Raw genomic sequence first — 55,552 nt, 5'->3', positions numbered from 1 at the left:
GATTCTAAAGGACGTACAGTCGATTTCCGCAATACCATTTTAATTATGACGTCAAACGTCGGAGCAAGTGAGCTGAAACGCAATAAATATGTCGGCTTTAACGTTCAGGATGAGACGCAGAATCATAAAGACATGAAAGATAAAGTGATGGGTGAGCTGAAACGTGCGTTCAGACCGGAGTTCATCAACCGTATTGATGAAATCATCGTCTTCCATTCACTTGAGAAAAAACACCTGACTGAAATCGTGTCACTGATGTCTGATCAATTAACGAAACGCCTGAAAGAACAGGATCTTTCTATCGAATTGACAGAAGCTGCAAAAGCGAAAGTCGCGGAAGAGGGCGTTGATCTGGAATACGGTGCTCGTCCGTTAAGAAGAGCTATCCAAAAGCATGTAGAGGACCGTTTATCCGAAGAACTTCTCAGAGGAAATATTCATAAAGGACAGCATATTGTTCTCGATGTAGAAGATGGCGAATTTGTCGTAAAAACGACTGCTAAAACGAATTAATATAGAGACGGAAATGAGGCATACAGCATGTAAGTGTATGCCTCACTTTCATATCAAGAAATAGAACAAGGGAGAGGTCTTACACTATATATGGCTAAAACAAAATCGAAATTCATCTGCCAATCCTGCGGCTACGAGTCTCCAAAATGGATGGGGAAATGTCCGGGATGCGGTGCTTGGAATACAATGGTGGAAGAAATGATTAAAAAAGCACCGGCCAATCGGAGAGCGGCTTTTTCTCATTCTGTTCAAACCGTACAGAAACCTTCACCTATTACATCAATCGAAACATCAGAAGAACCCCGGGTTAAAACCCAGCTTGGCGAATTTAACAGAGTGCTCGGCGGGGGCGTCGTTAAAGGTTCACTCGTTCTAATCGGCGGCGATCCCGGTATCGGAAAGTCAACGTTATTACTGCAGGTTTCCGCTCAATTATCAGATTCATCGAACAGTGTGCTGTACATTTCGGGAGAAGAATCGGTCAAACAAACGAAACTGAGAGCAGACCGTCTCGGTATAAATAATCCGTCGCTGCATGTTTTATCTGAAACCGATATGGAGTATATTTCGTCTGCTATACAAGAGATGAATCCAGCGTTTGTCGTTGTTGACTCTATTCAAACGGTTTACCAAAGCGATATCACATCAGCTCCCGGCAGTGTGTCACAGGTCAGGGAATGTACGGCTGAGCTGATGAAAATTGCAAAAACAAAAGGCATTCCGATTTTTATCGTAGGGCACGTGACGAAAGAAGGGTCCATCGCAGGGCCGAGACTGCTGGAGCATATGGTTGACACTGTTTTATATTTTGAAGGAGAACGTCACCATACTTTCCGTATTTTGCGGGCTGTAAAAAACCGTTTTGGATCTACAAACGAAATGGGCATTTTCGAAATGCGCGAAGAGGGGCTCACTGAGGTTTTGAATCCTTCAGAAATTTTCTTAGAAGAACGCTCGGCGGGATCCGCAGGCTCGAGCATAACTGCTTCTATGGAAGGCACAAGACCGATTCTCGTTGAAATCCAGGCGCTCATCTCGCCAACAAGCTTTGGCAATCCGCGGCGTATGGCAACGGGAATAGACCATAACAGGGTTTCACTGTTAATGGCTGTGTTAGAAAAAAGAGTTGGGCTGCTGCTGCAAAATCAGGATGCTTATTTGAAAGTGGCCGGCGGCGTTAAGCTTGATGAACCGGCAATTGATCTTGCCATTGCGATCAGTATTGCGTCAAGCTTTAGAGACACACCTCCAAATCCTGCAGATTGTTTTATAGGAGAAGTGGGATTAACCGGAGAAGTCCGGCGGGTTTCAAGAATTGAACAGCGTGTGAAAGAAGCGGCTAAGCTTGGTTTTAAACGCATGATCATACCCGCGGCAAATCTGGATGGATGGACAAAACCAAAAGGGATTGAGGTTATCGGAGTAGCAAATGTTGCAGAGGCGCTTCGTACTTCATTAGGAGGATAATAGATGGAAAAAGAGAAAAAAGGGGCGAAACACGAGTTAGACCTGTCATCTATATTGCAGTTTGTTGCTCCGGGTACTCCGCTCAGAGCTGGAATCGAAAATGTACTAAGAGCAAATACAGGCGGTCTGATTGTTGTTGGATATAATGATAAAGTAAAAGAAGTTGTGGATGGCGGTTTCCACATTAACACTGCTTTTTCTCCGGCACATTTATATGAGCTGGCTAAAATGGATGGGGCGATCATTTTAAGTGATTCTGGTCAAAAGATCCTATACGCCAATACACAGCTGATGCCTGAAGCCACAATTTCTTCATCAGAAACAGGAATGCGGCACCGCACCGCCGAAAGAGTAGCTAAGCAGACCGGCTGCCTTGTGATCGCCATTTCTGAAAGAAGGAATGTTATAACGTTATATCAGGAAAGCATGAAGTATACACTAAAAGACATAGGGTTTATTTTAACAAAAGCGAATCAAGCCATTCAAACTCTTGAAAAATATAAAACGATTCTGGACAAAACCATTAATGCATTGAATGCTTTAGAGTTTGAGGAACTTGTTACATTCAGCGATGTTCTGTCTGTGATGCACCGTTATGAAATGGTATTGAGAATCAAAAATGAAATTAACATGTATATCAGGGAACTGGGAACAGAAGGTCATTTGATTAAGCTGCAAGTCATTGAACTGATTACGGATATGGAAGAAGAGGCCGCTTTATTTATTAAGGATTATGTGAAAGAAAAGATTAAAGATCCATTTGTTCTCTTGAAAGAGCTGCAGGATATGTCCAGTTATGATTTGCTGGATGATTCCATTGTTTATAAGCTTCTCGGTTATCCGGCTTCTACAAATCTTGATGATTATGTATTGCCTAGAGGATACAGGCTGTTAAATAAGATACCGCGTCTTCCGATGCCGATTGTTGAAAATGTTGTAGAAGCATTTGGAGTCCTCCCAAGGATTATTGAGGCGAGTGCAGAAGAATTAGATGAAGTAGAGGGAATCGGTGAAGTACGAGCCCAAAAAATCAAAAAAGGTTTAAAACGCCTGCAAGAGAAGCATTATTTAGACAGACAGCTGTGATTTCGGTTAAAACCTTATGAAAACGGGTATATAAATGTTGGTTTTTGTTTATTCTGATATTCGTAGGATGCATAAAACCTTGTGAAATAAAATGTTTAAAAAGGAGGTGGGGGTATGTTAAAACGAATAGTTCAGGCGTTCTTCATTATCTTTGGCGGCGTTGTTGGTATATTTTTAATACCTGAATTGTTTGTACTGTTAAGTATACAGGACATACCTTTAATAACAAACGCATATACGTCTGCGGCAATAGGTGCAATTATCTTTTTTCTCATCAGTATATGGGGTACAGATTACGTTGTGAACTGGGTGAAGTGGATAGAGGATTCATTGTTAAAAGCGCCGGTTCCAGATTTGTTATTTGGAAGTCTTGGCCTAGTTTTTGGACTTATAATCGCTTATCTTATCGTAAATGTTATTCCTTTAGACAATATACCTTACCGCATATTCAGCACAATCATCCCTGTATTTTTAGCGTTCTTCCTCGGTTATCTCGGCTTCCAGGTGGGCTTTAAGAAAAAGGATGAACTGATCAGTCTGTTTTCTATTTCTGCCAGAATGCAAAAGAAAAAAGGAACAGCCGATGAAGAACATGAGGTTCAGGACAAGAAGCTGAAAATTTTGGACACAAGTGTTATTATTGATGGGAGAATAGCAGATATTTGTCAGACTGGTTTTTTAGAGGGGATAATTGTGATACCGCAGTTTGTTCTTGAGGAATTGCAGCACATTGCTGACTCTTCAGATGTTTTAAAACGAAACAGAGGACGCCGCGGTCTTGATATCCTGAACCGCATTCAAAAAGAATTAGACATTGAAGTTGAAATTTATGAAGGCGACTTTGAAGATATTCAGGAGGTTGACAGCAAGCTCGTCAAACTCGCTAAGCTGACATCCGGGGTCGTCGTGACGAATGATTTTAATTTAAATAAAGTATGCGAGCTTCAAAAGGTAGCAGTATTAAACATTAATGACCTTGCCAATGCGGTCAAGCCTGTTGTGCTTCCTGGCGAGGAAATGAATGTTCAGGTCATTAAGGACGGGAAAGAGCATAATCAGGGAGTTGCCTACTTGGATGATGGTACGATGATTGTCGTTGAAGAAGGACGCAATTATATCGGCAAACATATTGATGTACTCGTTACAAGTGTGCTGCAGACAGCAGCGGGACGAATGATTTTTGCTAAGCCCAAGCTGTTGGAGAAGGCGCTGTAAAGGGAGAAAAAACAATGAGTTATGATGTGGTCATTCCTGCAGCCGGACAGGGAAAACGGATGAAGGCAGGGAGAAATAAACTGTTCATTGAGCTGAAAGGAGACCCGGTGATCATTCACACGTTAAGAGTGTTTGACAGCCACCGGCCGTGCGAAAAAATCATTTTGGTGATAAACGAGCGCGAGCGGGAGCACTTTCAGAAATTGCTGACCGATTATCCGTTTCAAACCGCTATTGAGCTTGTGGCAGGCGGAGATGAGCGCCAGCACAGTGTTTATAAGGGGCTGAAAGCCGTAAAACAAGAAAAGATTGTCCTTGTACATGACGGCGCCCGCCCTTTTATAAAACATGAACAAATTGACGAACTGATCGCAGAAGCGGCACAGACAGGAGCGGCCATCCTTGCTGTCCCGGTAAAAGATACGATTAAACGCGTTCAAGATTTACAAGTCAGTGAGACGATTGAACGTTCAAGCTTGTGGGCTGTCCAAACGCCACAAGCTTTTCGTCTTTCTTTATTGATGAAAGCTCACGCTGAGGCCAATCACAAGGGATTTTTAGGGACGGATGACGCCAGCCTCGTTGAACAGATGGAAGGCGGTTCAGTCCGTGTTGTAGAAGGCAGCTATACAAATATTAAGCTGACGACGCCAGACGATTTGACGTCAGCTGAAGCTATCATGGAATCAGAAAGTGGGAGTAAACATGTTTAGAATTGGACAAGGATTTGATGTGCATCAATTAGTGGAGGGCCGTCCTCTGATCATTGGCGGAATTGAAATCCCGTATGAAAAAGGGCTGCTCGGCCATTCTGATGCAGATGTATTGCTTCATACTGTCGCTGACGCATGCCTGGGAGCTGTGGGAGAAGGCGACATCGGCAAGCATTTTCCTGACACTGATCCTGAGTTCAAGGACGCTGACTCTTTTAAATTACTTCAGCATGTCTGGGGGATCGTGAAACAGAAGGGGTATGTCCTTGGAAACATTGACTGCACCATCATTGCGCAAAAGCCGAAGATGCTGCCGTACATAGAAGATATGAGAAAAAGAATCGCTGAAGGGCTCGAGGCAGACGTTTCTCAAGTGAATGTAAAAGCAACAACGACAGAAAAGCTTGGATTTACAGGCCGAGCGGAAGGAATAGCGGCTCAGGCGACAGTACTGATACAAAAAGGCTAACTTGTTTTGATGCCGGGTCTATTTGGTGGTAGAATAGATTCATACATTTTTGCCTGAGGCCATACATGACATGAAAGGAAGTATTTGAAAATGGGAAACGAAGTACGCGTCCGTTATGCACCGAGTCCAACCGGACATTTGCATATTGGAAATGCCAGAACGGCGCTTTTTAATTATTTATTTGCCCGCAATCAAGGCGGTAAGTTTATTATTCGTGTTGAGGACACTGATAAAAAGCGCAACATTGAGGGCGGAGAACAAAGCCAGCTGAATTATCTGAAATGGCTTGGTATTGACTGGGATGAGAGTGTGGATGTCGGCGGTGAGTACGGCCCATACCGTCAGTCAGAGCGTAACGATATCTATAAAGTGTACTATGAAGAGCTTCTTGAAAAAGGGCTTGCTTATAAATGTTACTGTACGGAAGAAGAGCTTGAAAAAGAGCGTGAAGAGCAGATTGCCCGCGGAGAAATGCCGCGTTATTCCGGAAAACACAGAAATCTGACTCAAGAAGAACAGGATAAATTTATTGCTGAAGGCAGAAAGCCAAGTATTCGTTTCCGAGTGCCGGAAGGAAAGGTGATTGCCTTTAACGATATCGTAAAAGGTGAAATTTCTTTCGAATCAGATGGCATTGGCGACTTTGTTATTGTGAAAAAGGACGGAACGCCGACTTACAACTTCGCGGTAGCTATTGATGACTACTTAATGAAAATGACACACGTGTTGCGCGGTGAGGATCATATTTCTAACACACCGAAACAGATTATGATTTATCAAGCATTCGGATGGGATGTTCCTCAGTTCGGACACATGACGCTGATCGTAAATGAAAGTCGTAAAAAACTCAGCAAACGCGATGAGTCCATTATTCAATTCATTGAGCAGTATAAAGAGCTTGGCTACTTGCCGGAAGCGCTGTTCAACTTTATCGGCCTGCTTGGATGGTCACCGGTTGGAGAAGAAGAGTTATTCACAAAAGAACAGTTTATTGAAATTTTTGATGTAAACCGTTTATCTAAATCACCAGCTTTGTTTGATATGCATAAGCTAAAATGGGTTAACAACCAATATGTGAAGAAGCTGGATCTTGATCAGGTTGTTGAACTGACTCTGCCGCATTTGCAAAAAGCCGGCAAAGTTGGCACTGAGCTTACTGCTGAAGAACAAGAATGGGTTCGTAAACTGATTTCCCTGTATCATGAGCAATTAAGCTACGGTGCGGAAATTGTTGAGCTGACTGATTTGTTCTTTACGGATGAGATCGAGTATAATCAAGAAGCAAAAGCTGTTCTGGAAGAGGAACAGGTCCCTGAAGTGCTCAGCACATTCGCTGCGAAGCTTGAAGAGCTTGAGGAGTTCACTCCGGATAACATCAAAGCATCGATCAAAGCAGTGCAGAAAGAAACTGGCCATAAAGGGAAAAAATTGTTTATGCCGATCCGTGTTGCTGTAACAGGGCAAACTCACGGTCCGGAACTGCCGCAATCAATTGAATTGATCGGTAAAGAGACTGCAATTCAGCGTTTAAAAAACATCTAAATAGATGATTGTTGACAGGGAAGAGTATAAAGCTTTAGGCCATTACAGAAAGGATCTTCATTGGCTGAGAGAGATCCATGAGCCGGGTTTTAGAAGTGCGCCCTTAAGACCTTTGAAGAACGTTTTTTCAAAATCAGTATTCAAAGGCGGCCGCCGCCGTTACAGGCTGAAGTTGGGAGAGCAGAAGTCTGCTTTTCAAACAGAGTGGAACCGCGCGGTTAAAGCGTCTCTGTCATGTTTTCATGCAGAGGCGCTTTTTTTATTGGGTAAAGAGGAAATCAGATAGAGAAATGGGGGGAAGCATGTGTTTTTTAGAATGCTAAAAGAAGACATTGATACAGTGTTCGATCAAGATCCAGCAGCAAGAAGCTATTTTGAAGTGATTTTAACTTATTCCGGTTTACATGCTATATGGGCGCATCGGATTGCACATGCTTTATATAAACGAAAATTTTATTTCCTTGCACGCCTTATATCTCAAGTAAGCCGATTTTTTACAGGGATAGAAATCCACCCCGGCGCTACAATCGGGAGAAGATTTTTCATAGACCACGGTATGGGGGTTGTCATTGGGGAGACATGTGAAATCGGCAATAACGTAACCGTTTTTCAGGGGGTTACCCTCGGGGGAACGGGGAAAGAAAAGGGAAAAAGGCACCCAACGATTAAAGATGACGCATTGATAGCCACAGGTGCTAAAGTGCTCGGTTCAATTACTGTCGGTGAAGGCTCGAAAATTGGCGCTGGTTCAGTAGTGTTGCACGATGTTCCTGATTTTTCAACAGTTGTCGGCATCCCTGGACGGGTCGTTGTACGAAATGGCAAAAAAGTAAGACGCGATTTAAACCATCAGGATTTGCCCGATCCGGTTGCTGATCGCTTTAAGTCATTGGAACAGCAGATTTTAGAGCTGAAGGCAGAACTTGAAGACAGAAAAGAAAGGATCAATCAAAAATGACAATCACTCTTTATAATACATTGACTAGACAGAAGGAAACATTCGTTCCTCTAGAAGAGGGGAAAGTGAAAATGTACGTGTGCGGACCGACGGTTTACAATTACATTCACATCGGGAACGCGCGTCCGGCTATCGTTTATGATACGATTCGAAACTATCTGGAGTATAAAGGCTATGATGTGCAGTATGTCTCGAACTTCACAGATGTAGACGATAAATTAATTAAAGCGGCAAATGAACTCGGTGAGGATGTACCTACCATTTCAGAGCGTTTTATTAAAGCATACTTTGAAGATGTAGGGGCGCTCGGCTGCCGAAAAGCCGACCTTCATCCGCGAGTGATGGAAAACATGGATGCGATTATCGAATTCGTAGATCAGCTCGTGAAAAAGGGTTACGCTTATGAATCAGAAGGTGACGTTTATTTCAAAACAAGAGCATTTGAAGGATACGGTAAGCTTTCTCAGCAATCAATTGATGAACTGAGATCAGGTGCACGCATCCGGGTTGGCGAGAAAAAAGAAGATGCTCTTGATTTTGCACTGTGGAAAGCGGCGAAAGAAGGAGAAATCTCTTGGGATAGCCCTTGGGGAAAAGGACGTCCGGGCTGGCACATTGAATGCTCAGCGATGGTCAAAAAGTATCTGGGTGACCAGATTGATATCCATGCGGGCGGACAGGATTTAACCTTCCCTCACCATGAAAACGAGATTGCGCAATCTGAGGCGCTGACAGGCAAAACATTTGCGAAGTACTGGCTCCATAATGGCTATATCAATATTGATAATGAAAAAATGTCAAAATCACTGGGCAACTTTGTGCTTGTGCATGACATCATTAAACAGCATGATCCGCAGCTTTTGAGATTCTTTATGCTTTCTGTTCATTATCGTCATCCGATTAACTATTCAGAAGAGCTTCTTGAGAATACAAAAAGCGCATTTAACCGTTTAAAAACAGCGTACAGCAACCTTCAGCACCGTCTGAACAGCAGCACGAATTTAACGGAAGATGACGGTCAATGGCTGGAGAAAGTTGAAGAGCAACGCAAAGCATTTGAAGAAGCGATGGACGATGATTTTAATACGGCGAATGCCATTTCTGTCCTGTTCGACTTAGCGAAGCATGCCAATTACTACCTTCAGAAAGATCATACGGCTGATCATGTGATTAAGGCGTTTATTGAGATGTTTGACCGCATTGTGTCTGTCCTCGGGTTTTCATTGGGTGAGCAGGAACTACTCGATCAAGAGATTGAAGACTTAATCGAAAAAAGAAATGAAGCGCGCCGGAATCGCGATTTTGCATTGTCAGATCAGATCCGCGACCAGCTGAAAAGCATGAATATCATTCTTGAAGATACAGCTCAAGGTACTCGCTGGAAACGGGGAGAATAACGGATGCTTGATTTTGAAACGATAAAAGATTCAAAGCAGCTTAACGGTCTTGCGCTTGCTTATATAGGTGATGCCATTTTTGAAGTGTATGTCAGGCATCACCTGCTTAAGCAGGGTTTTACCAAACCAAATGATCTTCATAAGAAATCAAGCCGGATCGTTTCGGCAAAGTCACAGGCTGAGATCCTATTCTTTCTGCAGGATCAATCATTTTTTACGGAAGAAGAGGAAGCGGTGCTGAAAAGAGGCAGAAATGCAAAGTCGGGAACGACACCTAAAAATACAGATGTTCAGACGTACCGCTACAGTACAGCATTTGAAGCGCTGCTGGGCTACCTTTTTCTAGAGAAAAAAGAGGAAAGACTTAGTCAGCTCGTTGCCGAAGCTATACAATTCGGGACGTCAGGGAGGAAAACAAATGAGTCAGCAACATGATTACGTCATAGGGAAAAATGCAGTGATCGAGACGTTAAAATCAGATCGTAAGCTGTATAAGCTGTGGATGGCGGAAAACACCGTAAAGGGACAAGCACAGCAGGTGATTGAGCTTGCGAAAAAGCAGGGTATCACGATTCAGTATGTCCCGAGAAAAAAACTCGATCAAATGGTGACAGGGCAGCATCAAGGCGTAGTGGCACAGGTTGCAGCGTATGAGTATGCGGAACTGGACGATTTATATAAAGCGGCCGAAGAAAGAAATGAACAGCCTTTCTTCCTCATTCTGGACGAGCTTGAAGACCCTCATAATCTCGGTTCCATTATGAGAACAGCTGATGCGGTCGGCGCCCATGGCATCGTGATTCCAAAACGGAGAGCTGTCGGGCTGACAACAACAGTGGCAAAAGCTTCAACAGGGGCAATTGAGCACATTCCTGTAGTAAGAGTCACCAATTTGGCGCGGACGTTAGAAGAAATGAAAGAGCGGGGTATCTGGGTTGTCGGAACGGATGCATCCGCGCGTGAGGATTACCGCAATATGGACGGCAACATGCCTTTGGCTTTAGTCATCGGAAGCGAAGGAAAAGGGATGGGCCGTCTTGTTAAAGAAAAGTGTGATTTTCTCATTAAACTCCCGATGGCCGGAAAGGTAACTTCACTGAATGCATCTGTTGCGGCTGGTCTTTTGATGTATGAAGTCTACCGGAAACGAAACCCTCTGGGAGAATAAAGACCCATGGATATCCTGTTAGTAGACGGATACAACATGATTGGAGCCTGGCCGCAGCTGAAGGATTTAAAAGCGAACAGTTTTGAAGAGGCGCGAGACGTACTGATTCAGAAAATGGCGGAATATCAATCGTATACAGGAAACAGGGTTATTGTTGTTTTTGACGCGCATCTCGTAAAAGGGCTTGAGAAAAAACACACCAACCACAGAGTTGAAGTGATTTTTACAAAAGAAAATGAGACGGCTGATGAGCGGATAGAAAAGCTTGCTCAGGCTTTGAATAATGTCGCGACTCAAATTCACGTTGCGACATCTGACTACACTGAGCAGTGGGCGATTTTCGGACAGGGGGCATTGCGGAAATCGGCCCGGGAGCTTTTGAGAGAGGTAGAAGCGATTGAAAGGCGAATAGAAAGACGAGTAAGAAAAATCACTTCCGAAAAACCGGCGGGTAAAATTGCTTTATCGGAAGAGGTTTTGAAAACGTTTGAAAAGTGGAGGCGGGGAGACTTAGATTAAGTTGACGCTTTTTTGCCCAATACTGTATAATATTTCTATCTACGTGCGCCGGGGGGATCGGAGTGAATCTACAGAACAACAAGGGAAAATTCAACAAAGAGCAGTTTTGCCAGTTGGAGGACGAGCAGGTCATTGAAAAGGTTCATGTTGGGGACAGTGATGCGTTAGATTACTTGATTACGAAGTACCGAAACTTTGTTCGGGCAAAAGCAAGATCCTATTTTTTAATAGGAGCGGACAGAGAGGATATTGTTCAGGAAGGTATGATAGGCCTCTATAAGTCTATTCGTGACTTCAAAGAGGACAAGCTTACCTCATTCAAAGCTTTCGCAGAATTATGTATTACCCGCCAAATTATTACCGCAATAAAGACAGCTACTCGCCAGAAACACATTCCTTTGAATTCCTACGTCTCATTAGATAAACCGATTTTTGATGAAGAATCAGACCGAACGCTGCTTGATGTCATTTCAGGAGCGAAAACCTTAAATCCTGAAGAAATGATCATCAATCAGGAAGAATTTGATGATATTGAAATGAAAATGGGAGAACTATTAAGTGATTTAGAGAGAAAAGTACTCGTCTTATATCTCGACGGAAGAAGTTACCAAGAGATTTCCGATGAACTGAACCGACATGTGAAATCGATCGACAATGCCCTTCAGCGTGTGAAACGCAAGCTGGAGAAGTACTTGGAAATTCGCGAAATCAGTTTGTAATAGGGATTTATGTGATATTGACAGTATTTTTCTGACTATGATATGTTACTAAAGATAAAGATAATGTCTATTTAGAAAAAGGTGTAATGACATGAGAAAAAAGATTACGCTAGCATGCAAGACATGCGGAAACCGTAATTATACGACAATGAAGAGCTCTGCATCAGCGGCTGAGCGATTAGAAGTAAAGAAATACTGCAGTACTTGCAATTCACATACAGCTCATCTTGAAACAAAATAGTTTTTGCGCTTTTAAATTGTGGAGGTCTTTTACATGCGTATTATGAGATTCTTTAAAGATGTTGGGAAAGAAATGAAAAAGGTAAGCTGGCCTAAAGGAAAAGAGTTAACGCGTTATACCATTACGGTGATTTCAACAGTTATCTTTTTTGTTATCTTTTTTGCCCTCCTTGACACAGGAATTTCTCAATTAATTCGTTTAATAGTTGAATAATGATCAGCAATACGTGCTATAATAGATCATAATATCACTTGCCAAAACCCGTTCAGCGGGTTTTTTATTGTGGCTTAAAATGAAAGTTATCATAGGCTTGCCGCCTATTTTTTGCTTGAAGCGTTATTGGTAATTCACAAAAACCAAATGCGGGGAGGGAAGGACTGGACAGTCCTGAAGAGAATGGAAAAGAATTGGTATGTTGTTCACACGTACTCTGGTTATGAGAATAAAGTAAAAGCCAACTTGGAAAAACGTGTTGAATCAATGGGGATGCAGGATAAAATTTTCCGTGTAGTTGTACCTGAAGAAGAAGAAACGGATATCAAGAACGGCAAGAAAAAAGTCGTGAAAAAGAAAGTATTCCCTGGTTATGTGCTTGTAGAAATTGTAATGACAGACGACTCTTGGTATGTTGTCCGCAACACGCCGGGCGTTACTGGATTCGTAGGATCTGCCGGCTCTGGTTCAAAACCGACGCCGCTTCTTCCAGGCGAAGCAGAAACCATTCTGAAGAGAATGGGCATGGACGAACGCAAAACTGACATTGACTTTGAACTGAAAGAGACAGTGAAAGTGATAGACGGACCTTTTGCCAACTTTACTGGATCAATTGAAGAGATTGATTATGATAAAAGCAAGGTCAAAGTTTTCGTTAATATGTTTGGCCGTGAAACACCGGTTGAGCTGGAATTTACCCAAATCGATAAATTGTAATGTGAAAAAACTTGAAATTGCTATATATAAATGATAATATAGCAAAGGTACGTCTTGGACTTATCCAAGGCAACTAGCTTGATATTTCGTCATTCATATAAAGAATGAAACCTTGAGTGGGAGGGTTTACCCTATTACCACATCACGGACTTAAGGAGGTGTGTCTCGTGGCTAAAAAAGTAGTAAAAGTTGTAAAATTGCAAATTCCTGCTGGAAAAGCTAACCCAGCACCACCAGTTGGACCTGCACTTGGTCAAGCCGGTGTTAACATCATGGGATTCTGTAAGGAGTTTAACGCTCGTACAGCTGACCAAGCTGGTTTAATCATTCCTGTTGAAATTTCGGTTTACGAAGACCGTTCATTTACATTTATTACAAAAACTCCACCTGCTGCAGTATTGCTTAAAAAAGCGGCTGGAATTGAGTCTGGTTCTGGTGAACCAAACCGTAATAAAGTGGCAACCGTTAAGCGCGATAAAGTACGCGAAATCGCTGAAACGAAAATGCCTGACTTAAACGCAGCAGACGTTGAAGCGGCAATGCGCATGGTTGAAGGTACTGCCCGCAGTATGGGTATTGTAATCGAGGATTAATTTGTTTCTTGTCGGGTTGCGAGTTTTAACAAGTTCGCAACCCTTATTCGTGGGAGGTTATTCCGCTATAACCACATAAGGAGGAAATTTTAAAATGGCTAAAAAAGGTAAAAAGTACGTTGAAGCTGCTAAGCTTGTAGATCGTTCAAAAGCTTACGACGTTTCTGAAGCAGTAGCTCTCGTTAAAAAAACAAACACAGCTAAATTCGACGCTACAGTTGAAGTGGCTTTCCGTCTTGGGGTTGACCCTCGTAAAAACGACCAGCAAATCCGTGGAGCAGTTGTGCTTCCAAACGGAACTGGTAAAACTCAGCGCGTTCTCGTTTTCGCAAAAGGCGAAAAAGCGAAAGAAGCTGAAGCTGCTGGTGCAGATTACGTTGGCGATACTGACTACATCAACAAAATTCAACAAGGCTGGTTCGATTTCGATGTAATCGTAGCTACACCTGACATGATGGGTGAAGTTGGTAAAATCGGTCGTGTACTTGGACCAAAAGGTTTAATGCCAAACCCTAAAACTGGTACAGTTACTTTCGAAGTTGAAAAAGCAATTGGCGAAATCAAAGCTGGTAAAGTTGAATACCGCGTTGATAAAGCTGGAAACATTCATGTTCCTATCGGTAAAGTTTCTTTCGAGGATGAAAAACTTGTTGAGAACTTCACAACAATGTACGATACAATCCTGAAAGCTAAACCTGCTGCAGCAAAAGGCGTTTACGTGAAAAACGTTGCTGTAACATCTACTATGGGACCTGGTGTCAAAGTAGACTCTTCAACTTTTAACGTAAAATAATATTGACATGACATCAACATTCTGATATGATTCAAAATGTTGTAAAATAGAATATCATTTATACCGTAGACAGTAGGGGCCTAACCGCTTAATTATCCTACCGAGGTGTATATTATCACAGCTATTACGTTACGTATGCTTGTATATACAGCCTCCATGTCTCATGGAGGCTTTTTATATGGAATCCGTCGTCTCAGTCGTGATCACCTAACGGTATAAGTGTTACACAAGAATCTACAGGAGGTGTAACCATGAGCAGCGCAATTGAAACAAAAAAAGTTGTTGTTGAAGAAATTGCTTCTAAACTGAAAGAAAGTAAATCAACGATCATCGTTGACTATCGCGGACTTAACGTTTCTGAAGTAACAGAACTTCGTAAACAGCTTCGCGAAGCTAACGTTGAGTTCAAAGTTTACAAAAATACGATGACTCGCCGTGCGGTTGAACAAGCTGAGCTTAATGGTTTGAATGATTTCTTAACTGGACCGAACGCGATCGCATTCAGCACTGAAGATGTTGTCGCTCCGGCTAAAGTTCTTAATGAGTTCGCTAAAAATCACGAAGCTCTTGAAATCAAAGCTGGCGTTATCGAAGGTAAAGTTTCTACTGTTGAAGAAGTGAAAGCTCTTGCTGAACTTCCATCACGCGAAGGCTTGCTTTCTATGTTGCTTAGCGTACTTCAAGCTCCAGTTCGCAACTTTGCTCTTGCTGCAAAAGCTGTGGCAGAACAAAAGGAAGAACAAGGCGCTTAATCTAATCAGTTTTTCATAAATTAAAACAAAATGGAGGAATTACAAATGGCTTTAAATATCGAAGAAATCATTGCTTCCGTTAAAGAAGCAACTGTACTTGAATTGAACGACCTAGTAAAAGCAATCGAAGAAGAATTTGGCGTAACTGCTGCTGCTCCTGTAGCTGTAGCTGGCGGAGCTGCTGCAGGCGGAGCTGCTGAAGAGCAAAGCGAATTCGACCTTATCCTTGCTGGTGCAGGTTCTCAAAAAATCAAAGTTATCAAAGTTGTACGTGAAATCACTGGTCTTGGCTTGAAAGAAGCTAAAGAACTTGTTGACAACACTCCAAAACCACTTAAAGAAGGTATTGCTAAAGAAGAAGCTGAAGAGCTTAAAGCTAAACTTGAAGAAGTTGGCGCTTCTGTAGAAGTTAAGTAATCTTCACTTACCTGTAGGGGAAGCTCGCTTTTATGAGGCGGGCTTTTTCTTTGCCATTCTTTAAGCCATGAAAAAAGGAGGTTCCGAGTATGAGTGAGCATTATTATTCAGAAAAACCTTCAGTAAAAAGCAACAAGCAAACCTGGTCTTTTAGGCTTCGTAATAAAGATTTCACGTTTACCAGCGACAGAGGGGTTTTTTCTAAAAAGGAAGTTGATTTTGGCTCCCGTCTGCTGATTGATTCTTTTAAAGAGCCTGAAGTTGAGGGCAGCTTTCTTGATGTAGGCTGCGGGTATGGCCCGATAGGTCTATCGCTGGCCAGCGACTTTAAAGACCGGACCATCCACATGATTGACGTTAATGAGAGAGCTGTAGAGCTATCAAATGAAAATGCAGAACGAAACGGAGTAACAAACGTTAAGATTTATCAGAGTGATTTGTTTTCGAACGTTGATTCTGCTCAAACATATGCTTCTATTCTTACAAATCCCCCAATCCGAGCCGGAAAAAAAGTTGTCCATGCTATCTTTGAGAAAAGCGCTGAACACTTAAAAGCTTCAGGTGAGTTGTGGATCGTCATACAGAAAAAGCAAGGCGCGCCTTCTGCCATTGAAAAGCTCGAGGAACTGTTCGATGAAGTTTCTGTCGTTCAAAAAAAGAAAGGCTATTATATCATAAAAGCAAAAAAAGTTTGACTCGGTATTTTAGCTATGTTAATATTATAAAATGCCAATGTATATATTTTGCTTGATATGATGAATTGTCAATATCTATGTATAAATTATACAAGTATGGAAATGCTAATAAAATCGGTATTTGTTTTTGGATGTGGTTTTCTTAATTAGAAACCCTTTTTTCTTTTGTCTTGTAAAAGTATTTCTTTCTTTGGAAGAGATGCTTATTACACATATAATACGCATGATTTGAGGGGTGAATCAGTTGACAGGTCAACTAGTTCAGTATGGACGACACCGCCAGCGCAGAAGCTATGCTCGCATTAGCGAAGTGTTAGAATTACCAAATCTCATTGAAATTCAAACCTCTTCTTATCAGTGGTTTCTTGATGAGGGTCTTAGAGAGATGTTTCAAGACATATCACCAATTGAGGATTTCACTGGTAACCTCTCTCTTGAGTTCATTGATTATAGTTTAGGTGAGCCTAAATATCCTGTAGAGGAATCAAAAGAACGTGATGTGACTTACTCAGCTCCGCTAAGAGTGAAGGTTCGTTTAATTAACAAAGAAACTGGAGAGGTAAAAGACCAAGATGTCTTCATGGGTGATTTCCCTATTATGACAGATACAGGTACTTTTATCATTAACGGTGCGGAACGCGTTATCGTTTCCCAGCTTGTTCGGTCTCCAAGTGTATATTTCAGTGGTAAAGTAGACAAAAACGGTAAAAAAGGTTTTACCGCAACTGTCATTCCAAACCGTGGCGCATGGTTAGAATACGAAACTGATGCGAAAGATGTTGTTTATGTCCGCATTGATCGCACACGTAAGTTGCCGGTTACGGTTCTTTTGCGTGCTCTCGGCTTCGGCTCCGATCAAGAGATTCTTGATCTCATAGGAGAGAACGAATACCTGCGAAATACGCTTGATAAAGATAACACAGAAAACAGTGACAAAGCGCTGCTTGAAATTTACGAGCGTCTCCGTCCTGGAGAGCCGCCTACAGTAGAAAATGCGAAAAGCTTGCTTGATTCTCGTTTCTTTGATCCGAAACGATACGATCTTGCCAATGTAGGACGCTATAAAATTAATAAAAAACTTCATATTAAGAATCGCCTCTTTAATCAGAGACTTGCTGAAACGCTTGTTGACCCTGAAACAGGAGAAATCCTGGCTGAAAAAGGTCAGATTCTTGATAGAAGAACACTTGATAAAGTACTGCCATACTTAGAAAACGGAATCGGTTTCAGAAAGCTGTATCCGAATGGCGGCGTTGTTGAAGATGAAGTAACTCTTCAATCAATTAAAATCTTTGCTCCGACTGATCAAGAAGGAGAACAGGTTATTAATGTAATCGGCAATGCTTACATTGAAGAAGAGATCAAAAACATTACACCTGCTGATATTATTTCTTCTATCAGCTACTTCTTCAACCTGCTGCACGGAGTAGGCGACACAGATGATATCGATCATCTTGGAAACCGCCGTTTACGTTCTGTAGGTGAGCTTCTCCAGAACCAATTCCGTATCGGTTTAAGCCGTATGGAGCGTGTGGTTCGTGAGAGAATGTCAATTCAAGATACGAATACAATTACACCTCAGCAGCTGATCAATATTCGTCCTGTTATTGCGTCCATTAAAGAGTTCTTTGGAAGCTCTCAGCTTTCTCAATTCATGGATCAGACGAACCCGCTTGCTGAATTAACGCATAAGCGCCGTCTGTCAGCATTAGGACCGGGCGGATTAACACGTGAGCGTGCCGGAATGGAAGTGCGTGACGTTCACTACTCCCACTATGGCCGTATGTGTCCGATTGAAACGCCTGAGGGCCCGAACATCGGTTTGATCAACTCACTTTCATCTTATGCAAAAGTAAACCGTTTTGGTTTTATCGAGACGCCATATCGCCGTGTTGACCCTGAAACAGGGAAGGTAACTGGCAGAATCGATTACTTAACTGCTGATGAAGAGGATAACTATGTTGTCGCTCAAGCGAACGCTCGTCTTGATGACGAAGGCGGATTTATTGATGACAGCATCGTAGCCCGTTTCCGCGGGGAGAACACCGTCGTTTCCAGAAACCGTGTGGACTACATGGATGTATCGCCTAAGCAGGTTGTTTCTGCTGCGACAGCATGTATCCCGTTCCTAGAAAACGATGACTCCAACCGTGCCCTCATGGGAGCGAACATGCAGCGTCAGGCTGTGCCTTTGATGCAGCCGGAAGCACCATTCGTTGGTACTGGTATGGAATACGTATCAGGTAAAGACTCTGGTGCCGCTGTTATTTGTAAACACCCTGGTATCGTTGAACGCGTAGAAGCGAAAAATGTCTGGGTTCGCCGTTATGAAGAAGTAGACGGTCAAAAAGTAAAAGGAAACCTGGATAAATACAGCCTGCTGAAATTTGTCCGCTCTAACCAAGGTACGTGCTACAACCAGCGTCCGATCGTAAGTGTCGGCGATGAAGTGGTAAAAGGAGAAATCCTTGCTGACGGTCCTTCTATGGAGCTTGGTGAACTTGCACTTGGCCGTAACGTAATGGTCGGCTTCATGACATGGGATGGCTACAACTATGAGGATGCCATCATCATGAGTGAACGCCTTGTGAAGGATGATGTTTATACATCTATCCACATTGAAGAATACGAATCAGAAGCACGTGATACGAAACTTGGACCTGAAGAAATCACTCGCGATATTCCAAACGTCGGTGAAGATGCGCTTCGCAATCTTGATGACCGCGGAATCATCCGTATTGGGGCGGAAGTAAAAGACGGAGATCTTCTTGTTGGTAAAGTAACGCCTAAAGGTGTAACTGAACTGACTGCTGAAGAACGCCTGCTTCACGCCATCTTTGGTGAAAAAGCCCGCGAGGTTCGTGATACTTCTCTTCGTGTGCCTCACGGCGGCGGCGGAATTATCCACGACGTTAAAGTCTTCAACCGTGAAGATGGAGACGAACTTCCTCCGGGTGTTAACCAGTTAGTACGCGTATATATCGTTCAGAAACGTAAGATTTCTGAAGGGGATAAAATGGCCGGTCGTCACGGTAACAAAGGTGTTATCTCTAAGATTCTTCCTGAAGAGGATATGCCTTACCTTCCTGACGGCACACCAATTGACATCATGCTTAACCCGCTGGGCGTACCATCACGTATGAACATCGGGCAGGTATTGGAGCTTCATATGGGTATGGCCGCTCGTTACCTTGGCATCCACATTGCATCTCCTGTATTTGACGGAGCGCGTGAAGAGGATGTTTGGGAAACACTTGAAGAAGCCGGCATGTCTCGTGACGCCAAAACGGTGCTTTACGACGGACGTACTGGAGAGCCGTTTGATAACCGCGTATCTGTCGGTATCATGTACATGATTAAACTGGCTCACATGGTTGACGATAAACTTCATGCACGCTCTACAGGTCCTTACTCACTTGTTACGCAGCAGCCTCTTGGCGGTAAAGCGCAATTTGGCGGACAGCGTTTCGGTGAGATGGAGGTTTGGGCACTTGAAGCTTACGGTGCGGCTTACACTCTTCAAGAAATTCTGACTGTTAAGTCTGATGACGTGGTTGGACGTGTGAAAACATATGAAGCCATCGTTAAAGGCGACAACGTTCCAGAACCAGGTGTTCCGGAATCATTCAAAGTATTGATCAAAGAACTTCAAAGCTTAGGTATGGATGTCAAAATCCTTTCCGGTGATGAAGAAGAAATAGAAATGAGAGATTTAGAAGACGAAGAAGATGCGAAACAAGCTGACGGTCTGGCATTATCAGGTGATGAAGAGCCGGAAGAAACAGCATCTGCAGACGTTGAACGCGATGTAGTAACAAAAGAATAATCTCTAGTTATAAAGGCAAGTGACATCGGTTAATCCGAAGATAAAAAGGGAGGTAGGCCCCTTGCTAGATGTGAACAATTTTGAGTATATGAACATCGGTCTTGCTTCACCGGATAAAATCCGTTCATGGTCTTTTGGTGAAGTGAAAAAGCCTGAAACGATAAACTATCGTACGTTAAAACCTGAAAAGGACGGTCTATTCTGCGAACGCATTTTCGGACCGACTAAGGACTGGGAATGTCATTGCGGGAAGTACAAGCGAGTTCGTTATAAAGGCGTAGTTTGTGACCGCTGCGGAGTCGAAGTAACACGGGCTAAAGTCCGTCGTGAGAGAATGGGGCACATTGAACTGGCTGCCCCAGTTTCCCACATTTGGTATTTCAAAGGTATTCCAAGCCGTATGGGTCTTGTGCTGGATATGTCACCTCGTGCTTTAGAAGAAGTCATTTACTTTGCTTCTTACGTTGTAACTGATCCTGCAAACACACCGCTTGAAAAGAAACAGCTTCTGTCTGAGAAAGAATACCGTGCTTATCTCGATAAATACGGTAATAAATTCCAAGCATCAATGGGTGCAGAAGCGATTCACAAACTTCTTCAAGATATCGATCTTGTAAAAGAAGTTGATATGTTAAAAGAAGAGCTGAAAACATCACAAGGACAGCGCCGTACTCGTGCGATCAAACGCCTTGAAGTTTTAGAAGCCTTCCGTAACTCAGGAAACAAGCCATCTTGGATGATCCTTGATGTGCTTCCTGTTATTCCTCCTGAGCTTAGACCGATGGTTCAGCTAGATGGCGGACGTTTTGCGACTTCTGATTTGAACGACCTTTATCGTCGTGTCATCAACCGTAACAATCGTTTGAAACGCCTTTTGGACCTTGGTGCGCCTAGCATTATCGTTCAAAACGAAAAACGTATGCTTCAAGAGGCTGTCGATGCCCTAATTGACAACGGCCGCCGCGGACGTCCTGTAACGGGTCCTGGTAACAGACCGTTAAAATCTCTTTCTCACATGCTGAAAGGGAAGCAAGGCCGCTTCCGTCAAAACCTTCTTGGTAAACGTGTCGATTACTCCGGACGTTCTGTAATCGTTGTTGGTCCTCATTTGAAAATGTACCAATGCGGTTTACCGAAGGAAATGGCGCTTGAGCTTTTCAAACCTTTCGTTATGAAAGAACTTGTTGAAAAAGGTCTTGCTCACAACATTAAGAGTGCGAAACGTAAAATTGAGCGCGTACAGCCTGAAGTATGGGATGTACTGGAATCAGTTATTAAGGAGCATCCGGTACTTCTGAACCGTGCCCCTACACTTCACAGATTAGGTATTCAGGCGTTTGAACCAACGCTTGTTGAAGGACGCGCAATCCGCCTTCACCCGCTCGTATGTACAGCTTATAACGCTGATTTTGACGGTGACCAAATGGCGGTTCACGTACCATTATCTGCTGAAGCACAAGCTGAAGCACGCATCTTGATGCTTGCTGCTCAAAACATCTTGAACCCTAAAGATGGTAAACCGGTTGTAACACCGTCTCAGGATATGGTACTGGGTAACTATTACCTGACACTTGAGCGTGCCGGTGCTGTCGGTGAAGGTATGGTCTTCAAGAATACAGACGAAGCGCTTCTTGCTTATCAAAACGGATATGTTCACCTTCATACGAGAGTAGCTGTTGCAGCTAACTCCCTTAAGAATGTGACATTTACCGAAGAACAGCGCTCAAAATTGTTAATTACAACTGTCGGTAAGCTTGTCTTCAATGAAATTCTTCCGGAATCATTCCCTTACATGAATGAGCCAACGAAGAGCAACATTGAAGAGAAAACACCTGACCGTTTCTTCTTAGAAAAAGGTGCTGATGTTAAAGCTGTCATTGAACAGCAGCCAATCAATGCACCGTTTAAAAAAGGTATTCTGGGTAAAATCATCGCGGAAATCTTTAAACGATTCCATATCACGGAAACGTCTAAAATGCTTGACCGCATGAAAAACCTAGGTTTCAAATATTCAACAAAAGCTGGTATTACAGTTGGGGTTTCTGACATCGTCGTACTCGATGATAAACAAGAAATTCTTGAGGAAGCGCAAAGCAAAGTTGATAACGTCATGAAGCAATTCCGACGTGGTCTAATCACAGAAGAAGAACGCTATGAGAGAGTTATCTCTATCTGGAGTGCTGCAAAAGACGTTATCCAAGGCAAACTGATGAAATCACTTGATGAGCTCAACCCGATCTACATGATGAGTGACTCTGGTGCCCGTGGTAACGCGTCTAACTTTACGCAGCTTGCCGGAATGCGCGGCCTGATGGCCAACCCGGCTGGACGTATCATTGAATTACCGATCAAATCAAGTTTCCGTGAAGGTCTGACAGTATTGGAGTACTTTATCTCCACTCACGGTGCGCGTAAAGGTCTTGCCGATACCGCCCTTAAAACTGCTGACTCAGGTTACCTTACACGCCGTCTCGTTGACGTTGCGCAGGATGTTATCATCCGTGAAACTGATTGCGGAACTGACCGAGGCATCCTTGCTAAGCCACTTAAAGAAGGAACTGAAACCATTGAGCGCTTAGAAGAACGCTTAATCGGCCGTTTTGCACGAAAACAAGTGAAGCACCCTGAAACAGGTGAAGTGCTTGTAAATGAAAACGAACTGATCGATGAAGATAAAGCACTGGAGATTGTAGAAGCCGGCATTGAAGAAGTGTGGATCCGTTCTGCCTTCACATGTAATACGCCTCATGGTGTATGTAAACGATGCTATGGCCGAAATCTTGCAACTGGCTCCGATGTTGAAGTCGGTGAAGCGGTCGGTATCATTGCTGCCCAATCAATCGGTGAGCCTGGTACACAGTTAACAATGCGTACATTCCATACAGGCGGGGTTGCCGGAGACGATATCACACAGGGTCTTCCGCGTATCCAAGAGCTTTTCGAAGCGCGTAATCCGAAAGGTCAGGCAACAATTACAGAAATCGACGGTACAATAGTTGAGATCAATGAAGTTCGTGATAAGCAACAGGAAATTGTGGTTCAAGGCGCAGTGGAAACACGTTCTTATACGGCACCTTATAACTCCCGCCTGAAAGTAGCGGAAGGAGATAAAATTACTCGAGGCCAAGTACTGACAGAAGGTTCAATCGATCCGAAAGAGCTTCTTAAAGTGACTGACCTGACAACTGTTCAAGAGTATCTTCTCCATGAGGTTCAAAAGGTTTACCGTATGCAGGGTGTTGAAATCGGAGATAAACACGTAGAAGTAATGGTTCGCCAGATGCTTCGCAAAGTCCGCGTGATTGACGCTGGTGACACTGATGTCCTTCCAGGTACATTGCTTGATATTCACCAATTTACTGAAGCGAACAAAAAGGTGTTGCTTGAAGGCAATCGTCCTGCTACAGGCCGTCCTGTCTTACTCGGTATTACAAAAGCATCTCTTGAAACTGATTCATTCTTATCTGCTGCTTCCTTCCAGGAAACAACACGTGTCCTTACAGACGCAGCGATCAAAGGTAAGCGTGACGAGCTTCTTGGCTTGAAAGAGAATGTTATCATCGGTAAGCTTGTTCCGGCTGGTACAGGTATGATGAAATACCGTAAAGTAAAACCAGTTTCAAATGTTCAGCCGACTGAAGACATGGTTCCGGTTGAATAACTGATTTAAAGCTGCTGAAAGACTGCCAAAACAGTCTTTCAGCAGATATTTTTAATAAAAAATCACTCTATGAGAAGTACGAAACTAAAAAATGTCATACCTTGTTGACATTCGTCTCCTAGAATGATAATATAACCAAGGTGCTCGAAATAAACCTGTTACTTTGGAGGATATGTTTATGTCTTATGATAAAGTATCACAGGCCAAATCAATTATTATTGGTACGAAGCAAACAGTGAAAGCTCTAAAACGAGGTTCAGTAAAGGAAGTAGTCGTTGCAAAAGACGCAGATCCGATCCTCACGTCAAGTGTTGTTTCACTTGCGGAAGATCAAGGTATCTCTGTCTTAATGGTTGAATCCATGAAAAAGCTCGGCAAAGCCTGCGGAATTGAGGTAGGAGCAGCCGCTGTTGCCATTATTTTATAACGTACTTTTGTTTTTGCGTAAGATTCATCTTATGTAAAGACATTGTTTTTTGCCTTTTGATGAACCACCTGGGTATGTGGGTTATAAAACGTAACGAAGGGAGGAAAAAATCATGCCTACAATTAATCAGCTAATTCGCAAAGGACGCGTGAGTAAAGTAGAAAACTCAAAGTCTCCTGCACTTAACAAAGGATACAACAGCTTTAAAAAAGAGCACACTAATGTATCTTCTCCACAAAAACGCGGGGTATGTACTCGTGTTGGTACAATGACACCGAAAAAACCGAACTCAGCACTTCGTAAATATGCTCGTGTTCGTTTAACTAACGGAATCGAGGTTACTGCTTACATTCCTGGTATCGGTCACAACCTGCAAGAGCACAGTGTTGTACTTATCCGCGGCGGACGTGTAAAAGACTTACCAGGGGTACGTTACCACATCGTTCGTGGTGCGCTTGACACTGCTGGAGTTGAAAACCGTGCACAAGGCCGTTCTAAATACGGTACGAAAAAACCTAAAGCAAAATAATAAACGAAAATACGCATAATTGATGAAGGGAGGATATTCAGATGCCACGTAAAGGTCCTGTAGCAAAAAGAGACGTTTTACCTGATCCGATTTACAACTCTAAGCTTGTATCTCGTCTAATCAACAAAATGATGATCGATGGTAAAAAAGGTAAGTCTCAAACAATCCTATACAAGTCATTCGATATCATTAAAGAACGTACTGGCAATGATGCAATGGAGGTTTTCGAACAAGCATTGAAAAACATCATGCCTGTACTTGAAGTAAAAGCACGCCGTGTAGGTGGTGCGAACTACCAAGTTCCTGTAGAAGTTCGTCCTGAACGTCGTACGACTCTTGGACTTCGCTGGTTAGTTAACTACGCGCGTCTTCGCGGAGAAAAAACGATGGAAGAGCGTTTAGCTAACGAAATCCTTGACGCAGCTAACAACACTGGTGCTGCTGTTAAGAAACGTGAAGATACTCATAAGATGGCTGAAGCAAACAAAGCATTTGCTCACTATCGTTGGTAGGATTTATATACTAAAAAACACAATTTCCTAATAAGGAAGGAGAAATTACCCAATGGCAAGAGAGTTCTCCTTAGAAAATACTCGTAATATCGGAATCATGGCTCACATTGATGCCGGTAAAACGACTACTACAGAACGTATCTTGTTCTATACTGGTCGTATCCACAAAATTGGTGAAACTCACGAAGGAGCTTCACAAATGGACTGGATGGAGCAGGAACAAGAACGTGGTATCACAATCACTTCCGCTGCGACAACTGCACAGTGGAAAGGATACCGCGTAAACATCATCGATACTCCAGGACACGTAGACTTCACAGTTGAAGTTGAACGTTCTCTTCGTGTACTTGATGGTGCTGTTGCTGTACTTGACGCGCAATCAGGCGTTGAGCCTCAAACAGAAACTGTTTGGCGTCAGGCAACAACTTACGGAGTACCGCGTATCGTTTTTGTTAACAAAATGGACAAAATCGGTGCAGACTTCCTTTACTCTGTAGGAACTTTAAGAGACCGTCTTCAAGCAAACGCTCATGCAATTCAATTGCCGATCGGTGCTGAAGATAACTTCGAAGGTATCATCGATCTTGTAGAAAACGTTGCGTATTTCTACGAAGATGACCTCGGAACTCGCTCTGATGCGAAAGAAATCCCTGAAGAGTACAAAGAGCAAGCTGAAGAGCTTCGCAACAGCCTCATTGAAGCTGTATGTGAGCTTGATGAAGAGCTTATGGACAAATACCTTGAGGGTGAAGAAATCACTATTGACGAGTTAAAAGCAGGTATCCGTAAAGGTACATTAAATGTTGAATTCTACCCTGTTCTTGTTGGTTCTGCCTTCAAAAACAAAGGTGTTCAACTAGTACTTGATGCTGTTCTTGACTACCTTCCTGCACCAACTGACGTTGCTGCAATCAAAGGTGTACGTCCTGATACAAATGAAGAGATTGAGCGCCATTCTTCTGATGATGAGCCATTCTCTGCATTAGCATTTAAAGTTATGACTGACCCTTACGTTGGTAAGTTGACGTTCTTCCGTGTTTACTCTGGAACACTTGATTCCGGTTCATACGTGAAAAACTCTACTAAAGGCAAACGTGAGCGTGTTGGACGTATCCTTCAAATGCACGCTAACAGCCGTGAAGAAATCTCTACTGTATACGCAGGCGATATCGCAGCTGCTGTAGGTCTAAAAGATACGACTACTGGAGATACTCTTTGTGATGAGAAGGATCTTGTTATCCTCGAATCAATGGAATTCCCAGAACCAGTTATCGACGTTGCTATTGAGCCTAAATCAAAAGCCGACCAAGATAAAATGGGTATCGCTTTAGCGAAACTTGCTGAAGAAGATCCTACATTCCGTACTCAAACAAACCCAGAAACTGGCCAAACGATCATCTCTGGTATGGGTGAACTTCACCTTGATATCATTGTTGACCGTATGAAACGCGAATTTAAAGTAGAAGCCAACGTTGGTGCTCCTCAGGTTGCGTACCGTGAAACATTCCGTTCCGGTGCAAAAGTTGAAGGTAAATTCGTACGTCAGTCTGGTGGACGCGGTCAGTTCGGACACGTTTGGATCGAATTCGAACCAAACGAAGAAGGCGCTGGCTTTGAATTTGAAAATGCGATTGTCGGTGGGGTAGTTCCTCGTGAATACATCCCAGCTGTTCAAGCAGGTCTGGAAGATTCACTTGAAAATGGTGTACTAGCAGGCTTCCCGCTTATCGACATTAAAGCAAAACTTTTCGATGGTTCTTACCATGATGTTGACTCAAACGAAATGGCATTTAAAATTGCTGCTTCTATGGCATTGAAAAATGCAGTCAGCAAATGTAACCCAGTTCTTCTTGAACCAATCATGAAAGTAGAAGTGGTTATTCCAGAAGAATACATGGGAGATATCATGGGTGATGTTACTTCACGTCGCGGACGCGTAGAAGGTATGGAAGCACGCGGTAACGCTCAAGTTGTTCGCGCTATGGTTCCTCTTGCTGAAATGTTCGGTTACGCTACTGCACTTCGTTCTAATACGCAAGGTCGCGGTACGTTTACTATGCACATGGATCACTACGAAGAAGTGCCGAAGAGCATTGCAGAAGAAATTATCAAAAAAAATAAAGGCGAATAATTGATTTTGCCGCTTAACTCAAGTATAACTACTATTGTAAGATGAGGAAGTGAAAGCTTTCTTTCACTTCCTATCACTCTATACATTACTAATTAAAAGCTCTTAAGGAGGATTTTAGAATGGCTAAAGAAAAATTCGACCGTTCCAAATCACATGCCAATATCGGTACAATTGGACACGTTGACCATGGTAAAACAACTTTAACTGCTGCTATCACAACAGTACTTCATAAGAAATCTGGTAAAGGTACAGCTATGGCGTACGATCAAATTGATGGTGCTCCAGAAGAACGTGAGCGCGGTATTACAATCTCTACTGCACACGTTGAGTACGAAACTGAAACTCGTCACTATGCACACGTTGACTGCCCAGGACACGCTGACTATGTTAAAAACATGATCACTGGTGCTGCGCAAATGGACGGAGCTATCCTTGTAGTATCTGCTGCTGATGGCCCAATGCCACAAACTCGTGAGCACATCCTTCTTTCTAAAAACGTTGGTGTACCATACATCGTTGTATTCCTAAACAAATGCGACATGGTAGACGACGAAGAGCTTCTTGAACTAGTTGAAATGGAAGTTCGCGATCTTCTTAGCGAATACGACTTCCCTGGTGATGATGTACCAGTAATCAAAGGTTCTGCTCTTAAAGCTCTTGAAGGTGACGCTGAGTACGAAGCGAAAATCTTCGAACTTATGGATGCGGTTGATGAGTACATCCCAACTCCAGAACGTGACACTGAAAAACCATTCATGATGCCAGTTGAGGATGTATTCTCAATCACTGGTCGTGGTACAGTAGCAACTGGCCGTGTAGAACGCGGACAAGTTAAAGTCGGTGACGAAGTTGAAATCATCGGTCTTCAAGAAGAGAACAAGAAAACAACTGTTACAGGTGTTGAAATGTTCCGTAAGCTTCTTGATTATGCTGAAGCTGGTGACAACATTGGTGCCCTTCTTCGCGGTGTATCTCGTGAAGAAATCCAACGTGGTCAAGTACTTGCTAAACCAGGTACAATCACTCCACACAGCAAATTCAAAGCTGAAGTTTACGTTCTTTCTAAAGAAGAGGGTGGACGTCATACTCCATTCTTCTCTAACTACCGTCCTCAGTTCTACTTCCGTACAACTGACGTAACTGGTATCATCCATCTTCCAGAAGGCGTAGAAATGGTTATGCCTGGAGATAACACTGAAATGAACGTTGAACTTATCTCTACAATCGCTATCGAAGAAGGAACTCGTTTCTCTATTCGTGAAGGCGGACGTACTGTTGGTTCAGGCGTTGTTTCTACAATCACTGAGTAATAGTATGATGATAAACGAGACCCCCTGTGGGTCTCGTTTTTTTGTTTACTTATCTTTTTCTTGTATAATAAGACCTATCATATCTGAGGGGCTAATTTTTATGATTCCTGAAAAGAGATCAATCGCAATCATGAAAGAACTGAGCATTGAAAATACAAAACAAATGCTGATGATTAATGGGGCTGATGTAAAAAATCCATTGCTGCTTTTTTTACATGGCGGACCGGGGACCCCCCAAAGCGGATATGTTAGGCATTATCAAAAAGAGCTTGAACAGCGTTTTACAGTAGTACATTGGGATCAAAGAGGATCCGGGCTTTCTTATTCAAAACGAATTCCTCATCACTCCATGACAATCAGCCATTTTGTTAAAGATGCAATTCAAGTCACTCAATGGCTCCTAGACCATTTTTCAAAAACAAAACTATATCTTACTGGCCATTCTTGGGGCTCACTGTTAGCACTCCATGTACTGCAGCAGCATCCGGATTTGTTTTATGCGTATTATGGAATCAGCCAGGTTGTTAACCCTCACTATGAAGAATCAGCTGCTTATCATTATCTACGTGAAATGTCTGATACAAAGAGAATGAGTATAGTATCTTTGCTTATACGCTTCATTGGCCCTCCGCCTTGGGAGAAGGATATCCAGCATACCATCTATCGGTTTTGTGTCGAGATGGGCAAGGGAGGATTTACTCACCATCGTCGTCAAAGCCTTGCTATATTATTTCAAATGCTTACTGGTAATGAGTATGGAATAAAAAACATGCACAAATTCCTCAATGGACAGCGATTCACAAAAATACATTTAAGTGATGAGTTGTACAATTTTAATGCATTCAAATCAGTTCCTTCTATTAAAGTACCGTGCTTTTTCATTTCGGGGAGACATGATTTAATTGTTCCTGCTGAAATATCAAAACAGTATTATCAAGAGCTTGAGGCACCTGAAAAGCGCTGGGTTCAATTTGAGAATTCGGCTCACAGCCCGCATGTCGAGGAGCCGTCATTATTCGCAAGCACACTGAGTAGCCACGCACTGTATCACTTACGATAGATCCTTGATAAATAAGAAAAACACCTGTATAATAAAAAAAGTGTGCAAACCATGCATATTCTAAATAAGTCTTGCAACATACGTCTATTTTCTGTATAATGGTGTATGTTGGTCTTTGACTGCGATGAAGTGAGAGGTTGCTGACACACCCGGCCGCTTTGCCATGGCAAGGTGTTCAGGTTTTTCTCACGGAGAACTGTCTAACTTGATGTAGGCGAAAAGGAGGGAAAATAATGGCAAAACAAAAAATTCGTATTCGTTTGAAAGCATATGATCATAGAATCCTTGATCAATCTGCAGAGAAGATTGTTGAAACGGCAAAACGTTCTGGTGCTAGCGTATCTGGTCCGATCCCGTTACCAACTGAAAAATCAGTTTACACAATCCTTCGTGCGGTGCACAAATACAAAGATTCTCGTGAGCAATTTGAAATGCGTACACATAAACGTTTAATCGATATTGTGAACCCAACACCACAAACTGTTGATGCTCTCATGCGATTAGACTTACCATCTGGTGTCGATATCGAAATCAAACTTTAATTCTAAAATATAGAATGATCTTAATAGGAGGTGTGACGAATGACCAAAGGAATCTTAGGAAGAAAAATTGGTATGACGCAAGTATTCGCTGAAAATGGTGATCTTATTCCGGTAACTGTTATCGAGGCTGCTCCAAACGTTGTTCTTCAAAAGAAATCAACTGAAAACGACGGTTATGAAGCAATCCAGCTTGGTTTTGACGACAAGCGTGAAAAGCTTTCTAACAAACCTGAAAAAGGGCACGTTGCAAAAGCGGAAACTGCTCCTAAGCGCTTCGTTAAAGAATTACGCGGAGTGGAAATGGATGCGTATGAAGTTGGTCAGGAAGTCAAGGTTGAAATTTTCTCTGCTGGAGAAATCGTAGATGTAACAGGAGTATCTAAAGGTAAAGGTTTCCAAGGTGCGATCAAGCGCCACGGACAATCTCGCGGACCTATGTCTCACGGTTCACGCTACCACCGTCGTCCTGGTTCAATGGGACCTGTAGATCCTAACCGTGTATTCAAAGGTAAATTGTTACCTGGACGTATGGGCGGAGAGCAAATCACTGTTCAAAACCTTGAAATCGTAAAAGTTGATGCAGAACGCAATCTTCTTTTGATCAAAGGTAACGTACCTGGTGCGAAGAAATCTTTAATCACTGTTAAAAGTGCTGTTAAATCTAAATAACTCTCTTAGGAAAGGAGGAAATTGATCATGCCAAAAGTAGCATTATACAACCAAAACGGTTCTACTGCTGGTGACATCGAATTAAACGCTTCTGTATTTGGTATCGAACCAAATGAGAGTGTTGTATTCGACGCTATTCTTATGCAAAGAGCTTCCTTACGTCAAGGATCTCATAAAGTAAAAAATCGTTCTGAAGTACGCGGCGGAGGTCGTAAACCATGGCGTCAAAAAGGTACTGGACGTGCCCGTCAAGGTTCTATCCGTTCACCGCAATGGCGCGGAGGTGGTGTCGTATTCGGCCCAACACCACGCAGCTATTCTTATAAATTACCTAAAAAAGTTCGCCGCTTGGCAATCAAATCAGTATTGTCTTCTAAAGTGAACGACAACAATATCATCGTTCTTGAAGATCTTACTCTTGATACGGCTAAAACAAAAGAAATGGCAGCTATCCTTAAAGGGTTATCTGTTGAGAAAAAAGCTTTAATCGTAACTGCGGATGCTAACGAAGCAGTGGCTTTATCTGCTCGCAACATTCCTGGAGTTACTGTAGTTGAAGCTAACGGAATCAACGTTTTAGACGTTGTCAACCACGAGAAGCTTCTGATTACAAAAGCAGCGGTTGAAAAAGTAGAGGAGGTGCTTGCATAATGAAAGATCCTCGTGATGTTCTAAAGCGCCCCGTCATTACTGAACGTTCTGCTGATTTAATGGCTGAAAAGAAATATACTTTTGAAGTTGATGTAAGAGCTAACAAAACAGAAGTGAAAGACGCGGTTGAAAGCATCTTTGGTGTGAAAGTTGACAAAGTCAACATCATGAACTACAAAGGTAAATCAAAACGTGTCGGACGCTACACTGGTATGACTAGCCGTCGCAGAAAAGCGATCGTAAAACTTACTGCAGACAGCAAAGAAATCGAAATTTTTGAAGCTTAATTATCTGTAAAAAGAAGGAGGGAAATTCAAAATGGCGATTAAAAAGTATAAACCGACCTCTAATGGACGTCGTGGCATGACAACTTCAGATTTTGCTGAAATCACGACTGACAAGCCGGAAAAATCCTTGCTTGCTCCCCTTCACAAAAAAGGCGGACGTAACAACCAAGGTAAATTGACTGTACGTCACCAAGGTGGCGGACATAAACGCCAATACCGTGTTATCGACTTCAAACGCGATAAAGATGGTATACCTGGACGCGTTGCTACAGTTGAATACGATCCAAACCGTTCAGCTAACATCGCTCTAATCAACTATGCAGACGGAGAAAAACGTTACATTCTTGCTCCTAAAGGAATTCAAGTGGGTACTGAAATCATGTCAGGTCCTGAAGCTGACATTAAAGTAGGTAATGCACTTCCACTTATCAACATCCCTGTTGGTACAGTTGTGCATAACATTGAATTAAAACCTGGTAAAGGCGGACAGCTCGTACGTTCAGCTGGTACATCTGCTCAGGTTCTTGGTAAAGAAGGTAAATACGTTCTTGTACGCCTTAACTCTGGAGAAGTTCGCATGATTCTTTCTGCTTGCCGTGCTTCTATCGGTCAAGTAGGTAACGAACAGCACGAACTTATCAACATTGGTAAAGCTGGACGTTCTCGCTGGAAAGGCATCCGTCCTACAGTTCGTGGTTCTGTAATGAACCCTAACGATCACCCACACGGTGGTGGTGAAGGACGTGCGCCAATCGGACGTAAATCACCAATGTCTCCATGGGGCAAACCGACTCTTGGATTCAAGACTCGTAAGAAAAAGAACAAATCCGATAAATTTATCGTACGTCGTCGTAAAAATAAATAACGGGGTTGTCTACGGTTCACTTCGGACCGTAGTGCAATCACGAAGGGAGGTTCCAAAATGGCTCGCAGCTTGAAAAAAGGACCATTTGTCGATGGACACTTGATGACAAAAATCGAGAAATTAAATGAAACAGACAAGAAACAAGTCGTAAAAACTTGGTCTCGTCGTTCTACTATTTTCCCACAGTTTATTGGTCACACAATCGCAGTCTATGACGGACGTAAACACGTGCCTGTATTCATCTCTGAAGATATGGTAGGGCACAAGTTGGGTGAATTCGCTCCAACTCGTACGTACAAAGGTCATGCTAGTGATGACAAAAAAACAAGACGCTAAGAGAGGAGGCTTTTAAATGCAAGCTAAAGCTGTTGCAAGAACAGTCCGTATTGCTCCTCGTAAAGCACGTCTAGTAATGGACCTGATTCGAGGCAAGCAAGTAGGTGAGGCAGTATCAATCTTGAACCTTACACCAAGAGCTGCTTCTCCAATTATCGAGAAAGTATTAAAATCCGCTATTGCAAATGCTGAGCATAACTATGAAATGGACGCTAACAACCTGGTTATTTCTCAAGCATTCGTTGACGAAGGCCCTACGTTAAAAAGATTCCGCCCACGTGCTATGGGACGTGCGAGCCAAATCAACAAACGTACGAGCCACATTACAATCGTTGTATCAGAAAAGAAGGAGGGATAAGTAGTGGGTCAAAAGGTAAATCCAGTCGGTCTTCGTATCGGAGTCATTCGTGATTGGGAATCTAAGTGGTACGCTGGTAAAGATTACGCTGACTTCCTGCACGAAGATTTAAAAATTCGTGAATACATTAGCAAACGCCTTTCTGACGCTTCTGTTTCTAAAGTAGAAATCGAGCGTGCAGCAAACCGCGTTAACATTACGATCCACACAGCTAAGCCTGGTATGGTTATCGGTAAAGGCGGTTCTGAAGTTGAAGCACTTCGCAAAGCCCTTAACAGCCTTACTGGCAAGCGTGTACACATTAACATTCTTGAAATCAAAAGAGCAGATCTTGATGCACAGCTAGTTGCTGACAACATCGCTCGTCAATTAGAAAACCGTGTTTCTTTCCGCCGTGCACAGAAACAACAAATCCAACGTACTATGCGCGCTGGAGCACAAGGTGTGAAAACAATGGTTTCTGGTCGTCTTGGCGGTGCAGATATCGCTCGTTCTGAATACTACAGTGAAGGAACTGTTCCATTGCACACATTACGTGCGGACATTGACTATGCAACATCAGAAGCTGATACTACTTACGGTAAGCTTGGTGTAAAAGTCTGGATCTATCGTGGAGAGGTTCTTCCTACTAAGAAGAAAACTGAGGAAGGAGGAAAATAATATGTTATTACCAAAACGCGTTAAATATCGCAGAGAGCATCGCGGAAAAATGCGTGGCCGTGCGAAAGGCGGTACTGAAGTACATTTCGGTGAGTTCGGTATCCAAGCTCTTGAAGCTTCTTGGATCACTAACCGTCAAATCGAAGCTGCACGTATTGCGATGACTCGTTACATGAAACGTGGCGGTAAAGTTTGGATCAAAATTTTCCCTTCTAAACCTTACACTGCTAAACCACTTGAGGTACGTATGGGATCCGGTAAAGGGGCTCCAGAAGGTTGGGTAGCTGTTGTAAAACCGGGCAAAGTTTTATTTGAAATTTCTGGTGTGTCTGAAGAGGTTGCTCGTGAAGCGCTTCGTCTTGCATCTCACAAATTGCCAATTAAAACGAAGTTCGTAAAACGTGAAGAAATTGGTGGTGAATCAAATGAAAGCTAATGAAATTCGTGACCTTACCACTGCTGAAATTGAACAAAAAGTAAAGTCTCTTAAAGAAGAACTTTTCAATCTTCGCTTTCAATTAGCGACAGGACAACTTGAAAATACTGCTCGCATTCGTGAAGTGCGCAAAGCTATCGCGCGCATGAAAACTGTGATTCGTGAAAGAGAAATTGCTGCTAATAAATAATCACTGAGGGGAGGTCGTGAGCATGAGCGAACGTAACCAACGCAAAGTTTACCAAGGCCGTGTTGTTTCTGACAAAATGGATAAAACCATCACTGTTGTTGTTGAAACATACAAAAAACATACACTTTACGGTAAACGCGTAAAATACTCAAAAAAATTCAAAGCACATGATGAAAATAATCAAGCTAAAATCGGTGACATCGTAAAGATCATGGAAACTCGTCCATTGTCTGCAACTAAGCGTTTCCGTCTAGTTGAAGTTGTCGAAGAAGCTGTTATTATCTAATAAAGTTCGGAATTCTTTTTCCGAAGGGAGGTAACAAATAATGATTCAACAAGAGACTCGTTTAAAAGTAGCTGACAACTCTGGCGCACGTGAAGTACTTACTATTAAAGTTCTTGGTGGTTCTGGACGTAAAACAGCTAACATTGGTGATGTAATTGTTTGCACGGTTAAACAAGCAACACCAGGAGGCGTTGTCAAAAAAGGTGAAGTCGTAAAAGCTGTTATCGTTCGCACGAAAAGCGGAGCGCGCAGAAGTGACGGTTCATACATCAGCTTCGATGAGAATGCATGTGTTATCATCCGTGACGACAAGAGCCCACGCGGAACTCGTATCTTCGGACCAGTTGCTCGTGAATTGCGTGAAAACAACTTTATGAAAATTGTTTCTCTAGCTCCAGAAGTTATCTAATGAAATAAATGCCTTACTCAAGGAGGTGCGATCAGGATGCATGTAAAAAAAGGCGATAAAGTTATGGTTATCTCTGGTAAAGATAAAGGCAAACAAGGAACAATCCTTGCTGCTTTCCCTAAAAAGGACCGCGTTTTAGTTGAAGGTGTTAACATGGTAAAGAAACACTCTAAACCAACTCAAGCTAACCCTCAAGGCGGTATTTCTAATCAAGAGGCGCCAATTCATGTATCAAACGTTATGCCGCTCGATCCTAAAACAGGTGAAGTGACTCGCGTAGGATACAAAGTGGAAGATGGCAAAAAAGTTCGTGTTGCAAAAAAATCTGGGCAAGTTCTAGATAAATAGTATTAAAAGGAAGGGAGGTCTATCTCATGAACCGCCTTAAAGAAAAGTACAATAAAGAAATTGCACCTGCTTTAATGACTAAGTTCAACTATGATTCAGTCATGCAAGTGCCTAAAATCGAAAAAATCGTAATCAACATGGGTGTTGGTGACGCTGTTCAAAACGCGAAAGCAATCGACAGTGCTGTTGAAGAATTAACGTTTATCGCAGGTCAAAAACCTGTCGTTACTCGTGCGAAGAAATCAATTGCTGGATTCCGTCTTCGTGAGGGAATGCCTATCGGTGCGAAAGTAACTCTTCGCGGAGAGCGCATGTATGATTTCCTTGATAAACTTATTTCTGTATCTTTACCGCGTGTACGTGACTTCCGCGGGGTTTCTAAAAAATCTTTCGACGGTCGCGGTAACTACACACTTGGTATCAAAGAACAGTTAATCTTCCCTGAAATTGACTACGATAAAGTAACAAAGGTTCGCGGAATGGACATCGTTATCGTAACAACTGCTAATACTGACGAAGAAGCTCGTGAGCTATTAACTCAAGTAGGTATGCCGTTCCAGAAATAATCAATGAAAGGGAGGCGAAATCGTGGCTAAAAAGTCTATGATTGCGAAACAACAACGTACACCAAAGTTTAAAGTACAAGAGTACACACGCTGTGAACGCTGCGGACGTCCGCATTCAGTCATTCGTAAATTTAAACTTTGCCGTATTTGTTTCCGTGAGCTTGCATATAAAGGACAAATTCCTGGCGTGAAAAAAGCCAGCTGGTAATCCCCAAGAAAGGGAAGGAGGTAATTATATAATGGTTATGACAGATCCAATTGCAGATATGCTAACTCGTATTCGCAATGCAAACATGGTACGTCATGAGAAGCTTGAAATTCCTGCTTCTAAATTGAAAAGAGAAATTGCTGAAATTTTAAAGCGTGAAGGTTTCATTCGTGACGTTGAGTTCGTAGAAGACAGCAAACAAGGTATCATCCGCGTTTTCTTGAAATACGGACAAAACAACGAGCGCGTTATCACTGGTCTTAAAAGAATCAGCAAACCTGGTTTGCGTGTTTATGCTAAATCAAATGAAGTACCTCGCGTACTTAACGGTCTTGGAATCGCGATTATTTCTACATCACAAGGTGTTTTAACGGACAAAGAAGCCCGTGCAAAACAAGCTGGTGGAGAAGTTCTAGCATACGTTTGGTAAGAAGTTTAACATGAATGGAGGTGTTTGGTATGTCTCGTGTAGGTAAGAAGTTACTTGAGATTCCTTCTGATGTTACAGTAACGTTAAACGATAACAACACTGTAGCTGTGAAAGGACCAAAAGGAGAATTAACTCGTACGTTTCACCCTGATATGGAAATTAAAGTAGAGGACAATGTGCTTACAGTCACTCGTCCTTCTGATCAAAAAGAGCACCGTGCACTGCATGGTACAACTCGCAGTCTGCTTGGCAACATGGTTGAAGGTGTATCTAAAGGATTTGAAAGAGGTTTGGAATTAGTCGGTGTCGGTTACCGTGCGTCTAAATCCGGAAATAAACTTGTTTTAAACGTTGGATACTCTCACCCTGTTGAGATCGTTCCTGAAGAAGGCATCGAAATCGAAGTTCCTTCTCAAACTAAAGTAGTTGTAAAAGGTACAGACAAAGAACGTGTAGGAGCTATTGCTGCTAACATCCGCGCTGTACGTTCTCCAGAGCCTTACAAAGGTAAAGGAATCCGCTACGAAGGTGAAGTTGTTCGCCGCAAAGAAGGTAAATCTGCTAAGTAAGATCGCTTAAAGTGAAGAAAGGAGTGACCTAGATGATAACGAAAACTAGCAAAAATGCTGCTCGTCTTAAAAGACACGCTCGTGTTCGCGCTAAACTTTCCGGTACTGCTGAAAGACCGCGTCTGAACGTTTTCCGTTCTAACAAGCACATTTACGCTCAAATCATCGATGATGTAAATGGTGTTACACTTGCTAGTGCATCTACTCTCGATAAAGACTTGAACGTTGAAAGCACTGGAGATACTTCTGCTGCTACTAAAGTTGGAGAATTAGTTGCAAAACGCGCTGCTGAAAAAGGCGTTTCTGAAGTAGTATTTGACCGTGGCGGATACTTATACCATGGACGTGTAAAAGCTTTGGCTGATGCCGCTCGTGAAGCTGGACTTAAATTTTAATAAAAGAAGGAGGGACACATGATTATGCGTCGTATTGACCCAAGCAAATTAGAGTTAGAAGAACGCTTAGTTACGGTTAACCGCGTAGCGAAAGTTGTTAAAGGTGGTCGTCGTTTCCGCTTCGCAGCTCTAGTCGTTGTCGGTGACAAAAACGGACACGTAGGATTCGGTACTGGTAAAGCACAAGAAGTACCAGAAGCGATCCGCAAAGCTGTTGAAGATGCGAAAAAGAATTTAATTGAAGTACCAATGGTTGGAACTACAATTCCACATGAAATCATCGGACGTTTCGGTGCAGGTAACATCTTGTTAAAACCTGCTTCTGAAGGTACTGGAGTTATCGCTGGAGGCCCTGTACGTGCGGTACTTGAGCTTGCTGGTGTATCTGACATCCTTTCTAAGTCTTTAGGTTCTAACACACCGATCAACATGATTCGTGCAACACTTCAAGGCTTAAGTGAACTTAAGCGTGCTGAAGAGGTTGCGAAGCTTCGTGGAAAATCTGTAGAAGAACTGTTAGGATAAGGAGGGAACATTAATGGCTAAATTAGAAATTACCCTCAAACGAAGTGTAATCGGTCGCCCGGAAGATCAACGCGTTACTGTTAGAACGCTTGGTTTAAAGAAAACAAACCAAACTGTTGTTCATGAAGACAACGCTGCGATCCGTGGCATGATTAATAAAGTATCTCATTTAGTTTCTGTTAAAGAACAATAAAAATAATTGATCGGATAAGGAGGTGTCCTAATGAAACTTCATGAATTAAAACCTTCAGAAGGTTCACGCAAAACGCGTAATCGCGTAGGTCGTGGTATTGGTTCTGGCAACGGTAAAACAGCTGGTAAAGGTCACAAAGGTCAAAACGCTCGTTCTGGCGGCGGTGTACGCCCAGGATTCGAGGGGGGACAAATGCCTTTATTCCAACGTCTTCCTAAACGCGGTTTTACTAACATCAACCGCAAGGAATACGCTGTAGTCAACCTAGACAAATTGAACGGTTTTGCAGAAGGAACGGAAGTCACTCCTGAACTTCTTCTTGAGACTGGTGTTATTAGCAAACTTAATGCAGGAGTAAAGATTCTTGGCAACGGTAAATTAGAGAAAAAATTAACTGTAAAAGCCAATAAATTCTCTGCTTCTGCGAAAGAAGCTGTTGAAGCTGCTGGCGGTACAGCTGAGGTGATCTAACTTGTTTAAAACAATCTCCAACTTTATGCGTGTGAGTGATATCAGGAATAAAATCATATTCACTTTACTCATGCTTATCGTCTTTCGCATAGGTGCGTTTATTCCTGTGCCTTATGTTAACGCTGAAGCGTTACAGGCACAGTCTCAAATGGGTGTTTTTGATCTCCTTAATACATTTGGCGGCGGTGCGCTTTACCAATTCTCCATTTTTGCAATGGGAATTACTCCTTATATCACGGCTTCGATCATCATTCAGCTGCTTCAGATGGATGTTGTACCGAAGTTTACCGAGTGGTCTAAGCAAGGTGAAGTTGGCCGCCGTAAATTAGCTCAGTTCACAAGGTACTTTACGATTGTGCTTGGTTTCATCCAGGCGTTAGGTATGTCATACGGATTCAACAATCTGGCAAACGGTATGCTGATTGAAAAATCCGGTATATCGACTTATCTCATCATTGCTTTAGTGCTCACTGGCGGAACTGCCTTTTTAATGTGGCTTGGAGAACAAATTACGTCTCATGGAGTAGGCAACGGAATATCGATCATTATCTTCGCGGGGATTGTGGCTAGTATTCCAAAAACGATTGGACAAATATATGAGACTCAATTTGTCGGCAGCAACGATCAGTTGTTTATTCATATTGTGAAAGTCGCACTTCTTGTGATTGCGATTTTAGCAGTTATTGTTGGAGTTATTTTCATTCAGCAAGCCGTACGGAAAATTGCGATTCAATATGCTAAAGGCACAGGTCGTTCACCTGCTGGCGGTGGTCAGTCTACACACCTTCCATTGAAAGTGAACCCTGCAGGGGTTATTCCTGTAATCTTTGCGGTTGCGTTTTTGATAACGCCGCGGACGATCGCGTCATTCTTTGGAACAAACGATGTGACAAAGTGGATTCAAAACTACTTTGATAATACGCATCCGGTGGGTATGGCGATATATGTTGCGTTGATTATTGCCTTTACGTACTTTTATGCTTTTGTACAGGTTAATCCTGAACAAATGGCTGATAACCTTAAAAAACAGGGTGGCTATATCCCGGGGGTTCGTCCAGGGAAAATGACTCAAGATAGAATTACGAGCATTTTGTATCGACTTACGTTTGTGGGTTCTATATTCTTAGCCGTGATTTCCATTCTTCCTATCTTTTTCATTCAATTCGCTGGATTGCCTCAAAGTGCACAAATTGGCGGAACATCTTTGTTAATTGTTGTCGGGGTAGCCTTGGAGACAATGAAACAACTAGAAAGCCAGTTGGTGAAACGAAACTACCGTGGATTTATGAAAAACTAGAGGAAATGGATTTATCCATTCCCTCTTAATAAAGAGAGGACGGGGGAAATCCGAATGAACTTAGTCTTAATGGGGCTTCCTGGTGCCGGTAAAGGCACACAGGGCGAACGAATTGTTGAGGATTATGGGATTCCTCATATCTCAACAGGAGATATGTTCCGTGCTGCTATGAAAGAAGAAACACCACTCGGACTCGAAGCAAAATCTTATATCGATAAGGGAGAGCTCGTACCTGACGAAGTCACAATCGGAATTGTAAAAGAAAGACTTGGCAAAGACGATTGTGAAAGAGGTTTTCTTCTGGACGGATTTCCGCGAACAGTCGCTCAAGCCGAAGCTCTTGAAGAAATTCTTGAGGAATACGGCAAGCCGATTGATTATGTCATTAACATTGAAGTCGACAAAGATGCTCTGATGGAGCGTCTGACTGGACGCAGAATTTGCAGTGTTTGCGGCACAACCTATCATTTAGTCTTTAATCCGCCGAAAACGCCGGGTATTTGTGATAAAGACGGAGGCGAACTCTATCAACGGGCAGATGATAATGAGGAAACCGTCTCTAAACGGCTTGAGGTAAACATGAAGCAAACTCAGCCTTTACTCGATTTCTATTCTGAGAAAGGGTATCTTGCAAACGTGAATGGCCAACAGGACATTCAAGACGTTTATGCAGATGTGAAGGATCTTCTTGGAGGATTAAAAAAATGATTATCTGTAAAACCCCACGTGAACTTGGTATCATGCGGGAAGCAGGGCGAATCGTGGCTTTAACTCATGAAGAGCTAAAAAAGCACATTAAACCAGGAATCTCGACAAAAGAATTGGATCAAATTGCCGAACGTTTTATTAAGAAGCAGGGTGCAATCCCATCTTTTAAGGGGTATAATGGGTTTCGCGGGAGCATTTGCGTATCAGTTAATGAAGAACTCGTTCACGGCATTCCTGGCAGCAGGGTGCTGAAGGACGGTGACATCATCAGTATTGATATCGGTGCTAAATTAAATGGTTATCATGGTGACTCTGCATGGACATATCCGGTAGGAAACATCAGCGATGATGACAAAAAACTTCTGGAAGTGACAGAGGAGTCTTTATATAAAGGCTTGCAGGAAGCAAAACCAGGTGAACGTTTGTCGAATATTTCCCACGCAATACAAACGTATGTCGAAAATGAGCAGTTTTCAGTTGTTAGGGAGTATGTCGGACATGGTGTTGGTCAAGACTTGCATGAGGACCCGCAAATTCCTCATTACGGTCCGCCCAACAAAGGACCACGGCTCAAACCTGGCATGGTTCTCGCTATTGAACCTATGGTGAACGCTGGCAGCCGCTACGTGAAAACATTGGCTGATAACTGGACGGTTGTAACGGTAGATGGGAAAAAGTGTGCTCATTTTGAACATACGATTGCGATTACGGAAACGGGTTTTGATATACTGACGAGAGTCTAGGTGATGAAAATAATTCTGAAGACAGATGTTTTTCCGGCTTGATAGGGCAGAAAGTTTGGATGAACATTGGCAGGACCGAATTCACCTTGCCGTTGTCATTGGGATTGTTGACCATCATCAATGTACTAACAGCAGACGGAGAAATGCGTACATTACATTCTCCTAAGAAAAAGAATATCAATCATTTAACCCTTTATGATTGCGTATCTCCGGAAGTTCAGAACAGTATAAACGAAACAGGGCGTGTGACAAACTTCTTTTGAAATTTGTCAGAAAGCAAGTTACTGATTTGAAGAAGGGAGAACACTTGAATGGCGAAAGACGATGTAATTGAAGTGGAAGGTACGATAGTCGAAACACTGCCAAACGCGATGTTCAAAGTTGAACTTGAAAATGGCCACACTGTTTTGGCTCACGTATCTGGTAAAATCCGCATGCACTTCATTCGCATTTTACCTGGAGACAAAGTTACGGTAGAATTATCTCCATATGACTTAACTCGTGGCAGGATTACGTACCGTTACAAATAAAGCACTCCGGAAACTGAAGGAGGTTGGAAACACATGAAAGTGAGACCATCAGTTAAACCAATCTGCGAAAAATGTAAAGTTATTCGCAGAAAAGGAAAAGTAATGGTGATCTGTGAAAATCCAAAGCATAAACAAAAACAAGGATAATTTATAAGGAGGTGCCCAGAGAATGGCTCGTATTGCTGGTGTAGATATCCCACGTGACAAACGTGTTGTTATTTCTTTAACATACATCTTCGGAATTGGCCGCACAACGGCTCAGCAAGTTTTAAAAGAAGCTGGAGTTTCAGAAGATACTCGTGTGCGCGATCTTACTGAAGAAGAACTTGGTAAAATCCGTGATATTATTGACAAACTGAAAGTAGAAGGTGACCTTCGCCGTGAAGTTTCTCTTAATATCAAACGTCTGATCGAAATCGGAAGCTACCGCGGAATCCGTCATCGCAGAGGATTACCTGTTCGCGGACAAAACTCTAAAAACAATGCGCGTACTCGTAAAGGTCCGCGTCGTACTGTAGCTAACAAGAAAAAATAAGTAAGGGAGGTTCTTAAACAATGGCTGCTGCTCGTAAATCTAACACGCGTAAACGTCGCGTGAAAAAGAATATTGAGTCTGGAATTGCTCATATTCGTTCAACTTTCAATAACACGATCGTTACGATCACTGACACTCATGGTAATGCTATTTCTTGGTCTAGTGCCGGAGCTTTAGGATTCAGAGGTTCTCGTAAATCTACTCCTTTTGCTGCACAAATGGCTGCAGAAACAGCTGCTAAAGGTTCAATCGAACATGGTCTTAAAACTCTAGAGGTTACTGTTAAAGGACCTGGTTCAGGCCGTGAAGCTGCAATCCGTGCACTTCAAGCTGCTGGACTAGAAGTCACTGCTATCAGAGACGTAACTCCTGTTCCTCATAACGGATGCCGTCCACCAAAACGTCGCCGCGTGTAATTTGTTTGTATAGATTTTGTGTCCCTGTCAATAATGGGTTATGATACAGTTATTTATGAAACGAATGCACCGACTCGTTGCCTGAGCACATACGGGACTAAACAATGGGGAATTTCGGATGGAATCTCATATGATTCTATTCGAGGTTTCGACGTTTTGAAGGAGGGTTTTAAGTAATGATCGAGATTGAAAAACCAAAAATCGAAACGGTTGAAATCAGCGACGATGCCAAATTTGGTAAGTTTGTCGTAGAGCCACTTGAGCGTGGATATGGTACAACTCTGGGTAACTCCTTACGTCGTATCCTCTTATCCTCACTCCCTGGTGCCGCTGTAACATCAATCCAGATAGATGGTGTACTGCACGAATTCTCGACAATTGAAGGCGTTGTGGAAGATGTTACAACGATTATCTTACACATTAAAAAGCTTGCATTGAAAATCTACTCTGATGAAGAGAAGACGCTAGAAATTGATGTACAGGGTGAAGGAACTGTAACGGCAGCTGATATTACACACGATAGTGATGTAGAGATCTTAAATCCTGATCTTCATATCGCAACTCTTGGTGAGAATGCGAGTTTCCGAGTTCGCCTTACTGCTCAAAGAGGACGTGGGTATACGCCTGCTGACGCAAACAAGAGAGACGATCAGCCAATCGGCGTGATTCCGATCGATTCTATCTATACGCCAGTTTCTCGTGTATCTTATCAGGTAGAGAACACTCGTGTAGGCCAAGTTGCAAACTATGATAAACTTACACTTGATGTTTGGACTGATGGAAGCACTGGACCGAAAGAAGCCATTGCGCTTGGTTCAAAGATTTTAACTGAACACCTTAATATATTCGTTGGTTTAACTGACGAAGCTCAGCATGCTGAAATCATGGTTGAAAAAGAAGAAGATCAAAAAGAGAAAGTTCTTGAAATGACAATTGAAGAATTGGATCTTTCTGTTCGCTCTTACAACTGCTTAAAGCGTGCGGGTATTAACACGGTTCAAGAGCTTGCGAACAAGACGGAAGAAGATATGATGAAAGTTCGTAATCTAGGACGCAAATCACTTGAAGAAGTGAAAGCGAAACTAGAAGAACTTGGACTCGGACTTCGCAAAGACGATTGACTAGTTTCCCTTGTGAACTAGGATTTTCGTGTGTTTATTATTCAGATACAGCATTTCAATAAAGGAGGGGACATCACATGTCATACAGAAAACTAGGACGTACGAGTGCACAGCGTAAAGCTATGCTTCGTGATCTTACAACTGATTTGATCATCAACGAAAGAATCGAAACAACTGAAACACGTGCGAAAGAACTTCGCTCTGTAGTTGAAAAAATGATCACGCTTGGCAAACGCGGTGATCTTCACGCTCGCCGTCAAGCTGCTGCATACATCCGCAACGAGGTTGCAAACGAAGAAAATAACCAAGATGCACTTCAAAAATTATTCTCTGACATTGCAACTCGTTACGAGGAGCGCCAAGGTGGATACACACGTATTATGAAGCTTGGTCCTCGCCGTGGTGACGGAGCACCAATGGCAATTATCGAATTGGTTTAATCACATATTTTTTGTGTATCTAAAGAAGGGCGGGACAGTTTCTAACTGGATCTATGCCCTTTTTTTAGATACTGCAACTTTTTATATAGAGAGAAAAGCAGAGCATTAGCTGAGAGGAGGCCGGTTTTCCATGAATCAAAATCAGTTGATATCGGTAGAGGATATCGTTTTTCGATATCGGAAAGACGCAGAAAGACGAGCACTAGACGGCGTCTCCCTGCAGGTGTATGAGGGTGAATGGCTTGCAATTGTAGGTCATAACGGTTCAGGGAAATCAACACTGGCTCGGGCATTGAATGGTTTAATCCTTCCTGAATCAGGCGACATAAAGGTTGCCGGGATTCAATTGACAGAGGATTCGGTTTGGGAAGTGCGTAAGAAAATAGGTATGGTCTTTCAAAATCCGGATAACCAATTTGTCGGAACGACAGTTCGCGATGATGTGGCTTTTGGTTTAGAAAACAATGGTGTACCGCGGGAAGAAATGATTGAGAGAGTAGACTGGGCAGTAAAACAGGTGAATATGCAAGATTTTCTCGATCAAGAGCCGCACCATCTCTCCGGAGGCCAAAAGCAGAGAGTTGCGATTGCGGGGGTTATTGCCGCACGTCCTGATATTATTATCTTAGATGAAGCAACATCTATGCTTGACCCGATCGGGCGAGAAGAAGTGCTTGAAACGGTAAGACATTTAAAGGAGCAGGGCATGGCGACTGTCATTTCAATCACACATGATCTGGATGAGGCAGCAAAAGCAGACAGGATCATTGTCATGAATGGCGGTAAAAAATATGCCGAAGGGCTGCCTGAAGAGATTTTTAAATTGAATAAGGAACTTGTTCAAATCGGGCTTGATTTACCCTTCTCATTCCAGCTTAGCCAGCTTTTAAGAGAAAATGGACTGGCTTTGGAAGAAAATCATTTGACCCAGGAAGGGCTGGTGAAAGAGCTATGGACATTACAATCAAAGATGTAGAGCATCGTTATCAGATGAAGACGCCGTTTGAGCGCCTTGCACTGTATGATATCAATGCATCGATTAAAGAAGGCAGCTATGTAGCTGTTATCGGGCATACAGGCTCTGGTAAGTCCACTCTTCTTCAGCACTTGAACGGTCTTTTGAAGCCGACGAAGGGACAGATATCACTAGGCAGCACTGTTATTCAGGCAGGGAAAAAGAATAAAGAGCTGAAAACCCTTCGTAAAAAAGTCGGAATCGTTTTCCAATTTCCTGAGCATCAATTATTCGAAGAAACAGTTCTAAAAGATATTTCGTTCGGACCGATGAATTTTGGTGTGAAAAAAGAGGATGCTGAACAAAGGGCAAGAGAGATGCTGAAGCTTGTAGGTTTATCAGAAGAGCTTCTGGACAGATCGCCTTTTGAATTAAGTGGAGGGCAAATGCGCAGAGTTGCGATTGCCGGCGTACTTGCAATGGATCCTGAAGTGCTTGTTCTTGATGAACCGACTGCAGGATTGGACCCAAGAGGGCGAAAAGAGATTATGGACATGTTTTATGAGCTTCATCAACGGGGGAACCTGACGACGATCCTTGTGACACACAGCATGGAGGATGCAGCCGCATACGCTGATGAAATGATTGTCATGCATAAAGGCACGATCCAAGCATCAGGCAGTCCGCGTGATTTATTTTTAAAAGGTGAAGAGATGGCTGGCTGGGGGCTGGATCTTCCGGAAACGATAAAATTCCAAAGACAGCTGGAAGCTGCACTAGGTGTCAGATTTAAAGAGCCTATGCTCACAATTGAAGATGCCGCTGCTGAAATCCGTGCTCTTTTTCAGGGGGAGAAGACCTTATGATGGACAGCATGATTATCGGCAAGTATGTACCGGGCTCTTCACTTGTACATCGGCTTGACCCAAGAACAAAGCTTATCACGATCTTTTTATTTGTCTGTATCGTATTCCTAGCCAATAATGTGCAGACATATGCGCTGCTTGGATTATTTACAGTAGGCGTCGTTTCATTAACAAGAGTTCCTTTCTCTTTTTTAATGAAAGGGTTAAAGCCTATCATCTGGATTGTCCTATTTACGTTCCTGCTTCACATTTTAATGACACATGAAGGGCCGGTTATCTTTCAATTAGGCGTTTTCAAAATCTACGAGGGCGGTTTGGTTCAAGGGATATTCATTTCTCTTAGATTCGTCTATCTGATTTTAATCACAACCCTATTAACGCTGACGACAACACCGATTGAGATTACTGATGGAATGGAGCAGCTGCTGAATCCATTGAAAAAAATAAAGCTTCCTGTTCACGAGCTCGCTCTTATGATGTCAATTTCTTTGCGGTTTATTCCGACCTTGATGGAGGAGACAGATAAGATCATGAAGGCTCAGATGGCGCGAGGCGTTGACTTTACAAGCGGACCTGTCAAAGACAGAGTGAAGGCTATTGTCCCGCTTCTTGTCCCTCTCTTCGTCAGTGCATTCAAACGCGCCGAAGAGCTTGCTGTGGCAATGGAAGCAAGGGGCTATCAAGGCGGAGAGGGACGTACGAAATACAGAAAGCTGGTATGGACAGGAAAAGACACTTCTGTCATTGTCAGCTTGATGATTTTGGCTGCTTTGTTATTTTTCTTAAGGACTTAGAGGTGCTGTATGAGACTGAAATGCACGATTTCTTATGACGGACATTTGTTTAATGGATATCAGGTGCAGCCGGGCAAAAGAACGGTTCAGGATGAGCTTGAGAAGGCTTTGGCTGTCCTGCATAAGTCGAAAGACAGAATTCCGGTCGTTTCGTCTGGAAGAACAGACAGCGGGGTTCACGCAGCCGGACAGGTGATTCATTTTGATACTTCGCTGTCTATCCCGGCGGAGAGATGGCCGTATGCCTTAAATGCACTGCTTCCGGACGATATCGCAGTCAAACAGGCAGAAATTGCGGATGATGGGTTCCATGCACGATTTAGCGCAGTCAAAAAAGAATATCGCTACTTTGTATACACGGAGAAACACCCGGACGTATTTAAACGGCATTACGCTTACCATTTTTCATATCACCTTAATGTGCAGAACATGAGAGAAGCGGCAAAGCATCTTATAGGGACACATGATTTTACAAGCTTTTGCGCGACTAAAACAGAAGTACAGGACAAGGTAAGAACGATTTACGAACTTGATTGGACTGAGACGGATGACGGTCTGCAAATGCGGATCACAGGCAGCGGTTTCTTATATAATATGGTCAGAATTATTGCGGGTACTTTGCTTGATGCAGGTATTGGAAAAATTTCTCCCGCTGATGTGAAATCCATGCTGGAAGCGAAGGATCGCGAAGCGGCAGGGCGCACAGCACCGGGGCATGGGCTATATTTATGGAACGTTTACTATGACAACTAAACCAGGTGTATAATATTTTCTTGACAGAGTCTGCATAAAGTTATAAGATATCATATGGTATGTATTTCAACCCCACGATAAGCCCCGGAACTTATTGTGTTGTGAAATAGAACGTAATCGAAGTTTATTGAAAATGACAGATCATTTAGGAGGGAAATTCAATGCGTACAACACCTATGGCTAACGCAAGTACTATTGAACGCAAGTGGTTAGTTGTTGATGCTGCTGGCAAGACTTTAGGTCGTCTTTCTTCAGAAGTTGCAGCTATCCTTCGCGGAAAACACAAACCAACTTACACACCACACGTTGATACTGGAGATCATGTGATCATCATCAACGCTGAAAAAATCGAGTTAACTGGTAAAAAGTTAACTGACAAAATCTACTACCGTCACACTCAACATCCAGGCGGATTAAAATCAAGAACTGCTCTTGAAATGCGTACAAACTACCCTGAGAAAATGCTTGAGCTTGCTATCAAAGGCATGCTTCCAAAAGGTTCTCTAGGTCGTCAAATGTTCAAAAAATTGAACGTATACCGTGGTTCTGAGCATCCACACGAAGCACAAAAACCTGAAGTTTACGAACTTCGCGGTTAATTAAAAAGGAGGTTACCAATTTGGCACAGGTTCAATATTACGGTACTGGCCGTCGTAAAAGCTCTGTAGCGCGTGTGCGTTTAGTTCCAGGAGAAGGTCGTATCGTCGTTAATAATCGTGAAATCAGCGAACACATCCCATCTGCAGCTCTAATCGAAGATATCAAACAACCATTAACTTTGACTGAAACAGCTGGAACTTATGATGTTTTAGTAAACGTACATGGAGGCGGCTTATCTGGTCAAGCTGGAGCAATCCGTCACGGTATCGCTCGTGCTTTGCTTGAAGCAGATCCAGAATACCGTACAACTCTTAAACGTGCAGGTCTTCTGACTCGTGACGCTCGTATGAAAGAACGTAAAAAATACGGTCTTAAAGGCGCTCGTCGTGCACCTCAGTTCTCAAAACGTTAATTTTACGTTTTCAAAGCTCTCGACCCTGTGTTGGGAGCTTTTTTATTTTCATAAAATGCCCATATGCAATTCTTGGCATACCCCCGCATTCAGTAAAAATAAATAAATGAACGCTTAATGAAGTCTAAGCAAATTGCTTGATTATAAACAGCCCTGTTGTAATAATCATGGTATCTTTCATTTTCATTACCAGCTAATTTACTTGAATGATGATTGGAAAGGTGGTCAAAGTTTTTAATGGCCATGTCGCCAATCCAGTTCATTTTAACAACTGGTCTCCCACCTGTTCAATCTCACAGCTGATTCTTCATCTGTCCGGATGAATATTAGTTCTTCACTAATGACATCATTTGATGAGATAAGTGTAAATCTTTTGACGTAAATCACATATCTCCTTTGTGATTTTTTTGCGTTTTTATGAATTTTTTTCTAAATATGCAAAGGGAAAGCGATATCAATCTAGAAATATTTGTTATACTCTATACAATAAAATAAGGAGAACGATTCATGAATGCGTTAAAACATAATAGCAAAGCCTGGGATCAAAAAGTAGAAGTAGGCAATGAATGGACTGTTGCTGTTGAGCAGCATGTCATCGAACAAGCGAAAAAAGGCAATTGGGATATAAGGGTAACACCAATGAAAGATGTTCCGAAGGATTGGTTTCCCCCTGTCAAAGGACTAAAGGTGCTTTGTTTAGCATCAGGAGGCGGCCAGCAAGGTCCGATTTTGGCAGCTGCAGGAGCGGATGTCACTGTATTAGATAACTCGGAAAAACAGCTGGACCAGGATAGAATGGTTGCTGAACGCGACGGCCTCACAATACATACTGTCAAAGGAAGCATGGACGATCTCAGTCAATTTCAGGATGAATCATTTGACGTCATTGTACATCCTGTTGCCAATGTTTTTGTTGAGAATGTCCTCCCGGTCTGGAAGGAAGCGCACCGAGTACTGAAAAGAAACGGCGCCCTAATTTCAGGTTTTGTAAATCCAGTCGTATTCCTATTTGATGTAGAGTTAGAACAGCAAGGTATTCTAAAAGTAAAACACTCCATTCCATATGCCGACTCAGAAGATCTTCCAAAACATAAAGTGAAAAAACTGATTGAAAATAATGAGGCTCTGGAATTCGGCCATTCTCTAGAAGACCAAATCAAGGGCCAAATTGATGCCGGTTTTATCGTCACTGGTTTTTATGAAGATAAAGGCGGGTTTGTATTGGACCAATATATTCATACATATTCTGCAACAAGAAGCGTGAAATTATGAAAAGCAGCGACCTATTAGAGGAGCTGCTTTTTTAGTAATCACTTGCAGAACGCTTGTTCCGAACCCTGTAGAAAGCTGCTAAATCCTCTTCTTTTTATCAATCTCTGCACCTTCATTTGGGCGAATTTCCAACCGAATTCGGGCATGGTTTCACCATCCAAACCTCAAAATAACCGGTAAAAGGAGAGTGAATTTGTATGGCAGAGGTACTGTCTTTTATGGATGTGAAACGCCAAAAGGATTTTGAATTAGAAAAGAACTTGCTCAAAGAACTCTCTCTGAGGCAAATCATTCAGTCTGTTAAAGACTGTCTGGAACCATTATTTCCGTTTTTACATGATGAAAGAGATATTATTAGCGAAGGCTGTATTGATTTTGCTATAGAAGCTTATTTGTTAGGCGGACGTTTTGGGATATTCGGCTATTACGGAGAATCCATGCAGAGCATCAGTGCGCGCTCAGCAAGAGAAGAAGAAGAGCTTCGTCTGGAGTTTTTTGATTATCTTTATAATTGGATACACGAGCAATACGCAACATTTGATAAAAATACGGTCTATGAAGCAGCATGCAAGTTCATTAAAGACTGGTGGACAGAGGGATTTGTCCAAAGAGAAAAACAGTGTAAGCTTCGCATGCGATAATCATATTTCCCGGCCCTGTCCCATAGTTATGTAATAACGGACAAGCGGGAGGGGAAGGGATGAGGAAAAAGCTTAAATGGCTCAGTTTTTTGCTAGGCTTCATCGTATTACTATTTCTATTCAAGTATCAGTTCAGCAATAACGATTCTTGGAAGCCGTGGAGCCTGCCCTTGAGCGGGAAAATTATATATCTAGATCCAGGTCATGGCGGGCCTGACGGCGGAGCAGTCGGCGGAAAGATGTTAGAGAAGGATGTAACCTTGGAAGTGGCCTTTAGAGTCAGGGATTACCTTCAGGAACAAGGAGCGCTTGTCATCATGACCAGGGAAAGTGATACCGATCTAGCTCCAGAAGGAACGAAGGGCTACAGCAGACGAAAAGCGGAAGACTTAAGACAGCGAGTCAAATTAATAAACCATTCAGAGGCTGAACTCTATATCAGCATTCACCTCAATGCGATTCCATCACAAAAGTGGAGCGGAGCCCAAAGCTTTTATTACGGAAAATATGCGGAAAATGAGAAAGTCGCAAAATACATTCAGGATGAATTGAGAAGAAACCTGGAAAACACAACCCGGAAGGCAAAGCGGATTCATGGTATCTACTTAATGCAAAACGTCACCAAACCGGGGGCACTTGTAGAAGTCGGATTTTTATCCAATCCAAGCGAAGCAATGCTGCTCGGGAAACCGAAATACCAGGACAAGGTGGCATCTTCCATATATAAAGGCATTTTGCGATATTTCACAGAAAAAGGAGACCCTCCTGAGTAAAGGAGGGTTTTCGTATGGTTCTAAGCATAAGACACCCGCCATTTATGTATGATATAATAATGATTGTAAACGAATACACAAAAGGGTGAGGTTCGATGATAAGAGAAGATGAAGTAAGAAAACTAGTCGGTGAAATGCGCGAACCTTTTCTTCAAAGACCTCTGGGAGAATTGGATGCCGTTAAGGAAATTAAAATAAAGCCTGAAAAACGGCATGTCAGTGTAAAAGTCGCTCTTGCCAAAACCGGAACTGCAGAGCAAATGCAGATTCAGCAAGAGATCGTAAACGTCTTAAAAGGGGCAGGCGCTGAGACGGTCGGCCTTCGATTTGAAGAGCTGCCTGAAGAAACGGTTGCTAAATTCCGGGCGCCGTCAGCTGAGAAAAAAACACTGTTAAATATGGATAACCCGCCAGTCTTTCTTGCTGTAGCAAGCGGAAAAGGCGGCGTAGGCAAGTCTACTGTGTCAGTAAACCTTGCTATTTCTCTGGCTCGTCTTGGGAAAAAGGTCGGTTTAATTGATGCTGATATTTATGGCTTCAGTGTGCCGGATATGATGGGTATCACTGTGCGTCCAACCATTGAGGGAGAGAAACTTCTTCCTGTTGAACGCTTCGGGGTAAAGGTGATGTCAATGGGCTTTTTTGTAGAAGAAAATGCACCTGTCGTATGGAGAGGCCCGATGCTTGGCAAAATGCTGAATAACTTTTTCCACGAAGTAGAGTGGGGAGAAGTAGACTATATCGTTCTTGATCTTCCGCCTGGGACAGGGGACGTTGCTCTCGATGTACATACAATGCTTCCGAGCTGCAAAGAAATCATCGTATCGACGCCGCATCCAACAGCTGCTTTTGTCGCGGCCAGAGCGGGCTCTATGGCGATTAAAACCGATCATGAGGTTGTTGGTGTCATAGAGAACATGGCTTATTATGAAAGCGCAAAGACTGGGGAAAGAGAATATGTCTTTGGTAAAGGCGGCGGAGATAAACTAGCTGAGGAACTAAACGTGCCTTTGCTCGGCAGAATCCCGTTGAAACAGCCTGATTGGGATAAGGATCAATTTGCGCCGTCTGTTTATGACGAAAATCATCCCATCGGAGAAATATACCAGGACATTGCAAAAAAAATAATTGCAAAAATGTCAGTGCAAGTATAAAAAAGGCGAACCGGGATTCTATATCCCGGCCTTCCCTTTATTCACTTTCTTTAGCAGTATCTTTTGCTGCTTTTTTCAGCTCATCTTCGAACTGTTTTTTGTAAAGCGGGCTAGAAAGTGTTTCGTTAATAACCTCTTCTAAATAACTTCGGAATTCTTGGCTTTTTGCAAGTTCGCTGTACTTTTTATTCATGCCCGGATCCTGCATAACGCCCATCAGCATCTTCTGGTAATCCGGATCCTTCATCAGTTTTTTAATCACTTTTTCATGCTCAGTCTGAAGAGTTTTGGCAAAGCCTTCAGCAAAATCAGTGTCTTCAAAGATGTTTTTCCAAAATTCTTCACCTTTTTTAGAGGTGAGTGTTTTTTCTATTGTTCCTTTAATCGCATCTTGGTCAATCACCAGCGCTTCATTCATCGCATCATCGTTTAATAATTCCTTAATGGCTTTCTTTCCATCATCAGTTTTTAATATATCAACAACCATTTTTTTGGTCTGATCATAGTCCATATCCGCTGCTTGGTCTTTTGGAGCGCAAGCTGTTACAGATAATAACAAAAAACAGCTCATCAATAGCGTTTTGGCTTTTGACATGCTTAAGCTCCTTTCACATACTTGTCTTACTTTTAATATGATTCATCTGTTTGGATTTATACATAACAAAATATCGCGGTCTGCGATTTTTGAGGGGATGAATAAAGAAATGAAAAGCCGTGGTCTAGTTCGTTTTTTCTTTTCTATTTTAGCTGTCGGAGCGCTTATCACGAGTATTGTGGGTTTTGCTTTAAAATGGGGAGAATATAGGGGGCTGTTTCTTGCTTTCGAAGCGGGACAGATTTTCTCTGTTTTATTTTGGTTTATCGGAGTAGGCATGATTTTCAGTGTGATCAGCCAAATGGGCTTTTTCGTGTTTTTAACAGTTCACCGGTTTGCACTTGAGATATTAAGATCCTCATCATTGTGGAATTTGCTTCAGTTATTTTTCATCCTGTTTGTTGCTTTTGATCTCATGTACGTGCGTTTTTTATTTTTTGGAGAGAGCGGAGAATCGATGGCTGGTTATGCGTGGTTACCGGTATTTTTGTTGATCTTTGGGGTGATTACAGCTTATATAAAGCAAAAGCAGTCCTCTAGAAAAACGTTTGTGTCATCGTTGTTTTTGATGGTTGTGATTACTGCATTAGAATGGTTCCCTGCATTAAGAGTAAATGATGAGGACTGGCTTTATTTAATGCTTTTTCCGTTAATGGCGTGCAATGCTTTCCAGTTGCTGATGCTGCCGAAGTTTGCAGCGAAGTAAATTACTTTACCTCTGCGGATTTGGCATCAGAATTTGCAATGAGATCACCTACGGTTACATTTTTTAATCCTTTTTCTTTCAGCTGATGGATGATATCAGGCAGCGCTTCTTCTGTTTGTTTTGCCGAGTCGGAGGCGTGTAAAAGAATAATGTCGCCTCCTGAAACTTGCTTGGTCACATTGTCGATGATTTTCTCAACGCCGGGATTTGTCCAATCTTGAGAGTTTACACTGTAATGAACGACTGTGTAATTGTATTGCTTTGCGACCGTGAGAACATTCTTATTGAATTGTCCTGTAGGGGGTCTTAATAGCTGTATGTCTTTGATCCCTAACTTTTCAAAAGCAGTTTGCGCACGGTTAATATCCTTTTTTATTTCGCTGCTCTCTAAATTGGCATAGTTTTTATAGGCGTAGCCCATGCTCCCTATTTGATGGCCATCCTTTACGATACGCGCTACTGTGTCGGGGTGGCGTTCTGCCCAAGAAGCGGAAAGGAAAAACGTCGCATTTTTAATCCCGTTTGCTTTCAGAGTATTAAGTATAGGTTCTGCTCTCTCGTCACCCCAGCTGATATCGAAAGTAAGTGAAATATCTTTTGAGTCTGTTTCTCCTTTATAAATGGCTTTAGGTCCGGTGTCAGTTGAAAACACGGGAAGCGGGACAGCTCTTTGGATATAAAAAAAGCTGGCTGCTGCAAATGCGGCGATAAGTATAATGATAAATTGTTTCACTCGTTTAATGTGCCACACATAGAAGTGATTCACTGATGATGCCTCCTTATCTTGTCCATCATTCTTGTGTTACATCTTATGAGCATGGCCAATTGAATATAACCGATAAAATGTCTCTTCACATACAGCTTAAATTAGGTGTTGACCTTTTGATAATATCCGTGATATATTATTATTCGTCGCTGATAAACAGCCGACAACAATTAAAAGCTTCATTAAATGCTTTGAAAAAAGTTGTTGACTTAAAAGAAGCTAAATGTTATAGTAATAAAGCTGCTTCGTTAAGCGGCAGTAATGATCTTTGAAAACTAAACAAGACAAAACGTACCTGTTAATTCATTTTTAATAAATCGCACAGCGATGTGCGTAGTCAGTCAAACTACTTTATCGGAGAGTTTGATCCTGGCTCAGGACGAACGCTGGCGGCGTGCCTAATACATGCAAGTCGAGCGGACAGATGGGAGCTTGCTC

The 55,552-nt window shown here is 42.5% G+C and carries 72 protein-coding genes, 1 rRNA gene and 2 other annotated features (1 of these 75 cut by a window edge); of the genes, 71 read left to right on the top strand and 2 right to left on the bottom strand.

The features are described from left to right. The 69 genes from clpC to salA all read left to right on the top strand — a co-directional run. A protein-coding gene (clpC, locus tag KHQ79_RS04630; protein ID WP_003242047.1) for an ATP-dependent protease ATP-binding subunit ClpC crosses the window boundary here: on the top strand, positions 1-513 show its 3' portion. It extends 1,920 nt beyond the left edge of the window; 513 of the gene's 2,433 nt are visible here — the last part of the coding sequence; its start codon lies off the left edge, out of view; the stop codon is at positions 511-513. A 90-nt stretch (positions 514-603) separates the two neighbouring features. Continuing rightward, positions 604-1,980, top strand: coding sequence for a DNA repair protein RadA (gene radA, locus KHQ79_RS04625; protein ID WP_003242044.1), 1,377 nt, complete (start codon positions 604-606; stop codon positions 1,978-1,980). 3 nt (positions 1,981-1,983) lie between these two features. Next, positions 1,984-3,066 (top strand): DNA integrity scanning diadenylate cyclase DisA, encoded by a 1,083-nt coding sequence (gene disA / locus KHQ79_RS04620; RefSeq protein WP_003242042.1) that lies wholly within the window; start codon positions 1,984-1,986, stop codon positions 3,064-3,066. A gap of 114 nt (positions 3,067-3,180) precedes the next feature. After that, entirely contained in the window at positions 3,181-4,281 is a 1,101-nt protein-coding gene (locus tag KHQ79_RS04615; RefSeq protein WP_003242040.1) for a PIN/TRAM domain-containing protein, read from the top strand. A gap of 14 nt (positions 4,282-4,295) precedes the next feature. Further along, positions 4,296-4,994: a 2-C-methyl-D-erythritol 4-phosphate cytidylyltransferase gene (ispD, locus tag KHQ79_RS04610; RefSeq protein ID WP_225514274.1), complete on the top strand. Its 699-nt coding sequence runs from the start codon at positions 4,296-4,298 to the stop codon at positions 4,992-4,994. Further along, on the top strand, positions 4,987-5,463 hold the full coding sequence (gene ispF, locus KHQ79_RS04605; protein WP_003225745.1) for a 2-C-methyl-D-erythritol 2,4-cyclodiphosphate synthase: 477 nt from the start codon (positions 4,987-4,989) through the stop codon (positions 5,461-5,463). Before ispD ends, ispF begins: the two co-directional genes overlap by 8 nt. 90 nt (positions 5,464-5,553) lie before the next feature. Beyond that, positions 5,554-7,005: a glutamate--tRNA ligase gene (gene gltX / locus KHQ79_RS04600; protein ID WP_084994980.1), complete on the top strand. Its 1,452-nt coding sequence runs from the start codon at positions 5,554-5,556 to the stop codon at positions 7,003-7,005. Between the two features lie 2 nt (positions 7,006-7,007). Next, positions 7,008-7,239, top strand: a binding site (T-box leader). 70 nt (positions 7,240-7,309) lie between these two features. Further along, complete coding sequence (cysE, locus tag KHQ79_RS04595; RefSeq protein WP_019257276.1) at positions 7,310-7,963, top strand: serine O-acetyltransferase; 654 nt, start codon at positions 7,310-7,312, stop codon at positions 7,961-7,963. Then, a complete protein-coding gene (gene cysS / locus KHQ79_RS04590; RefSeq protein ID WP_019257277.1) occupies positions 7,960-9,360 on the top strand; it encodes a cysteine--tRNA ligase in 1,401 nt (466 codons plus the stop codon). The genes cysE and cysS overlap by 4 nt, the downstream gene beginning before the upstream one ends. Positions 9,361-9,363: 3 nt before the next feature. Then, complete coding sequence (locus KHQ79_RS04585) at positions 9,364-9,795, top strand: mini-ribonuclease 3 (protein ID WP_003242030.1); 432 nt, start codon at positions 9,364-9,366, stop codon at positions 9,793-9,795. Further along, positions 9,779-10,528, top strand: a complete 750-nt coding sequence (gene rlmB, locus KHQ79_RS04580) for a 23S rRNA (guanosine(2251)-2'-O)-methyltransferase RlmB (RefSeq protein ID WP_003242028.1) — start codon at positions 9,779-9,781, stop codon at positions 10,526-10,528. The genes KHQ79_RS04585 and rlmB overlap by 17 nt, the downstream gene beginning before the upstream one ends. A 6-nt stretch (positions 10,529-10,534) precedes the next feature. Beyond that, a complete protein-coding gene (gene rae1, locus KHQ79_RS04575) occupies positions 10,535-11,047 on the top strand; it encodes a ribosome-dependent mRNA decay endonuclease Rae1/YacP (RefSeq protein WP_003242027.1) in 513 nt (170 codons plus the stop codon). A gap of 62 nt (positions 11,048-11,109) precedes the next feature. Continuing rightward, positions 11,110-11,766, top strand: coding sequence for an RNA polymerase sporulation sigma factor SigH (gene sigH, locus KHQ79_RS04570; protein WP_003225758.1), 657 nt, complete (start codon positions 11,110-11,112; stop codon positions 11,764-11,766). Between the two features lie 91 nt (positions 11,767-11,857). Then, positions 11,858-12,007, top strand: a complete 150-nt coding sequence (gene rpmG, locus KHQ79_RS04565) for a 50S ribosomal protein L33 (RefSeq protein ID WP_003156421.1) — start codon at positions 11,858-11,860, stop codon at positions 12,005-12,007. Positions 12,008-12,040: 33 nt separating this feature from the next. After that, positions 12,041-12,220: a preprotein translocase subunit SecE gene (gene secE / locus KHQ79_RS04560; RefSeq protein ID WP_003242024.1), complete on the top strand. Its 180-nt coding sequence runs from the start codon at positions 12,041-12,043 to the stop codon at positions 12,218-12,220. 183 nt (positions 12,221-12,403) lie between these two features. Continuing rightward, a complete protein-coding gene (nusG, locus tag KHQ79_RS04555; RefSeq protein ID WP_003225764.1) occupies positions 12,404-12,937 on the top strand; it encodes a transcription termination/antitermination protein NusG in 534 nt (177 codons plus the stop codon). 167 nt (positions 12,938-13,104) lie between these two features. Next, positions 13,105-13,530: a 50S ribosomal protein L11 gene (gene rplK / locus KHQ79_RS04550; RefSeq protein WP_003156430.1), complete on the top strand. Its 426-nt coding sequence runs from the start codon at positions 13,105-13,107 to the stop codon at positions 13,528-13,530. A 94-nt stretch (positions 13,531-13,624) separates the two neighbouring features. Continuing rightward, a complete protein-coding gene (gene rplA / locus KHQ79_RS04545) occupies positions 13,625-14,323 on the top strand; it encodes a 50S ribosomal protein L1 (protein ID WP_003242022.1) in 699 nt (232 codons plus the stop codon). A 45-nt stretch (positions 14,324-14,368) separates the two neighbouring features. Next, positions 14,369-14,509 (top strand) — a sequence feature (ribosomal protein L10 leader region). A gap of 65 nt (positions 14,510-14,574) precedes the next feature. Then, positions 14,575-15,075, top strand: coding sequence for a 50S ribosomal protein L10 (gene rplJ / locus KHQ79_RS04540; RefSeq protein WP_003242020.1), 501 nt, complete (start codon positions 14,575-14,577; stop codon positions 15,073-15,075). A gap of 45 nt (positions 15,076-15,120) precedes the next feature. Beyond that, positions 15,121-15,492, top strand: a complete 372-nt coding sequence (rplL, locus tag KHQ79_RS04535; protein ID WP_003156436.1) for a 50S ribosomal protein L7/L12 — start codon at positions 15,121-15,123, stop codon at positions 15,490-15,492. 89 nt (positions 15,493-15,581) lie between these two features. Continuing rightward, positions 15,582-16,187, top strand: coding sequence for a class I SAM-dependent methyltransferase (locus KHQ79_RS04530; RefSeq protein ID WP_225514273.1), 606 nt, complete (start codon positions 15,582-15,584; stop codon positions 16,185-16,187). Between the two features lie 244 nt (positions 16,188-16,431). Next, positions 16,432-20,013 carry a DNA-directed RNA polymerase subunit beta gene (gene rpoB, locus KHQ79_RS04525; RefSeq protein ID WP_032732364.1) on the top strand — a complete coding sequence of 1,194 codons (3,582 nt, stop codon included), beginning with the start codon at positions 16,432-16,434 and terminating at the stop codon, positions 20,011-20,013. Positions 20,014-20,074: 61 nt separating this feature from the next. Then, positions 20,075-23,674, top strand: coding sequence for a DNA-directed RNA polymerase subunit beta' (gene rpoC, locus KHQ79_RS04520; protein ID WP_225514272.1), 3,600 nt, complete (start codon positions 20,075-20,077; stop codon positions 23,672-23,674). 178 nt (positions 23,675-23,852) lie between these two features. Further along, positions 23,853-24,101 carry a 50S ribosomal protein L7ae-like protein gene (locus KHQ79_RS04515; RefSeq protein WP_003242012.1) on the top strand — a complete coding sequence of 83 codons (249 nt, stop codon included), beginning with the start codon at positions 23,853-23,855 and terminating at the stop codon, positions 24,099-24,101. 112 nt (positions 24,102-24,213) lie between these two features. Then, positions 24,214-24,630, top strand: a complete 417-nt coding sequence (rpsL, locus tag KHQ79_RS04510; RefSeq protein ID WP_003225781.1) for a 30S ribosomal protein S12 — start codon at positions 24,214-24,216, stop codon at positions 24,628-24,630. 41 nt (positions 24,631-24,671) lie between these two features. Beyond that, positions 24,672-25,142, top strand: coding sequence for a 30S ribosomal protein S7 (rpsG, locus tag KHQ79_RS04505; protein WP_003225784.1), 471 nt, complete (start codon positions 24,672-24,674; stop codon positions 25,140-25,142). Positions 25,143-25,194: 52 nt separating this feature from the next. Further along, positions 25,195-27,273, top strand: a complete 2,079-nt coding sequence (fusA, locus tag KHQ79_RS04500) for an elongation factor G (RefSeq protein WP_019257279.1) — start codon at positions 25,195-25,197, stop codon at positions 27,271-27,273. A gap of 119 nt (positions 27,274-27,392) precedes the next feature. Continuing rightward, the gene (gene tuf, locus KHQ79_RS04495; protein ID WP_003242008.1) at positions 27,393-28,583 is read left to right on the top strand and encodes an elongation factor Tu; all 1,191 of its coding nucleotides are present in this window, start codon (positions 27,393-27,395) and stop codon (positions 28,581-28,583) included. Between the two features lie 100 nt (positions 28,584-28,683). Beyond that, positions 28,684-29,643 (top strand): alpha/beta fold hydrolase, encoded by a 960-nt coding sequence (locus KHQ79_RS04490; protein WP_225514275.1) that lies wholly within the window; start codon positions 28,684-28,686, stop codon positions 29,641-29,643. Between the two features lie 233 nt (positions 29,644-29,876). Beyond that, positions 29,877-30,185 carry a 30S ribosomal protein S10 gene (rpsJ, locus tag KHQ79_RS04485; protein ID WP_003156464.1) on the top strand — a complete coding sequence of 103 codons (309 nt, stop codon included), beginning with the start codon at positions 29,877-29,879 and terminating at the stop codon, positions 30,183-30,185. Positions 30,186-30,224: 39 nt separating this feature from the next. Then, positions 30,225-30,854, top strand: a complete 630-nt coding sequence (gene rplC / locus KHQ79_RS04480) for a 50S ribosomal protein L3 (protein ID WP_003225791.1) — start codon at positions 30,225-30,227, stop codon at positions 30,852-30,854. 27 nt (positions 30,855-30,881) lie between these two features. Beyond that, complete coding sequence (gene rplD / locus KHQ79_RS04475) at positions 30,882-31,505, top strand: 50S ribosomal protein L4 (protein ID WP_003242004.1); 624 nt, start codon at positions 30,882-30,884, stop codon at positions 31,503-31,505. After that, positions 31,505-31,792 (top strand): 50S ribosomal protein L23, encoded by a 288-nt coding sequence (gene rplW, locus KHQ79_RS04470; protein ID WP_003225793.1) that lies wholly within the window; start codon positions 31,505-31,507, stop codon positions 31,790-31,792. Before rplD ends, rplW begins: the two co-directional genes overlap by 1 nt. A 31-nt stretch (positions 31,793-31,823) precedes the next feature. Beyond that, complete coding sequence (gene rplB, locus KHQ79_RS04465) at positions 31,824-32,657, top strand: 50S ribosomal protein L2 (protein WP_003225795.1); 834 nt, start codon at positions 31,824-31,826, stop codon at positions 32,655-32,657. Positions 32,658-32,714: 57 nt separating this feature from the next. After that, positions 32,715-32,993 carry a 30S ribosomal protein S19 gene (gene rpsS, locus KHQ79_RS04460; RefSeq protein ID WP_003156472.1) on the top strand — a complete coding sequence of 93 codons (279 nt, stop codon included), beginning with the start codon at positions 32,715-32,717 and terminating at the stop codon, positions 32,991-32,993. Between the two features lie 16 nt (positions 32,994-33,009). Beyond that, positions 33,010-33,351, top strand: a complete 342-nt coding sequence (gene rplV, locus KHQ79_RS04455; RefSeq protein ID WP_003156475.1) for a 50S ribosomal protein L22 — start codon at positions 33,010-33,012, stop codon at positions 33,349-33,351. A 3-nt stretch (positions 33,352-33,354) separates the two neighbouring features. Next, positions 33,355-34,011, top strand: coding sequence for a 30S ribosomal protein S3 (gene rpsC / locus KHQ79_RS04450; protein WP_003242001.1), 657 nt, complete (start codon positions 33,355-33,357; stop codon positions 34,009-34,011). 1 nt (position 34,012) lies between these two features. Continuing rightward, positions 34,013-34,447 (top strand): 50S ribosomal protein L16, encoded by a 435-nt coding sequence (gene rplP, locus KHQ79_RS04445; protein ID WP_003225801.1) that lies wholly within the window; start codon positions 34,013-34,015, stop codon positions 34,445-34,447. Next, a complete protein-coding gene (rpmC, locus tag KHQ79_RS04440; RefSeq protein ID WP_003156482.1) occupies positions 34,437-34,637 on the top strand; it encodes a 50S ribosomal protein L29 in 201 nt (66 codons plus the stop codon). The genes rplP and rpmC overlap by 11 nt, the downstream gene beginning before the upstream one ends. Before the next feature lie 22 nt (positions 34,638-34,659). Continuing rightward, positions 34,660-34,923: a 30S ribosomal protein S17 gene (gene rpsQ / locus KHQ79_RS04435; RefSeq protein WP_003225804.1), complete on the top strand. Its 264-nt coding sequence runs from the start codon at positions 34,660-34,662 to the stop codon at positions 34,921-34,923. 40 nt (positions 34,924-34,963) lie between these two features. After that, positions 34,964-35,332, top strand: coding sequence for a 50S ribosomal protein L14 (rplN, locus tag KHQ79_RS04430; protein ID WP_003225805.1), 369 nt, complete (start codon positions 34,964-34,966; stop codon positions 35,330-35,332). Between the two features lie 36 nt (positions 35,333-35,368). Beyond that, positions 35,369-35,680 carry a 50S ribosomal protein L24 gene (rplX, locus tag KHQ79_RS04425; RefSeq protein ID WP_003156486.1) on the top strand — a complete coding sequence of 104 codons (312 nt, stop codon included), beginning with the start codon at positions 35,369-35,371 and terminating at the stop codon, positions 35,678-35,680. 26 nt (positions 35,681-35,706) lie between these two features. Further along, positions 35,707-36,246, top strand: coding sequence for a 50S ribosomal protein L5 (gene rplE, locus KHQ79_RS04420; RefSeq protein WP_003225809.1), 540 nt, complete (start codon positions 35,707-35,709; stop codon positions 36,244-36,246). 22 nt (positions 36,247-36,268) lie between these two features. Beyond that, entirely contained in the window at positions 36,269-36,454 is a 186-nt protein-coding gene (gene rpsN / locus KHQ79_RS04415; RefSeq protein WP_003156488.1) for a 30S ribosomal protein S14, read from the top strand. Between the two features lie 31 nt (positions 36,455-36,485). Further along, the gene (gene rpsH, locus KHQ79_RS04410) at positions 36,486-36,884 is read left to right on the top strand and encodes a 30S ribosomal protein S8 (RefSeq protein ID WP_003241998.1); all 399 of its coding nucleotides are present in this window, start codon (positions 36,486-36,488) and stop codon (positions 36,882-36,884) included. A 29-nt stretch (positions 36,885-36,913) separates the two neighbouring features. Further along, a complete protein-coding gene (gene rplF / locus KHQ79_RS04405; RefSeq protein WP_003241996.1) occupies positions 36,914-37,453 on the top strand; it encodes a 50S ribosomal protein L6 in 540 nt (179 codons plus the stop codon). A 32-nt stretch (positions 37,454-37,485) separates the two neighbouring features. Continuing rightward, on the top strand, positions 37,486-37,848 hold the full coding sequence (gene rplR / locus KHQ79_RS04400; RefSeq protein WP_060397793.1) for a 50S ribosomal protein L18: 363 nt from the start codon (positions 37,486-37,488) through the stop codon (positions 37,846-37,848). A 24-nt stretch (positions 37,849-37,872) separates the two neighbouring features. Continuing rightward, entirely contained in the window at positions 37,873-38,373 is a 501-nt protein-coding gene (gene rpsE / locus KHQ79_RS04395) for a 30S ribosomal protein S5 (RefSeq protein WP_029316747.1), read from the top strand. A 13-nt stretch (positions 38,374-38,386) separates the two neighbouring features. Next, positions 38,387-38,566, top strand: a complete 180-nt coding sequence (gene rpmD / locus KHQ79_RS04390) for a 50S ribosomal protein L30 (RefSeq protein WP_003156497.1) — start codon at positions 38,387-38,389, stop codon at positions 38,564-38,566. Between the two features lie 30 nt (positions 38,567-38,596). Continuing rightward, positions 38,597-39,037 (top strand): 50S ribosomal protein L15, encoded by a 441-nt coding sequence (rplO, locus tag KHQ79_RS04385; RefSeq protein ID WP_003225819.1) that lies wholly within the window; start codon positions 38,597-38,599, stop codon positions 39,035-39,037. 1 nt (position 39,038) lies between these two features. Then, entirely contained in the window at positions 39,039-40,334 is a 1,296-nt protein-coding gene (gene secY / locus KHQ79_RS04380) for a preprotein translocase subunit SecY (RefSeq protein WP_019257282.1), read from the top strand. 54 nt (positions 40,335-40,388) lie between these two features. Then, complete coding sequence (locus KHQ79_RS04375) at positions 40,389-41,042, top strand: adenylate kinase (RefSeq protein WP_003241987.1); 654 nt, start codon at positions 40,389-40,391, stop codon at positions 41,040-41,042. Next, positions 41,039-41,785, top strand: a complete 747-nt coding sequence (gene map / locus KHQ79_RS04370) for a type I methionyl aminopeptidase (protein ID WP_003225828.1) — start codon at positions 41,039-41,041, stop codon at positions 41,783-41,785. The genes KHQ79_RS04375 and map overlap by 4 nt, the downstream gene beginning before the upstream one ends. A 311-nt stretch (positions 41,786-42,096) precedes the next feature. Then, positions 42,097-42,315, top strand: coding sequence for a translation initiation factor IF-1 (infA, locus tag KHQ79_RS04365; protein WP_003156508.1), 219 nt, complete (start codon positions 42,097-42,099; stop codon positions 42,313-42,315). Between the two features lie 33 nt (positions 42,316-42,348). Further along, a complete protein-coding gene (gene rpmJ, locus KHQ79_RS04360; protein WP_003156543.1) occupies positions 42,349-42,462 on the top strand; it encodes a 50S ribosomal protein L36 in 114 nt (37 codons plus the stop codon). A 22-nt stretch (positions 42,463-42,484) separates the two neighbouring features. Next, positions 42,485-42,850, top strand: a complete 366-nt coding sequence (gene rpsM / locus KHQ79_RS04355; RefSeq protein WP_003235095.1) for a 30S ribosomal protein S13 — start codon at positions 42,485-42,487, stop codon at positions 42,848-42,850. A 20-nt stretch (positions 42,851-42,870) separates the two neighbouring features. Then, entirely contained in the window at positions 42,871-43,266 is a 396-nt protein-coding gene (gene rpsK, locus KHQ79_RS04350) for a 30S ribosomal protein S11 (RefSeq protein ID WP_009966385.1), read from the top strand. A gap of 176 nt (positions 43,267-43,442) precedes the next feature. Next, positions 43,443-44,387, top strand: coding sequence for a DNA-directed RNA polymerase subunit alpha (locus KHQ79_RS04345; RefSeq protein ID WP_003225835.1), 945 nt, complete (start codon positions 43,443-43,445; stop codon positions 44,385-44,387). A gap of 77 nt (positions 44,388-44,464) precedes the next feature. Then, complete coding sequence (rplQ, locus tag KHQ79_RS04340; RefSeq protein ID WP_003225836.1) at positions 44,465-44,827, top strand: 50S ribosomal protein L17; 363 nt, start codon at positions 44,465-44,467, stop codon at positions 44,825-44,827. 130 nt (positions 44,828-44,957) lie between these two features. After that, entirely contained in the window at positions 44,958-45,803 is an 846-nt protein-coding gene (locus KHQ79_RS04335) for an energy-coupling factor ABC transporter ATP-binding protein (RefSeq protein WP_003241976.1), read from the top strand. Next, on the top strand, positions 45,779-46,648 hold the full coding sequence (locus tag KHQ79_RS04330; protein WP_003241974.1) for an energy-coupling factor ABC transporter ATP-binding protein: 870 nt from the start codon (positions 45,779-45,781) through the stop codon (positions 46,646-46,648). The genes KHQ79_RS04335 and KHQ79_RS04330 overlap by 25 nt, the downstream gene beginning before the upstream one ends. Next, complete coding sequence (locus KHQ79_RS04325) at positions 46,645-47,442, top strand: energy-coupling factor transporter transmembrane component T family protein (RefSeq protein ID WP_019257284.1); 798 nt, start codon at positions 46,645-46,647, stop codon at positions 47,440-47,442. Before KHQ79_RS04330 ends, KHQ79_RS04325 begins: the two co-directional genes overlap by 4 nt. A gap of 9 nt (positions 47,443-47,451) precedes the next feature. Continuing rightward, on the top strand, positions 47,452-48,195 hold the full coding sequence (truA, locus tag KHQ79_RS04320; RefSeq protein WP_060397795.1) for a tRNA pseudouridine(38-40) synthase TruA: 744 nt from the start codon (positions 47,452-47,454) through the stop codon (positions 48,193-48,195). 161 nt (positions 48,196-48,356) lie between these two features. Continuing rightward, positions 48,357-48,794, top strand: coding sequence for a 50S ribosomal protein L13 (gene rplM, locus KHQ79_RS04315; RefSeq protein ID WP_003241966.1), 438 nt, complete (start codon positions 48,357-48,359; stop codon positions 48,792-48,794). Positions 48,795-48,814: 20 nt separating this feature from the next. Next, positions 48,815-49,207, top strand: coding sequence for a 30S ribosomal protein S9 (gene rpsI / locus KHQ79_RS04310; RefSeq protein ID WP_004399691.1), 393 nt, complete (start codon positions 48,815-48,817; stop codon positions 49,205-49,207). A gap of 507 nt (positions 49,208-49,714) precedes the next feature. Then, on the top strand, positions 49,715-50,479 hold the full coding sequence (locus KHQ79_RS04305; RefSeq protein ID WP_088111656.1) for a class I SAM-dependent methyltransferase: 765 nt from the start codon (positions 49,715-49,717) through the stop codon (positions 50,477-50,479). A gap of 197 nt (positions 50,480-50,676) precedes the next feature. Further along, a complete protein-coding gene (locus tag KHQ79_RS04300) occupies positions 50,677-51,120 on the top strand; it encodes a YbaK family protein (RefSeq protein ID WP_003241961.1) in 444 nt (147 codons plus the stop codon). Between the two features lie 59 nt (positions 51,121-51,179). Beyond that, complete coding sequence (gene cwlD / locus KHQ79_RS04295; RefSeq protein ID WP_003241959.1) at positions 51,180-51,893, top strand: N-acetylmuramoyl-L-alanine amidase CwlD; 714 nt, start codon at positions 51,180-51,182, stop codon at positions 51,891-51,893. Between the two features lie 95 nt (positions 51,894-51,988). Next, entirely contained in the window at positions 51,989-53,047 is a 1,059-nt protein-coding gene (gene salA / locus KHQ79_RS04290) for an iron-sulfur carrier protein/transcriptional regulator SalA (RefSeq protein WP_003241957.1), read from the top strand. Positions 53,048-53,084: 37 nt separating this feature from the next. Here the strand turns inward: salA and gerD are convergent, their stop codons facing one another. Next, positions 53,085-53,642, bottom strand: a complete 558-nt coding sequence (gene gerD / locus KHQ79_RS04285; RefSeq protein ID WP_003241955.1) for a spore germination lipoprotein GerD — start codon at positions 53,640-53,642, stop codon at positions 53,085-53,087. A 109-nt stretch (positions 53,643-53,751) separates the two neighbouring features. On the opposite strand from gerD, the gene kbaA reads away from it, so the two are divergent. Further along, positions 53,752-54,348, top strand: a complete 597-nt coding sequence (gene kbaA, locus KHQ79_RS04280; RefSeq protein WP_060397797.1) for a KinB-signaling pathway activation protein — start codon at positions 53,752-53,754, stop codon at positions 54,346-54,348. A 1-nt stretch (position 54,349) separates the two neighbouring features. On the opposite strand, the gene pdaB is transcribed toward kbaA, so the two are convergent. Continuing rightward, positions 54,350-55,114, bottom strand: coding sequence for a polysaccharide deacetylase family sporulation protein PdaB (gene pdaB / locus KHQ79_RS04275; protein ID WP_225514271.1), 765 nt, complete (start codon positions 55,112-55,114; stop codon positions 54,350-54,352). A gap of 351 nt (positions 55,115-55,465) precedes the next feature. On the opposite strand from pdaB, the gene KHQ79_RS04270 reads away from it, so the two are divergent. Further along, positions 55,466-55,552: ribosomal RNA gene (locus KHQ79_RS04270) — 16S ribosomal RNA — on the top strand; the annotation flags it as partial.

Origin of the sequence: Bacillus sp. TSO22 (assembly GCF_020223595.1) — a bacterium.
GTDB lineage: Bacteria > Bacillota > Bacilli > Bacillales > Bacillaceae > Bacillus > Bacillus inaquosorum.
The sequence above is the reverse complement of the archived record's forward strand: the minus strand, read 5'-3'. Positions and strand labels throughout refer to the sequence as shown.

Coding starts and splice junctions, on each gene's coding strand:
- rpmG (WP_003156421.1), top strand. CDS start 11,858: ATGAGAAAAAAGATTACGCTAGCATGCAAGACATGCGGAAACCGTAAT.
- rpsH (WP_003241998.1), top strand. CDS start 36,486: ATGGTTATGACAGATCCAATTGCAGATATGCTAACTCGTATTCGCAAT.
- rplR (WP_060397793.1), top strand. CDS start 37,486: ATGATAACGAAAACTAGCAAAAATGCTGCTCGTCTTAAAAGACACGCT.
- rlmB (WP_003242028.1), top strand. CDS start 9,779: ATGAGTCAGCAACATGATTACGTCATAGGGAAAAATGCAGTGATCGAG.
- rplM (WP_003241966.1), top strand. CDS start 48,357: ATGCGTACAACACCTATGGCTAACGCAAGTACTATTGAACGCAAGTGG.
- gerD (WP_003241955.1), bottom strand. CDS start 53,642: ATGTCAAAAGCCAAAACGCTATTGATGAGCTGTTTTTTGTTATTATCT.
- rplD (WP_003242004.1), top strand. CDS start 30,882: ATGCCAAAAGTAGCATTATACAACCAAAACGGTTCTACTGCTGGTGAC.
- cysS (WP_019257277.1), top strand. CDS start 7,960: ATGACAATCACTCTTTATAATACATTGACTAGACAGAAGGAAACATTC.
- rplL (WP_003156436.1), top strand. CDS start 15,121: ATGGCTTTAAATATCGAAGAAATCATTGCTTCCGTTAAAGAAGCAACT.
- rplQ (WP_003225836.1), top strand. CDS start 44,465: ATGTCATACAGAAAACTAGGACGTACGAGTGCACAGCGTAAAGCTATG.
- fusA (WP_019257279.1), top strand. CDS start 25,195: ATGGCAAGAGAGTTCTCCTTAGAAAATACTCGTAATATCGGAATCATG.
- rae1 (WP_003242027.1), top strand. CDS start 10,535: ATGGATATCCTGTTAGTAGACGGATACAACATGATTGGAGCCTGGCCG.
- cwlD (WP_003241959.1), top strand. CDS start 51,180: ATGAGGAAAAAGCTTAAATGGCTCAGTTTTTTGCTAGGCTTCATCGTA.
- rpsQ (WP_003225804.1), top strand. CDS start 34,660: ATGAGCGAACGTAACCAACGCAAAGTTTACCAAGGCCGTGTTGTTTCT.
- rpmJ (WP_003156543.1), top strand. CDS start 42,349: ATGAAAGTGAGACCATCAGTTAAACCAATCTGCGAAAAATGTAAAGTT.
- salA (WP_003241957.1), top strand. CDS start 51,989: ATGATAAGAGAAGATGAAGTAAGAAAACTAGTCGGTGAAATGCGCGAA.
- ispF (WP_003225745.1), top strand. CDS start 4,987: ATGTTTAGAATTGGACAAGGATTTGATGTGCATCAATTAGTGGAGGGC.
- rpsE (WP_029316747.1), top strand. CDS start 37,873: ATGCGTCGTATTGACCCAAGCAAATTAGAGTTAGAAGAACGCTTAGTT.
- rplC (WP_003225791.1), top strand. CDS start 30,225: ATGACCAAAGGAATCTTAGGAAGAAAAATTGGTATGACGCAAGTATTC.
- KHQ79_RS04345 (WP_003225835.1), top strand. CDS start 43,443: ATGATCGAGATTGAAAAACCAAAAATCGAAACGGTTGAAATCAGCGAC.
- ispD (WP_225514274.1), top strand. CDS start 4,296: ATGAGTTATGATGTGGTCATTCCTGCAGCCGGACAGGGAAAACGGATG.
- kbaA (WP_060397797.1), top strand. CDS start 53,752: ATGAAAAGCCGTGGTCTAGTTCGTTTTTTCTTTTCTATTTTAGCTGTC.
- KHQ79_RS04335 (WP_003241976.1), top strand. CDS start 44,958: ATGAATCAAAATCAGTTGATATCGGTAGAGGATATCGTTTTTCGATAT.
- KHQ79_RS04375 (WP_003241987.1), top strand. CDS start 40,389: ATGAACTTAGTCTTAATGGGGCTTCCTGGTGCCGGTAAAGGCACACAG.
- KHQ79_RS04490 (WP_225514275.1), top strand. CDS start 28,684: ATGATTCCTGAAAAGAGATCAATCGCAATCATGAAAGAACTGAGCATT.
- radA (WP_003242044.1), top strand. CDS start 604: ATGGCTAAAACAAAATCGAAATTCATCTGCCAATCCTGCGGCTACGAG.
- rplB (WP_003225795.1), top strand. CDS start 31,824: ATGGCGATTAAAAAGTATAAACCGACCTCTAATGGACGTCGTGGCATG.
- rpsJ (WP_003156464.1), top strand. CDS start 29,877: ATGGCAAAACAAAAAATTCGTATTCGTTTGAAAGCATATGATCATAGA.
- rplE (WP_003225809.1), top strand. CDS start 35,707: ATGAACCGCCTTAAAGAAAAGTACAATAAAGAAATTGCACCTGCTTTA.
- rplW (WP_003225793.1), top strand. CDS start 31,505: ATGAAAGATCCTCGTGATGTTCTAAAGCGCCCCGTCATTACTGAACGT.
- KHQ79_RS04325 (WP_019257284.1), top strand. CDS start 46,645: ATGATGGACAGCATGATTATCGGCAAGTATGTACCGGGCTCTTCACTT.
- KHQ79_RS04305 (WP_088111656.1), top strand. CDS start 49,715: ATGAATGCGTTAAAACATAATAGCAAAGCCTGGGATCAAAAAGTAGAA.
- KHQ79_RS04615 (WP_003242040.1), top strand. CDS start 3,181: ATGTTAAAACGAATAGTTCAGGCGTTCTTCATTATCTTTGGCGGCGTT.
- infA (WP_003156508.1), top strand. CDS start 42,097: ATGGCGAAAGACGATGTAATTGAAGTGGAAGGTACGATAGTCGAAACA.
- gltX (WP_084994980.1), top strand. CDS start 5,554: ATGGGAAACGAAGTACGCGTCCGTTATGCACCGAGTCCAACCGGACAT.
- KHQ79_RS04300 (WP_003241961.1), top strand. CDS start 50,677: ATGGCAGAGGTACTGTCTTTTATGGATGTGAAACGCCAAAAGGATTTT.
- rplP (WP_003225801.1), top strand. CDS start 34,013: ATGTTATTACCAAAACGCGTTAAATATCGCAGAGAGCATCGCGGAAAA.
- rpsK (WP_009966385.1), top strand. CDS start 42,871: ATGGCTGCTGCTCGTAAATCTAACACGCGTAAACGTCGCGTGAAAAAG.
- tuf (WP_003242008.1), top strand. CDS start 27,393: ATGGCTAAAGAAAAATTCGACCGTTCCAAATCACATGCCAATATCGGT.
- rpmD (WP_003156497.1), top strand. CDS start 38,387: ATGGCTAAATTAGAAATTACCCTCAAACGAAGTGTAATCGGTCGCCCG.
- rplV (WP_003156475.1), top strand. CDS start 33,010: ATGCAAGCTAAAGCTGTTGCAAGAACAGTCCGTATTGCTCCTCGTAAA.
- rplO (WP_003225819.1), top strand. CDS start 38,597: ATGAAACTTCATGAATTAAAACCTTCAGAAGGTTCACGCAAAACGCGT.
- rpsM (WP_003235095.1), top strand. CDS start 42,485: ATGGCTCGTATTGCTGGTGTAGATATCCCACGTGACAAACGTGTTGTT.
- rpmC (WP_003156482.1), top strand. CDS start 34,437: ATGAAAGCTAATGAAATTCGTGACCTTACCACTGCTGAAATTGAACAA.
- rpsS (WP_003156472.1), top strand. CDS start 32,715: ATGGCTCGCAGCTTGAAAAAAGGACCATTTGTCGATGGACACTTGATG.
- rplJ (WP_003242020.1), top strand. CDS start 14,575: ATGAGCAGCGCAATTGAAACAAAAAAAGTTGTTGTTGAAGAAATTGCT.
- KHQ79_RS04530 (WP_225514273.1), top strand. CDS start 15,582: ATGAGTGAGCATTATTATTCAGAAAAACCTTCAGTAAAAAGCAACAAG.
- KHQ79_RS04330 (WP_003241974.1), top strand. CDS start 45,779: ATGGACATTACAATCAAAGATGTAGAGCATCGTTATCAGATGAAGACG.
- secE (WP_003242024.1), top strand. CDS start 12,041: ATGCGTATTATGAGATTCTTTAAAGATGTTGGGAAAGAAATGAAAAAG.
- KHQ79_RS04585 (WP_003242030.1), top strand. CDS start 9,364: ATGCTTGATTTTGAAACGATAAAAGATTCAAAGCAGCTTAACGGTCTT.
- KHQ79_RS04515 (WP_003242012.1), top strand. CDS start 23,853: ATGTCTTATGATAAAGTATCACAGGCCAAATCAATTATTATTGGTACG.
- rpsL (WP_003225781.1), top strand. CDS start 24,214: ATGCCTACAATTAATCAGCTAATTCGCAAAGGACGCGTGAGTAAAGTA.
- rplN (WP_003225805.1), top strand. CDS start 34,964: ATGATTCAACAAGAGACTCGTTTAAAAGTAGCTGACAACTCTGGCGCA.
- rplX (WP_003156486.1), top strand. CDS start 35,369: ATGCATGTAAAAAAAGGCGATAAAGTTATGGTTATCTCTGGTAAAGAT.
- rplF (WP_003241996.1), top strand. CDS start 36,914: ATGTCTCGTGTAGGTAAGAAGTTACTTGAGATTCCTTCTGATGTTACA.
- nusG (WP_003225764.1), top strand. CDS start 12,404: ATGGAAAAGAATTGGTATGTTGTTCACACGTACTCTGGTTATGAGAAT.
- rplA (WP_003242022.1), top strand. CDS start 13,625: ATGGCTAAAAAAGGTAAAAAGTACGTTGAAGCTGCTAAGCTTGTAGAT.
- rpsG (WP_003225784.1), top strand. CDS start 24,672: ATGCCACGTAAAGGTCCTGTAGCAAAAAGAGACGTTTTACCTGATCCG.
- map (WP_003225828.1), top strand. CDS start 41,039: ATGATTATCTGTAAAACCCCACGTGAACTTGGTATCATGCGGGAAGCA.
- truA (WP_060397795.1), top strand. CDS start 47,452: ATGAGACTGAAATGCACGATTTCTTATGACGGACATTTGTTTAATGGA.
- disA (WP_003242042.1), top strand. CDS start 1,984: ATGGAAAAAGAGAAAAAAGGGGCGAAACACGAGTTAGACCTGTCATCT.